This is a genomic window from Microbacterium sp. NPDC006705 (assembly GCF_044903545.1).
Lineage (GTDB): Bacteria > Actinomycetota > Actinomycetes > Actinomycetales > Microbacteriaceae > Microbacterium > Microbacterium plantarum.
In genome coordinates, this window is record NZ_JBJDQQ010000001.1 from 960,343 (window position 1) to 1,018,013 (window position 57,671).

Here is a 57,671-nt window from a genome sequence, read left to right on the forward strand (position 1 = left end):
TTGACCGATCCGAGCACCATCCACAGGAACGGGATGAGCCAGAGGGTGAGTCCGACGGCCAGGACGGTGTAGGTGATCGCACGCGGGCCGAATCGACGGCGGCGGCGCCGCGGAGCGGGCGGCGGCGTGACGGTGTCCACCACGGGAGCGGGGATGGTTGTCATCGGGTCAGTCCTTCGAACGGAGCAGTCGGAACTGGAGCAGGCTCAGCAGAGCGATGGCCAGGAACAGGACGTAGCTGGCGGCGGAGGCCAGTCCGTACTCGCCGAAGCCGAACTGCTGGAAGGTGTAGTACGCCACGGACAGGGTCGAGTCGAGCGGCCCGCCCTTGGTCATGACGAACGCCTCCTCGAAGAACTGCAGGTAGCCGACGGAGATGAGGACCGCCCCGAGGAGGATCGTGGGGCGCAGCAGCGGCAGGGTGACCGAGATCAGGCGCCGCCACGATGACGCGCCATCCATCGTCGCCGCCTCGTTGACGTCCTGCGGAACGGCCTGCAGGCCCGCGAGGAAGATCACCATGAGCGTGCCGACGTTGCGCCACACCGCCATCATGATGAGCGAGGGCAGGGCGAAGGCGGGGTCGTTGAGCCAGTTCGGGCCGTCGATGCCGACGAGCGCGAGGGCCGAGTTGAGGAGGCCGTCCGGCTGGAGGATGTAGCGCCAGACGACCGCGACCGCGACGATGCTCGTGACGACCGGCGCGTAGAAACCCACCCGGAAGAACGCGACGATGCGGCCGCCGCCGCTGTTGAGGGCGAGCGCGAGGGCGAGCGCCAGCACCATCGTCACGGGGATGCCGACCACGACGAAGACCGCGGTGACCCCGAGGGACGTGATGAAGCGCGGGTCCCCGAAGAGCGTCGCGAACTGGTCGAGCCAGACGAAGTTCACCGCGAACGGAGAGGTGATGTCGCGAGCGGTGAAGTCGGTGAACGACATCGCGAACGACCCGACGATCGGGAAGAGCATGAAGACGGCGAACACGGCGACGAAGGGCAGGCAGAACGCCCAGGCGATGAGTGCCTGACGCTTGCGCAGCCGTGCGTGCAGCCCGTCGGGGCGGGAGGCCCCGCGGCCGGAGTCGGCTCCGGCCGCGGGGAGGGTGGTGGTGGACATCGAGGTCACTCGAGTCCGATCGCGTCGGCGTCGGCCTGCAGCTTCTGCAGCACCGCGGGAACATCCGCTCCGCCGCGACGCAGCTGCTCGAGGGCCTGGTCGCCCTTGGCGGCCACCTGCACCCAGCTGGTCGTCACGGGCGGGGCCTTGGCGGTCTGCAGCTGCTCACCGAAGGTCGTCAGGCTCGCGTCATCGGCAAGGGCGGGCGCATCCCACGCGGCCTGGAGAGCGGGCAGGTCACCCGTCTGCTCGTAGAACGCCGCCTGAGTCTCCGGCTCGCTCAGCCAGCGGACGAGCTTCCACGCCGACTCGGCGTTCTTGCTCTGGTTGAACACGACGAGGTTCGCGCCGCCGCTGAAGGACACCGACCCGGTGTCGGCGGGCAGGACGGCGGTGGCGTACTTCGATGCGAAGTCCGCACCGCCCAGCAGCTCGAGCTGACCGCGCAGGAACGGCCCCTCGACGACCATCGGCGTGGTTCCGGCCACGAACTCGGCCTCGGTCGCGCCGGCGGAGATGTCGGCGTTCGCGTCGGCGAGCCCCTTGTCGAAGAAGCTCTTGTAGTACTCCAGCCCCTTCGTCATCTCGGGGGTGTCGAGGGTCCAGGCGTCACCGTCGGTGAGCTCCGCACCGGCGGACCACGGCATCCACATCGCCCCCTGGAACGAGTCGTTGCCGCCGGGCATCCGGATGCCGTACTCGGCGCCCGCCTTCTCCTTCATGTCGGCGGCGAGCTGCTGCAGCTCGTCCCACGTCGTCGGAGCCTGGGACCAGCCGGCCTGCTGCGCGAGGTCGGTGCGGTAGTACAGCACGCGCGTGTCGACGTACCACGGCACACCGGCGGCGCGGTCGTCGAACTCCGTCGTGCTGAGGGCGCCGGGGAAGAAGCCGTCGGTCGCGATCTCGGCCGGGACGGTGGCGAACGCGTCGCCGAAATCCGCCATCCACGTCGAGCCCACCATGGCGACGTCGGGGGTGTTCCCACCCGCGATCGCCGTCTGGAACTTGTTGTGCGCTGCGTCCCACGGAATGGCGGTGACGTCGATCTTCACGTCGGGGTTGGCTTCCTGGAACTCCTTGACGAACTCCGGCAGGGCCTCGCCCTCCGCACCCATCGCCCATACGCTGATCGTGCCCGTGGCCGGGCTGTCATCGATCGTCGTGACCTCTGCGGGCCCGGCCGCCGACTCGTCTGCACGGCCGCAGCCGGTCAGGATGAGCGACACCGCAGCGAGGGTGGCGATGCCGCCTGCCACTGTCTTGAACTTCACGTCTTCCTCCTTGAATCGCGGGATCGCCGCGGCGATCAAAGCGCTTAACCGTTGCGCTGGCGTCGAGTTTAAGCGCTTTGACTGCGCGGACGCAAACGTCCCGAGCGACTCCTGAGGTGGGCAGACGAAGAGCCCCCGCGGACGATGTCCGCGGGGGCTCTTCGGGACGCGAACTACCGCGCGGAGGAGCAGGACTGCGTCTGGCCCCACACCGTCACGGTGTCGGCGCCCTCGACCACGCAGGTCTGGTAGATCTCGTTCGCCGCGTTACCGAAGACCGAGAACAGGACGATCGCGACGACCACACCGATCACCATGAAGACGGCGCTGATGATGATCGCGGCGAGAGCGAGGCCGTTCTTACGGCCCGCTTTCTTGCTCTGGACGAGCGCCACGATTCCGAGGATGAGACCGACGAGCTGCAGCCCGACGGGAACCAGCGCGAGGATGAACGCGACGATGCCGAGGGTCTTTCCCGGCACCGGGGCGTTCGGGTTCTGGTACGACGCGTCGGAAGACGACGTCGGGTACGCCGGCGGCTGGTAGGCCGGAGGCTGCGGCGCGGACGGGTTGTTCGGGTCGGTCATGGGATCCCCCGGTCGGTCGGAAAGCGATGAACAGCCTCGACGTTATCGACAGCGGACCCCGCGGCACAAAGCCTTGTCAGCCCGAGACGCTCTCCTCGGCGTCGGCGAGGACGATCGGGATGGCCGCCGTCACGGCCTGCAGACCCGACAGGCGCGCGGGCGAGAGCTGCTTGTCGACCTCTTCGCGCGACATCAGCCCCGCCTCGACGACGAGATCGCCCACGTTGCGGTGCGTCAGCAGCGCGGTCTTGGCCAGGGCCGCTGCCGCGGCGTAGCCGATGAAAGGCGTCAGAGCCGTTACGACACCGACCGAGGACCCGACCATGGCCCCGAGGCGCTCGCGGTTCGCCGTGATGCCGTCGACGCAGTTGACGCGGAGCGTCCGCATCGCCCGCCGCATCCAGGTGATCGACTGGAAGATGGAGTGCGCGATGATCGGCTCGAAGGCGTTGAGCTGCAGCTGACCGCCCTCGACCGCCATCGTCACCGTCAGGTCGGCGCCGGCCACCGCGAAGGCGACCTGGTTGACGACCTCGGGGATCACCGGGTTGACCTTGCCGGGCATGATGCTCGACCCCGCCTGCCGGGCCGGCAGATTGATCTCACCGAAGCCGGCCTGGGGTCCGCTCGAGAGCAGCCGCAGGTCGTTGCTGATCTTCGACAGCTTGATCGCGTTGCGCTTCAGCGACGACGAGAACGACATGAACGAGCCGGTGTCGCTGGTCGACTCGACGAGGTCGACGGCGCTCGACAGATCGAGGCCGGTGATCTCGCGCAGATGGCGGACGACAGCGGGACGGTACTCGGGATGGGTCGTGATGCCGGTGCCGATGGCGGTCGCGCCCATGTTGATCTCGTAGAGCAGCGACGCGTTCTCGCCGAGGCGGGAGTGATCCTCCCCCAGCGTCGTCGCGAAGCCGTGGAACTCCTGCCCGAGCGTCATCGGGACGGCGTCCTGGAGCTGCGTGCGACCGACCTTGAGGACGTCGTGGAACTCGACGGCCTTCGTGAGGAACGATTCGCGCAGCAGCGCCAGCTCGTCGAGCAGCCCCTCCAGGTCGAGGGCGAGCCCGACCTTGATCGCCGTCGGGTAGACGTCGTTCGTGGACTGGCTGCGGTTCGTGTGGTCGATCGGCGACAGGAACGCGTAGTCGCCCTTGGGACGCCCCGCGAGCTCGAGGGCGATGTTGGTGATGACCTCGTTCGCGTTCATGTTCGTCGAGGTGCCGGCACCGCCCTGAACGACGCCGACGACGAACTGGTCGTGGTACTCGCCGTCGATGACGAGCTGAGCGGCACGGTCGATCAGGTCCGCGCGCTCGGCATCGAGCACCCCGATCTCGCGGTTCGCGCGCGCCGACGCCTGCTTGACCATCGCCAGGGCCCGGACGAGGTCGCGATAGACGGAGATCGGCCGCTGCGAGATCGGGAAGTTCTCGAGGGCACGAGCGGTGTGCACGCCCCAATAGGCGTCGGCGGGAATCTCGAGCGAGCCGAGCGAATCGGTCTCGGTGCGGGTGGCGGGAGTGGACGACATCATGCGCTGGTCCTTGTGGGTCTCACGGCGATGGGAGGGACGGTCCCAGCCTAGTCAGCGCTTGCGCGAAAACGCCTCGAGACGCTCCTGCGGCGACAACCGCGCCATGTCGGCGACCCATTCGGCGGAGAAGTACTCGCCGGTCGGAGCCTCGACGACGGGCACGACGGTGTGGGTGATCACCTCGTCGTAGACGTGCACGAGCTGGAACGCCTGGCCGGCGTCCATGCCGTTGACCGCCTGCGGCGGGCGCTGGAGGTTCATCGTGTAACACGTGGCGGAGGCGACGGAGACGGGAATCCCCGCGAAGGTGCCGGACGTGGAGTAATGCAGGTGACCCGCGAGGATGCCGCGCACGTCCGTTCCCGCGATGGTCTCGGCGAGGGCGTCCTGGTCGCGCAGCTCGAGGATGTCGAAGAAGGGCACGTGGCTGGGCAGCGGCGGGTGATGCATCGCGAGCATCGTGCCGTGGGGCGCGGGCTCCGCGAGGATCTCGCGCAGCCAGTCGCGCTGACGCGCGTCGATCTCACCGTGGTGCCAGCCGGGCACCGTGGAGTCGAGGGCGATCAGGCGCAGGCCCGCCAGATCCCAGACCCCGGTCAGCGGTTCCTGCGTCGGGGGCCCGCCGAACAGCCCCACGCGCATCGCGTCGCGCTCGTCGTGGTTGCCGGCCACCCACACGACCGGTGCACCCAAGCGGTCCGCGACGGGCTCGACCGCGTCGCGGAGGCGGCGGTAGGCGTCCGGCTCGCCGAGGTCGGTCAGGTCGCCGGTGAAGACCAGCGCGTCGGGTCGGACGCCGGTGCGCTCGATCGCCGCGAGCGTGGCGTCGAGGTTGGCCTCGACGTCGTAGCGCCCGCCGAGCGCGGCCCCGCCCGCCAGCAGGTGGGTGTCGCTGACATGGACGAGGACGTGCGCCGCGGGCTCGTGACGCCCGAAACGCACGGATGCCGCGCGGTCGCGGGGCTGCGTGGAACCGTCCGACGGCACTGCTGAGGTCATGGCCACAGCCTATGCCGGGGGTCCTACCGTCCCGCCACGATGAGGACGATGCCGCCGAGGACGGCGAGACCGCACAGGGCGAAGGCGCCGTAGGCCGTGACGAGCGCGATCCTCTTCTGCCCCGCCGTCAGCGGATTCTTCTTCGCCGCCTTGGCCGCTGCCTTCGCGTGACGGCGCGCCTGCTTCTCGCTGATGACGGCGATCGCGTCGGTGAACTCCGCGGGAGTCACCACCGGCACCCGGCCCGCGCGCACCAGCATCCGGAGCCCGAGTGCGTAGAAGCCGACGACGAGCACGGCGCCCGTGATGGCCGCCGCGAACACCTGGACGAAGGCGAACCAGTCGATCGAGACGTTCATCGCTCGCCCTCCGTCTGCTCCGAGCCCGAGCTCTTCGCCGCGGCCGCCGCCTTCGCGCGCCGCTGCCGCCGCGTGGGCGGCGGATCGGAGGGCACGTCGACGGCCAGGCCGGAGTCGGCGACCTCGCTCATGGCGTTGCCCGCGTGCACCTCGTTGCGGCGCGAGCGGAGGAACAGCGCCAGCACGATCGCGACGGCGGCGATCGCGTCGATGACGATGCCCACCGGGCCGAGCCACACGACCAGGAGCGCCGCCACGGCGCCGACCGCGCCCGACGCGGGGAGCGTCAGCAGCCAGCCGACGGCGATGCGGCCGACCGTGCCCCAGCGGACCGTCGAGCCGCGGCGTCCGAGTCCGGAGCCGATCACCGAGCCGGATGCGACCTGCGTCGTCGACAGCGCGAAGCCGAGCGCGCTCGAGGCGAGGATCGTCGACGCCGTCGACGCCTCGGCCGAGAAGCCCTGCGCGGGCTTGACGTCGGTGAGCCCCTTGCCGAGGGTGCGGATGATGCGCCATCCGCCCATGTAGGTGCCCAGCGCGATCGTGACGGCGCACGCCACGATGACCCACAGCTGCGGTTCGGCGTGCTCGGCGCTCTGCCAGCCGGCCGCGATGAGGGCGAGCGTGATGACGCCCATCGTCTTCTGAGCGTCGTTCGTACCGTGGGCGAGCGCGACGAGCGACGACGTGAAGATCTGGCCCCAGCGGAATCCGTCGCGGCCGTCCGGCTTTCCGTCGTGGCGACGGGTCACGGCGTAGGCGACCTTCGTGACCGTGAAGGCGATGAGGCCGGCCGTGACGGGGGCGATCAGCGCCGGGAGGATGATCTTGCTCAGCACGACGCCGAAGTCGATGGCCATCGCGCCGACGCCCACGAGGGTCGCGCCGATGAGGCCGCCGAAGAGGGCGTGCGACGAGCTCGACGGGAGGCCGAGCAGCCAGGTGAGCATGTTCCACGTGATGGCGCCGATCAACCCCGCGAAGATCAGCGGCAGCAGCGCGGTGGCGGCGAGCTGATCCTCGTGAATGATGCCGTGCGAGACGGTCTTGGCGACCTCCGTGGACAGGAAGGCTCCGACGAGGTTGAGGCCGGCGGCCAGGAGGACGGCGACCTTCGGTTTCAGGGCCCCCGTCGCGATCGGCGTCGCCATCGCGTTGGCGGTGTCGTGGAAGCCGTTGGTGAAGTCGAAGAAGAGTGCCAGTCCGATGACCAGCAGAAGAATGAGTACAGCGGTTTCCACTGTGCGCTCTCTGTGCGTGCGGGCCCGCGAGCGCGGGTCCTCGAGTACGGGTCGGGATGCCGCGGCAGCGGCGGGCGCGAACGAAGAGTTCACCGTCTGTTCAGGGTCCGGCAACCGGACCATCGAATCCTGCCACACCATCGCCGTCACCGTGAATCCGAGCGGCCGGATCAGGCGGCCGCGGCGCTAGCGTGGAACGGTGACCGACACCCGCGACATCCCCACTCCGTCCCCCTCCGACGCGCCGGCGGCCCCCGTTGCAGCCGTGCGCGAGCACCGCCGTACGCACCACGACGACGAGTTCGTCGATCGCTACGAGTGGCTGCGCGAGAAGGAAGCCGGCGAGGTCGTCGCGCACCTCGAGGCCGAGAACGCGTACACCGACGCCCGCACGGCGCACCTGAGCGGGCTGCGCGAGCGGATCTTCGAGGAGATCAAGGGGCGCACCCTCGAGACCGACCTGTCCGTTCCGAGCCGCCGCGGCGACTGGTGGTACTACAGCCGCACGGTCGAGGGCAGCCAGTACGGCATCCACTGCCGCGCTCCCCTGGTCTCACCCGATGACTGGACTCCCCCGCAGCTCGAACCCGGCGTCGACGTCCCCGGCGAGCAGGTGCTGCTCGACGGCAACGTCGAGGCCGAAGGAGCGGAGTTCTTCTCGCTGGGCAGCTTCGAGGTCTCCACCGACGGTTCCCTGCTGCTGTACGGCGTCGATACCGAGGGCGACGAGCGGTACACCCTTCGCCTGCGCGACATCGCCAGCGGCGAGAACCTCGCCGATGAGATCGCCGGCACCTTCGCCGGAGCCTCGCTGTCACCGGACGGCCGGTTCGTCGTCTATTCCACCGTCGACGACGCCTGGCGACCCGACTCGGTCTGGCTGCACGAGATCGGCACCGACACGGCCTCCGACGAACGCCTCTTCCACGAGCCCGACGAACGGTACTGGGTGGGTGCCGGCTTCACGCGCAGCGACCGGTATCTGGTGATCGAGGTCGGCTCGTCGATCACGAGCGAGGAGTTCCTCGTGCCGGCCGACGACCTGCGGGCGGAGCCGCGCTCGGTGTGGCCTCGCCGTGAGGGCGTGGAGTACTCCGTCTCGCACGCGATCGTCGACGGCGCGGATGTGCTCTACGTCCTGCACAACGACGACGCGCTCGACTTCGAGCTCGTGCGGGTCTCGGCCGAAGACCCGATGGGTGCGCGCGAGGTCGTGCTCCCCCACCAGCCGGGACGCCGTCTGGAGGGCCTCTCGACGTTCCGCGACTGGGCGCTGCTCGGCTACCGGCGCGACGGGCTGCAGCGTCTCGGCATCTTCGACTACGCCTCGGGCTCGGTCATCGAGCTCGAGTTCGACGAACCCCTCTACACGGTGGGCTCCGGCGGGAACCCCGAGTGGGCGCCGCCCGTCCTGCGTCTCGGCTACGGCTCATTCGTCACCCCCGGCACCGTCTACGACTACGTCGTCGCGACCGGAGACCTGCTGCTGCGCAAGCGCCAGCCGGTGCTGGGCGGCTACGACCCCGCGGACTACGAGCAGCGACGGGTGTGGGCGACGGCCGATGACGGAACGCGCATCCCGGTCTCGGTCGTCTGGAAGCGGTCGTTCGGAGACCCCGCGGACGGGGCGAGCGGTCAGCCCCGCGCCCTGCATCTGTACGGCTACGGCTCATACGAGCACTCGATCGACCCGGCCATGTCAGTGGCGCGCCTGTCGCTCCTCGACCGCGGCGTCGTATTCGCCGTCGCTCACGTGCGCGGTGGCGGCGAGATGGGGCGGCAATGGTACGAAGACGGGAAGCTGCTGCACAAGCGCAACACCTTCACCGACTTCGTCGCCGTCGCCCGCCACCTCGTCGAGACCGGCTACACCTCGCCCGACCGGATGACCGCCGAGGGCGGATCAGCGGGCGGACTGCTCATGGGCGCCGTGGCCAACCTCGCCCCCGAGCTGTTCGCCGGAATCCTCGCCGCGGTCCCCTTCGTCGACGCGCTGACGACGATCCTCGATCCCTCCCTGCCGCTGACGGTCATCGAGTGGGACGAGTGGGGCGACCCGCTGCACGACCCGGACGTCTACGCGTACATGAAGTCGTACTCGCCGTACGAGAACGTCCGCGAGGACGCGACGTACCCGCGCATCCTCGCGGTCACCTCGCTCAACGACACCCGCGTGATGTACGTCGAGCCCGCCAAGTGGGTCGCCCGCCTGCGCGAGGCCGGTGTCGACGCGCTGCTGAAGTGCGAGATGGTCGCCGGTCACGGCGGCGTGAGCGGCCGGTACAACTCGTGGCGCGAACGCGCCTTCGAGCTCGCCTGGCTGCTCGACGTCGTGGGTCTCGCAGACCCGCAGGCCTGACCCCGGCCTCGAGGGATGCCGTCAGAGCTGGCGGCGTCCCTCGAACGCCCGGCCCAGCGTGACCTCGTCGGCGTATTCGAGGTCGCCCCCGACGGGAAGGCCCGATGCCAGGCGCGTGACCCGGATCTCGAGGGTCGTCAGGAGGCGGCTGAGGTAGGTCGCCGTCGCCTCGCCCTCGAGGTTCGGGTTCGTGGCGAGAATGACCTCCTGCACGGTGCCGTCGGCGAGGCGCTGCATGAGCTGCGCGATGCGGAGGTCGTCGGGGCCGACGCCGCCGATGGGGCTGATCGCTCCGCCGAGCACGTGGTAGAGGCCCCGGAACTCACGGGTGCGCTCGATCGCGGCGACGTCCTTGGCGTCCTCGACGACGCAGATCAACGTGCCGTCGCGCCGCGGGTCGCGGCAGATCGCGCAGCGGTCCTGCTCGGACACGTTGCCGCAGATATCGCAGAACCGTACGCGTTCGCGCAGCTCGCCGAGCAGGTGCGAGAGCTTCGAGACGTCGAAGGTCGGGGTCTGCAGGATGTGGAACGCGATGCGCTGCGCCGATTTCGGTCCGATGCCGGGCAGTCGGCCGAATTCGTCGATGAGGTCCTGGACGATGCCGTCGTACATGGCTTAGCCGAATCTCGTGGGTGAGGTGAAAGGTTCTTCGCGGACGAAGGTGGCACCGAGCATCTGGCGCACGACCGCCTCGCCGTATCGCTCGATCCCGCCCCGCGCGGGCGCCGCGTTCGCTCGACCGTTCGAGGGCGCGGCAGCGGGCCGTTCGGGACCGGAGCCGTTCCGGTCTGCGGTCGGAGGCGCGGCAGTGGGCCGCTCCACGGCAACCGGCGCGCGCGGGGGCAGCGGCGCGTAGTCGTCGACGGGCGGCGGCGGGTAGTCGCGGTCCTCCTCGTCGATGGGCGGCAGAGGCTCGGGGTACGGGTCGACGTCACCGTCGTGGGGGGCCGTGAGCGTGCGCACGGGCGCCGCGACGGCATCCTCGGGCTCGTCGTCCACCGCGAACTGCGGCGCCGGGTCGCCCTGCGGAATCGGCGCAACCGCCCACTCCGTGACGGGGGCGGCGTAGGAGGAGGAGCCGGAGGGTGACGCGGTTGCGGTCGGGCGGCCGCCCGCCGGCGCCGAGGGGGCACCCGCGGCCCGCTGACCGCCCGGAGCCTGCTGCGACGAGGGCGCCTGCACCGGCTGCCGCTGATCCGTGGAGGGCTGCTGCCGGGGAGCGCCGCCGGGCTGCCCGCCGGCAGGCGGAGGTGTGGGCCCGCCCGGGGCCGGTCCGCCGCCGGGGTCGGAATCGTGACGAGCGACGTACTTCACTCGCACCCCGAGAACGCCGAGGATCGCGCCGCGCAGGTCTTCGCTCGGGCCCTTGCCGGCGTTGAGCTTCTTGAACTGCAGGACGTCGGACTGGCTCTGGAACGAGAGGGTGAGCACGCCGGTCTCGGAGAAGGCGACGGGCGAGGCGACGGAGGCGATCATCCACGAGGTGCGGCTGATCGTCTCGAGACGCTGCAGCACCTCGGGCCAGGCGTCGCGCATCTGCGCGAGCGTCACGGTCGACGGATCGCGCGGTTCCGCCGGGGCCGCGGCCGCCGAGCCGGATGCGGCCGCCGCAGCGCCGGTCGCCGGCGCGGACGGCTGTGCCGTGGGAGCGGGCGAGGCCGCTGCACGGTCGGGCTGCGCGGAGGCCGGAACCTGCGCCGGAGCGGGGGTGACGATGCGTGGCGGGGCTGCGGGCGCGGACGCGGACGACGAGGCATGCGACGCGGGGGCCGCGGCGACCGGCGCCTGATCGGCTGCGGGAACGCCGTGCTGGGCCGCGGCGAGCACACGCGCGACCAGCAGCTCGAGCTGCAGCCGCGGTGATGTGGCCCCCGACATCTCGTCGAGCGCGGTCACGACGAGATCGGCCGTGCGCGAGAGACGGTCGGTGCCGAAGAGCGCGGCCTGGCGTCCCATCCGTTCGAGCTCTTCGGCGGACACGCCGCGCAGCACGGCGGATGCGCCCTGGCCGGTCGCCGAGACGATGATGAGATCGCGGAGGCGCTCGAGCAGGTCGTCGACGAACCGCCGCGGGTCCTGGCCCGTCTGGATGACGCGGTCGACGGCCGCGAAGGCCGCCCCAGCGTCGACGGCGCCGAACGCCCCGACGACCTCGTCGAGCAGCTCGGCGTGGGTGTAACCGAGCAGGGCGACGGCGCGCTCATACGCGACGGCGCCGTCGTCGGAGCCGGCGATCAGCTGGTCGAGCAGCGACAGCGTGTCGCGCGGCGACCCTCCCCCGGCACGCACGACGAGCGGGAGGACACCGGCTTCGACCTGCACGCCCTCCTGGGCGCAGAGCTGCTCCACGTACTCGAGCATCGCCGCGGGCGCGACGAGACGGAACGGATAGTGGTGCGTGCGCGAGCGGATCGTGCCGATGACCTTCTCGGGCTCGGTCGTCGCGAAGATGAACTTCACGTGGGCCGGCGGCTCCTCGACGAGCTTCAGCAGGGCGTTGAAGCCCTGAGCCGTGACCATGTGCGCCTCGTCGAGGATGAAGATCTTGAAGCGGTCGCGAGCCGGGGCGAAGACGGCGCGCTCGCGCAGGTCGCGAGCATCGTCGACACCGTTGTGGGATGCCGCATCGATCTCGACGACGTCGAGCGATCCACCGCCGCCGCGGCTCAGCTCGACACAGCTGTCGCAGGTGCCGCACGGGGTGTCTGTGGGTCCCTGCGCGCAGTTGAGGCAGCGGGCGAGGATGCGGGCCGAGGTGGTCTTGCCGCAGCCGCGGGGACCGGAGAAGAGGTACGCGTGACCGACGCGGTCGGAGCGGAGCGCCGTCATCAGGGGTTCGGTCACCTGCGACTGGCCGATCATCTCGCCGAACGCTTCGGGACGGTAGCGGCGGTAGAGGGCGGTGGTCACCCAGACAGACTACGGCGTACCGCTGACACCGGCCCTGTCGGCATCCGCCACCGCGGGAACAGCGCGCGCCCGCGCGCGGTTGCACCGGGCATGGAAGCCGCCCGGGTCGACGTCGTCGTGATCGGCGCAGGGCAGGCCGGTCTCTCCGCCGCCTACCATCTGCGGCGTCGCGGGTTCGTCCCGGTCGCCCCCGGAGACGCACCCTCCGATGCGCCCGTGCGAACGTTCGTCGTGCTCGACGCCGAAGACGGCCCCGGCGGCGCCTGGCAGCACCGGTGGGAATCACTGCGGATGGAGACCGTGAACGGCATCCACGAGCTGCCGGGATTCGCCGTGCCGCCGGCCAATCCGCGGGCTCCGGCACGCACCGTGCTGCCGGCCTACTTCGACGACTACGAGCGCCGCTTCGACCTCCGCGTGCATCGCCCCGTGGAGGTGCGGCGCGTCGAACGCGAAGACGCCGATCCGCGCGGTCGTCTGCGCGTGGTGACGGGCACCGGGTCATGGTCGGCCCGCTGGGTCGTCAACGCCACGGGGACGTGGCGCCGCCCGTTCTGGCCCCGCTACCCGGGAGCCGAGACATTCGCCGGCCGTCAGCTGCACGTACACGACTACGTCTCGGCCGACGAGTTCGCCGGGCAGCGGGTCGTCATCGTGGGCGCCGGGATCTCGGCCATCCAGTTGCTCGACGAGATCTCCCGCGTCGCCGACACCTTCTGGGTGACGCGCGACGAGCTGCGGTGGGATGCCGGCGGGTTCGACACCGCCGCGCGCATCGCGGCCATCGCGGGGGTCGAGGAGCGCGTGCGGCAGGGGCTTCCTCCCGGTAGCGTCATCTCGGTCACCGGCCTGCACTGGAATCGCTGGGCGGAGTCGGCGCAGCAACGCGGCGTGCTCGTGCGGCATCCGATGTTCGAGCGGATCGAGCCGACCGGGGTGCGCATGCCGGACGGCGGTCTTGAGCGCACCGACGCCATCCTGTGGGCGACGGGATTTCGAGCCGACATCCCCCACCTGGCACCGCTGGGCCTGCGGACCGCCGCCGGCGGCATCCGGGTCGCGAACGGGCGGTCGGTCGACGAGCCGCGGCTCTTCCTCATCGGCTACGGCCCGTCGCAGTCGACGGTCGGAGCCAACCGCGCGGGCCGCGACGCCGTCCGCGCGATCATGACCGACGCGACCGCCACGGCCGCCGGGGCACGCGAGGTCGCTGCGCGGGCCTGACCCGCCGCAGATGAGGACCGGATGCCCCGGCGTCCGTCAGGAGTCGGTGCTCACCTGCTGGTCGGCGAAGGTCTGCGCGTAATCATCGACGACGGGGATCTCGCCGGTGATAACGGGGACCTCCGTCGTCACCGTGGGGATGGACGTCGTGACGGTCGCATCCGGGATCGACGCCGACAGCAGCGACCCGTCCTCGCGCCTGGCGTCGGCGAGCTGACGCAGCGACGGCCGCCCCGAGAGCAGCGGGCCCTGACCCGCGAGCGGTATCCGGACGGTCTCTCCGCCCTCGACCCGCACGTCGCGTCCGCGGACGGAGAATTCGACCGCGTCGCCGGGGCCGGCGGCGACCGTCATCGCATCGGCCGTCAGCGTGATGTCGAGGCGCGTGCCCTGCCAGTGCAGCGTGTACTCCAGCGAGGGCCAGTCACGCGGCAGACGCGGGTCGAAGCTCAAGGCGCCGTAATGGTCGCGCATGCCGCCGAAGCCCGACACGAGGGCGGTCCACACACCGCCGGCGGAGGCGACGTGCACCCCGTCCGACGCGTTGCTGTGGAGATCGCCGAGGTCGACGTAGATCGACTCGAGGAAATACTCCAGCGCGAGGTCCTGGTATCCGACCTCGGCCGCGAGGATCGACTGCACGACACCCGACAGAGTCGAGTCGCCGGTCGTGAGCGGGTCGTAGTACTCGAAGTCGGCCAGCTTCTCCTCGTCGGTGAAGTGGTTGCCCTGGAGGAACAGCGCGAGCACCACGTCCGCCTGCTTGAGCACCTGGTAGCGGTAGATCACGAGCGGGTGGAAGTGCAGCAGCAGCGGACGCTGGCTGTCGGGGGTGTTCTCGAGGTCCCACACCTCGCGTTCGAGGAAGACCGCGTCCTGAGGGTGGATGCGCAGCGACTCGCTGAACGGGATCAGCAGCGCTTCGGCCGCCCGCTCCCACCCGTCGGCCTCGGCCGGGTCGAGGTCGAGACGCTCGGTGAGGGCACGGTACGCCTCCGGCGCCTGCTCGGCCATGTCGCGGACCGTGCGCGCCGCGAAACGCAGGTTGAACCGCGCCATCACGTTCGTGAACAGGTTGTCGTTCACGACCGTCGTGTACTCGTCGGGGCCGGTGACGCCGTGGATGTGGAACGACTCGGCGTCACCGTTCTCGCTGAAACGCCAGAACCCGAGCGTGGACCACAGCCGCGCCGTCTCGACGGCGATGTCGACCGCCTCGCGGTAGAGGAAGTCGACGTCACCGGTCGCCCGCACGTACTTCGCGAGGGCGAAGCTGACGTCGGCGTTGATGTGGTACTGCGCGGTGCCGGCGGCGTAGTAGGCCGACGCCTCTTCGCCGTTGATGGTGCGCCAGGGGAACAGGGCGCCCGCCTCGTTGAGCTGCCGGGCGCGGCGGCGTGCGGCCGGCAGCATCAGGTAGCGCATGCGCAGCGCGTTCCGGGCCCAGAGGGGCGTCGTGTAGGCGAGGAACGGCAGGACGTAGACCTCGGTGTCCCAGAAGTAGTGTCCGCTGTACCCCGAACCCGTCACACCCTTGGCGGGGACCCCCTGCCCGTCGGCGCGGGCGGCCGCCTGCGCGAGCTGGAACAGGCACCACCGGGTCGCCTGCTGCAGGTCCTCGTGGCCGCCGATACGGACGTCGGAGCGGCGCCAGAAGTCGGCGCACCACGCCGCCTGCCGCTCGAACTGGACCTCGACGCCCTCCTCGCGAACCCGGTCGAGCACGCGACGGCTCCGCTCGACGAGCTCGCGGGCGGGCACGCCGCGGGAGGTGTGGTAGCTGACGAGCTTGGTCACGGTGATCGGAACGCCCCGGCGCGCGTTGACGCGGAAGACGTTCTTGGCGATGTCGGGTTCGACGAGTCGCCGTGTCGAGAACTCGTTCTCGGTCTCGATCAGATGATCGGCGACGACCGACACCGTCATGCCCGAGTTGGACGACTTGTAGGACAGCACCGACCGGCCGTCCTCGTCCTGCCAGTACTCCTGGGGCTGGAGGACGCGTTCCTCGATCTTCTCGGTCTTGCGCGGGTCGAAACCGGGAGCGGCACGGCCCGGCGCCGAGCCGCCGTAGACGTCCTCGCCGTCCTGGCGGTTGACGATCTGGCTGCTCACCGACACCGGAGCGTCGGAGTTGAGCACCGTCACCGTCAGCCGCATGATCGCCAGGTGCTTCTGCTCGAACGACACGAGGCGCTCGAAGTCGACCTGCACTTCCTTGCCGCTGGGGGTGACCCACAGCAGCTTGCGCGTGAGGACGCCGGTGCGCATGTCGAGCACCCGCTCGTAGTCGCGGATATCGGCGATGTCGAGCGAGAGCGGCTCGTCGTCGACGTAGACGCGCATGACCTTCGCGTCCGGCGCGTTGATGATCGTCTGACCGACCTCGGCGAAGCCGAAGGCCTGTTCGGCGTGGCGGATCGGGAAGATCTCGTGAAAACCGTTGATGAAGGTGCCGTGCTCGTGCGCGTATCGCCCCTCGGGGTGATTGCCGCGCAGCCCGAGGTAGCCGTTGCCGACGGCGAAGAGCGTCTCGGTGACGCCGATGTCCTCGACCGAGAACCTTCTCTCGACGAGACGCCAGGGGTCGACGGGGAAGCGATCGCGATCGATCATGATGGCCTTCCGGAGGACGGGTTCCCGCTGCTGGAGGCGGGCGATGCGGGCGGGTGTAGACGTGATCAGACGAAGGCGTCGAGGTCGTCGACGACGACGTGGGCTCCGAGCGCACGCAGCGCATCGGCGCCGGCACCGCGATCGACGCCGACCACGAGAGCGTAGCCTGCCGCGACGGCCGACTCGACACCCGAGTGGGCGTCCTCGATGGCGACGGAGCGGGCCGGGTCGACGCCGAGCATGCGCGCCCCCTCGGCGAAGACGTCGGGCGCGGGCTTGGAGGGCAGATGACGCTCTTCCGCGACGACGCCGTCCATGACGACGGGGAACCTCTCGAGCAGGCCCGCGACGGCGAGGACCTCGCGCGCGTTCTTCGAGCTCGAGACGACCGCGATGGGGGTCCCGGCTGCCTGGAGCTTGTCGACCAGGGCGAGCGATCCCGGGTAGGGCGCGATGCCTTCGGACCGCAGGACGCGCTCGAACACGGCGTTCTTGCGATTGCCGATGCCGCAGATCGTGTCCGCTGACGGGTCGTCGCTCGGATCGCCCCACGGCACCTCGACGTCACGCGCGCGCAGCAGGCTCGCGACGCCGTCGTACCGCTTCTTGCCGTCGAGGTGGCGGAAGTAGTCGTCGGCGGTGTACGCCGGTGTGATGCCCCAGGCGCTGAAGAGCTCGGTGAACATCGTCTGCCAGGCGTGCATGTGCACGTCGGCGGTCGGAGTGAGCACGCCGTCGAGGTCGAACAGGACGCCGTCGTAGGTGGTCAGGTCGGGAAGCTCAGCCGAGGTCACGGAACCAGCGTAATGAGTCGGGCAGTCACTCCGTCACGGCGATGGTCTGCCGGGCGATCTCCAGCTCCTCGTTGGTCGGGACGACCAGGACCTCGACGCGCGAGGCGTCCGTGGAGATCCGGCGGATGCCGCGCCCGCGCTGCTCGTTGCGGGCCGGATCGATCGCGATCCCGGCGAACCCGAGCGTCTCGAGTGCCGCGGCACGCACCTGCGGAGAGTTCTCGCCCACGCCCGCGGTGAAGGAGATGACGTCGACCCCGCCGAGCTCCGCGAGGTACGCGCCGGCGTAGGCGCGCAGCCGGTGGGCGTAGACCTCGAACGCGAGCGTGGCCGCCTCGTCGCCGCGGGCGACGCCTTCCTCGATGTCGCGCATGTCGGAGACCCCGGCGAGGCCGAGCATTCCGCTGCGCTTGTTGAGGAGGTCGTCGAGCTGCGGGATGGTCATCTCGGCGCGTCGGGCGAGGTGGAAGATCACCGCGGGGTCGATGTCGCCCGAGCGCGTGCCCATGACGAGGCCCTCGAGGGGCGTCATCCCCATCGACGTGTCGACCGAACGACCGCCGTCGATCGCCGTGACGGATGCGCCGTTGCCGAGGTGGAACACGATCTGGCGCAGCTCGGCGAGCGGTCGCCCGAGGTGAGCGGCCGCGGCTTCGGAGACGAACTTGTGGGAGGTGCCGTGGAAGCCGTAACGGCGGACGCGGTGGGCCTCGGCCAGCGCGGTGTCGATCGCGTAGGTGTAGGCGGCAGGTGGCATCGTCTGGTGGAAGGCGGTGTCGAAGACCGCGACGTGCGGCAGGTCGGCGAAGGCCGCCTTCGCCGCGCGGATGCCCTGCAGCGCACCGGGGTTGTGCAGCGGCGCGAGCACCGACAGCTCGTCGATGTTGATCTCGACGAGAGGCGTGATGAGCGTGGGCTCGAAGAACCGCGCGCCACCGTGGACGACACGGTGGCCGACGGCGACGGGCGGATGCTGCTCGAGCGACGGGCCGTTCTCGGCGAACGCGTCGAGCATGAGCTGGAAGCCGGCCGTGTGGTCGGCGATCGGCAGCTCGCGCTCGGAAGTGGCGTCGGTGGCGGTCACGGCAGGCTCGCCGGCAGCGGCGGGCGGGAAGAACACGGTGTGCTTGACCCGGCCCTGCTCCTGCCCGATGCGCTCGACGAGACCCGATGCGTGAGGGATGCCGGTCTCGGCGTCGATCAGCTGGTACTTGAACGACGACGAACCGCTGTTGATGACGAGCACGATGCTCATGCGGATGCCCCTCCCTGGGCCTGGATCGCGGTGATCGCGATCGTGTTGACGATGTCTTCGACGAGGGCTCCGCGGGAGAGGTCGTTGATGGGCTTGTTCAGGCCCTGCAGGACGGGGCCGATCGCGACGGCACCGGCCGACCGCTGGACGGCCTTGTAGGTGTTGTTGCCCGTGTTCAGGTCGGGGAAGACGAACACCGTCGCCTTGCCTGCGACGGACGACCCGGGCATCTTCTTGGCCGCGACGGCGGCGTCGGTCGCCGCGTCGTACTGGATGGGGCCTTCGACCAGCAGCTCGGGAGCGCGCTCGCGGACGAGGGCGGTGGCCGCGCGCACCTTGTCGACGTCGGCGCCGGTCCCCGACTCCCCCGTCGAGTACGACAGCATCGCCACGCGCGGGTCGATGCCGAACTGGCGGGCCGTCTCGGCCGACGACACGGCGATGTCGGCGAGCTGCTCGCTCGTGGGGTCGGGGATGACGGCGCAGTCGCCGTAGACGAGGACGCGGTCGGCGAGCGCCATGAGGAAGACGCTCGAGACGACCGAGACGCCCGGCTTCGTCTTGATGATCTCGAAGGCCGGACGGATCGTGTGCGCCGTCGTGTGCGCGGCACCCGAGACCATCCCGTCGGCGAGACCGAGGTGCACCATGAGCGTGCCGAAGTACGACACGTCGGTGACCGTGTCGGCCGCCTGGCCGTACGTCATGCCCTTGTGCGCGCGGAGGCGCTCGTACTCGCGGGCGAACTTGTCGACGTGCACGGCGTCGAAGGGAGAGAGGATCTCCGCTCCGCGCAGGTCGAGACCGAGCTCGAGCGCGCGCGAGCGCACCTCGATCTCCTCTCCCAGCAGCGTGATGTCGGCGATGCCGCGGGCGAGCACGATCGAGGCCGCGTGCAGCACGCGATCATCGTCGGCTTCGGGGAGGACGATGCGGCGGCGGTCGGTGCGGGCCCGCTCGACCAGGCCGTAGGCGAACATCAGCGGGGTCACGACGGTCGAGCGTGCGAGCCCGAGTGCCTCGGTGAGCTCATTGGTGTCGATGTGCCGCTCGAACAGGGCCGCCGCCGCCTCGTAGTGGCGCCGGGAATCGGCCGCGAGGCGCCCGCGGGTACCCATGATGCGGGCTGCGGTCTCGTAGGTGTCGAGGTCGGTCGCGATGATCGGCAGCGTCTCGCCGACGCCGTCGATCAGACGGTCGACCGCCTCGGGCAGGGGGAATCCGCCGTTGATGACGATCGCCGAGAGCGAGGGGAAGGTCCCCGACCCGTGCGCGAGCAGGGTGGCGAGCAGAACCTCGGCACGATCGGAGGGAATGACCACGACCGAGCGCTCGCTGAGCCTCGGCAGCACGTTGACCATCGACATCGCACCGATGACGACCCCGAGCACCTCGCGCCCCAGGAGGTCGGCGTCGCCCTTGACGAGCGACCCCTCGACGGCGGCGAGGACGGTGCTCACCGACGGCGAGACGAGGAAGCGGTCCTCCGGCACGGCCCAGACCGGGACGTTCTGCGGTACCGCACCGCGCACGGCCTCGACGATCTCGTCGAGACGATCGCCGTCGGCACGGTTGGCGACGACGGCGAAGAGCTCGGCGCGGTCGCCCCGCAGCTCGGCGACGGCCAGCGAAGCGATCTGCCCCATCTCGTCGGGGGTGCGTGCCGCGGCCGAGCCGAGCTTCTCGCCGCCGCCCTGGCCTGCTCGGCCGCCGAGCACCAGCAGGACCGGCGCCCCGAGGTTCACGGCGATGCGACCGTTGTAGCTCAGCTCGGCGGGAGAACCGACATCCGTGTAGTCGCTGCCCATGATGACGACGGCGTCGCACTTGGCCTCGACCGACTTGTAACGCTCGACGATGCGGGAGAGCGCACCGTCGGGGTCGCGCCGCATGTCGTCGTAGGTGACCCCGATGCACTCGTCATACGCGAGGTCGACGCCGTCGTGGTCGAGCAGCATCTCGAGGACGTAGTCGCGTTCCTCCGTCGACCGGGCGATCGGCCGGAAGACTCCGACGCGAGGCGCGACGCGGCTGAACGCCTCGAGCACCCCCAGCGCGATGATCGACTTCGCGGAATGGCCTTCTGCGGACGTGATGTAGATGCTCTGAGCCACGGGTTCAGCCTAAGAGGGAGAGGCCTGACCACGAGCCGTGAATATCCCCACGGGTCGTGGCGGCGGGTGCCGCAGGCCACGACGGTGGGGGAAAAGTAAGACTCTCCGCGAACCCGGCAGAGCCCGGTTACCCTTGCTACGTTTCCGTCCTGGGGGAGTTGGCCTGGATGCCGCCTCGCGGAGAGCTGTCACCATCCTAACCCGGAACCTGAGTCCTCCCGTCACCGGGGACGGTTAGGCTCTCGCCAGATGGGCGCGACGCGGCGGGGCACGCGGCGCCGAGAACGAGGGGATCGCATGACCAACGACGGCACCCAGGCGGCTTTCGGCCCGGACCGGTTCGCCGCCACCACCGAGGCGATCTCGGCGAGCATCGCCCGCGTCATCGACGGCAAGCCCGAGGCGGTGCGCTCCGCGCTCGTGTGCCTCCTCGCCGAGGGGCACCTCCTCATCGAGGACGTGCCCGGGGTCGGCAAGACGATGCTCGCGCGGGCGCTCGCCGCGACGGTGGATGCCACGGTGCGCCGCATCCAGTTCACCCCGGATCTGCTCCCCGGCGACGTCACGGGCGTGAGCGTCTTCAACCAGGCCGATCGCGAGTTCGAGTTCAAGCAGGGGGCGATCTTCGCCCACATCGTCATCGCCGACGAGATCAACCGCTCCTCCCCCAAGACGCAGTCGGCGCTGCTCGAGGCGATGGAGGAGCGTCAGGTGACGGTCGACGGGCGAACCCACGCTCTACCCGCGCCGTTCCTGGTGGTCGCCACGCAGAACCCTCTCGAGATGGAGGGCACCTACGCCCTGCCGGAGGCGCAGCGCGACCGCTTCATGATGCGGATATCGATGGGCTATCCCGATGCGGCCTCCGAGGCGCGGATGCTGCGAGAGCGCGACACCGTCAACCCGCTCTCGTCGCTCGCACCGGTCATCACCGCACGCGAGGTGCAGGATCTCATCGCGTGGGCCCGCAGCCTGCACGTCTCACCCGCTGTCGAGGAATACGCGGTCGCGATCGCGCGGGCGACCCGCGACCACCGCGACCTGCGCCTCGGGGCCAGTCCGCGAGCCACGCTGCAGCTGGTCCGCGCCGCGAAGGTGTGGGCAGCGCTCGACGGGCGCCCCTTCGTCATCCCGGACGACATCGTCGCCCTGCTGCAGCCGGTCTTCGCTCACCGACTCATCCCGGCACGCACGACCGGCGCCTCCCGCGGCAAGAGCGGTGCCGAGGTGGTCGAGGCCGCGCTCGCCGACATCGCCGCGACGGTGCCGGTGCCTCTCCCGGTCCGCTGAGCCCGCCATGTCCGCTTCTCCCGCCCCGGCTCGACGCCGGCTGCACCCGCTGGGACGCGTTCTCCGACGGATGTGGCCGCTGACGCCGCGCGGGGTCGGCGCGGTCGTCATCGGCATCGCCGCCATCGTCTGCGCCCACGCCTTCGGCGTCGTGGAGCTGGTGTACGTCGGCGTGCTGCTGCTCCTGATCGTCGCGCTCGGGTGGGTGTCGCTGTGGTTCGTGCACCGCTACGGGGAGGTATCGCGCTCGTTCTCCCCCGACGTCGCCGCGGTCGGAACCGAGAGCGTCGTCACGGTGCACGCGACGGCGCGCGGCGGTCTGTCCGGCGCGATCGCACGATGGACCGACATCCTGCCCGAAGGCGTGGAGGGCGAGGCCTCCGGGATCCTGGCCGGCGCCGCAGCCCTCGACCACGTCCGGCTGACCTACCGCATCCGGGGCACGCGACGGGGCATCCGCGACGCGGGACCGTTCTCGATCGTCGTCACCGATCCGTTCGGGTTCACGCGTCGCAATGTGCGGGCGGGTGGCGTGGAGCCGATCACGGTCGCGCCGGCGACGGTGACGCTGCCTCCCCTGACGGAGTACCCCGGCGAGGCAGGCGGCAGCCTCCACACCGCGACCCATCAGCTGGGCGAGGGCGCCGACAACCTCATCCCCCGGGCCTACGCCCCCGGCGACTCGATGCGGCGCATCAACTGGCGTGCCAGCGCGCACCACGACGAGCTGATGGTGCGTCAGGAGGAACAGGAATCCACCCCGGAGGCGACCGTCGTGCTCGATCGCGCGGCGGCGCGCTGGGCTCCCGCCGCGTCACGACCGGGCGAGGACCCGACGTTCGAGGCCGCGGTGACCGCCACGATCTCGGCCGCCGCCCGTCTCGCCCGCGAAGGCTACGACGTCACCGTCATCGACACGGATGCGCACCCCATCGGCGCACCCGTCCCGGCGGGAGACATCGTCGCGGTCGAGCAGCTCGCCCTCGACCTCGCGACGATCGTCACCGGATCGGACGACCGTCTGGCCTCGCTCCCCCGCCTCTTCGCGGGCACCGTCGCCGGTCCCGTCGTTGTCGTGTCGGCGCGGGTCACCGCCGCCGATGCCGAGGCCCTGGCACCATTGGTCGCTCACAGCGCGCTCCCCGTGCTGCTGGCCGCCGATTCCTCGGACGACGCCCTCGAGCGGGCGTCCGCGGCCGGCTGGCGGGCCGCCGCCCTCTCCGCCGACGGCGACCTCACCGAGACCTGGCGCGCCGCGACCGAATGGGGGACGGCTCGTGCCCGCTGATCCGTCACGCCGGTTCTGGCGCCGCCCGGCGCCGATGCCCGCGCGCGGTGAGCTGACTCGAACCGGTGACGTGCGCCTGGCGACGGCCCTCCTCGTCGCCATCATCGCGGCGATCCTTCCGCTGCTGCGCGTCGTCGCCGCCGGCACGTGGCTCGTCGTCGCGGTCACGGTGGCCGCGGCCGTGCTGCTTGTCGGCATCGGATTGCGACGACTTCGCACGCCCGCCGTCGTCGTGACTCTGACCGAACTGGTGGCCGCCGGCGCGCTCGTCACCGCGGTGTACTTCGGCGACACCGCGTTGCTGCTGGTGATCCCGACGCCCGGAACATTCGCCGAGGTGCCCTCTCTCGTGGCGGGCGCGAGCGACCAGATCATCAACGGCATCGCGCCGCTCTCGGCGGAGCGGCCACTGTCAGCCCTGGCCGTGACCGGTGTCGCGGCTCTCACGGTGCTGCTCGACCACACCGTCATCACCGCGCGGATGCCCGTGCTGGCGGCCATCGCTCTCGTCGCGGTATGGCTGATCCCCGCCCTGTCCGTCCCTTCCGCCGTCGACCTGGTCGGGTTCGTCGTCTTCGCCGCCGCGCTGCTGCTGCTCATCCGCGCCGAGACCCGGTCTCGCGAGCGCGCCCTCGCCCGATCCGTCGCCGCTGCGGAGAAACCGCGCGGTGAGGCGGCCTCCGCCGCGCGTCCGCGCCGCGCGGGAGCGGTGCTCGCCGCCGGCCTGGCCGTGACCGCGATCGTCGCGACCGTCATCGTGGTCCCGGAACTCCCCCGCCCGGCGCCCCGCATCGGAGTCGGCACGGGGCCCGCCACGACCATCAATGCCAGCCTCGAGCTCGGCGACGACCTGCGACGCCCCACGGACGTCGAGGTGCTGACGACGCGCACCAACGCGCCGAGCATGCCGTACCTGCGGGCGGCGACGCTCTCTCGCTTCGATGGCCGGGTGTGGGAGCCCGACCGCGACGAGACCACACCGCTCACCCCCGAGGCGCTCGGTCCCGTCGTCGCCGACCCCGACATCCGTGTGACGGAGTACCAGACAACCGTCAGCATCACCCAGCTCTCGTCCGCCTGGCTGCCGGTTCCCGGCCCGGCCGTGCGCGTCGATGACCTCTCGGGCGCGTGGGAGGCGATGCCATCGAACCGCACGGTCATCGCAGGAGACGCCGTCACGCAGGGCCAGGAATACGTCACGACGACGCACGTCGTGCGACCGACCCTGGAGCAGATCCAGGCGGCCGGGACCACGATCGACGGCCTCCCCGAGACGGTCAGCGAACTGCCCGCCGAGATGCCCGCCTCGATCGAGCGGACGGCGCGCGAGGTGACCGCGACGGCGGAGAACGACTTCGACCGGCTCGCCGCCCTCCAGCGCTGGTTCCGCAGTGGGGAGTTCACGTACTCGCTCGACGCTCCGGTCTCCGACGGGTTCGACGGATCGGGCGTCGATGCGATCGCCGACTTCCTCGAGGTCCGCAGCGGCTACTGCGTGCACTTCGCCTCGGCGTTCGCCGTCATGGCGCGGACACTCGGCATGCCTTCCCGCATCGTCGTCGGATACCTGCCCGGGACGCTGACCGGCCGGGTCGCCGACGGCGAGAGCGTCGCGACGGTGCTCAGCTCGCAGCTGCACGCGTGGCCGGAGGTGTATTTCGCCGGCATCGGCTGGGTGCCGTTCGAGCCCACCAACAGCCTCGGGACCCCCGCCACCTACACGCGATCCACTCAGCCGGTGCCGGACGACGGCGGGCAGGACGTGCCTCCGGCGCCCGCGCCGCAGCAGACGGCGACGGTCGCGCCGGACGGCGTGCCCACACCGACGCCGACCGCCTCGACGGGGACGGGAGCGGGCTCCGGGACGTCGCCCCTCTCGCTCGTGCTGCCCTACGGCGGAGTCGCCCTCGGCTTCGCGGCCCTCGTGCTGCTGCCGGCCCTCCTCGGAGCGGCGCGGCGGCGGTGGCAGGCGACGGCGGCTGAACGCGGCGATGTGCTGGCCGCGTGGCGCATCGTCCGCGAGAGCGCTCGCGACGTCGGCCTGCGCGTGGACGACGCCGAGAGCCCCCGTGCCCTCGGCATCCGGCTGGCGGCGGTGCCGACGGTTCCCGCGAACAGGGTCGAGCCCCTCGTCGCCGCGGTCGAACGCGCGAGCTACGGCGTTCCCGGCAGCGAACGCGACGCGGAGATCGGCCGCGCCGCGGCATCCGACGCCCTCGCCGTCCGCCGTGGGCTGCTCGCGTCCGTCTCGACGCCGCGGCGGATCGGCGCCGTCCTGCTCCCCCGCGCCCTCGTTCACGCCTGACCTACCCGCTACGCGCGCCCCGTGCACGCCGATGGGGCGCACTTCCTGAGGTCGAGCGCAGAAGAAGCTGCGCCGGATGCCGGAAAGTGCGCCCCATCGCGGGTGGGCGCGAGCGTCAGGCCCGGACGGAGGGCTCCAGCTCGTCGGCGCTGTCGTCGGCGAACGGGTCGCCCGAGCGCTCCGCGTCGTACAGCTCGCGGTCGAGGATGCCCTCGCGCTTGGCGACGATCGTCGGCACGAGCGCCTGGCCTGCGACGTTGACCGCGGTGCGCCCCATGTCGAGGATCGGGTCGATCGCCAGCAGCAGGCCGACGCCCTCGAGCGGCAGGCCCAGGGTCGTGAGCGTCAGTGTGAGCATGACGGTCGCGCCGGTCGTACCCGCCGTCGCCGCCGAGCCGACCACCGACACCACCACGATGAGCAGGTACTGCACCGCGTTGAGCTCCAGGCCGAAGAACTGCGCGACGAAGATCGCGGCGATCGCCGGGTAGATCGCGGCGCAGCCGTCCATCTTGGTCGTCGCCCCGAACGGCACGGCGAACGAGGCGTACTCGCGCGGGACACCGAGGTTGCGCTCCGTGACGCGCTGCGTGAGCGGCAGCGTGCCGATCGAGGAACGCGAGACGAACGCGAGCTGCACGGCGGGCCAGACACCCGAGAAGTACTGCCGGATCGACAGGCCGTGGGTCTTCAGCAGCACCGGGTACACCACGAACAGCACGAGCGCGAGGCCGATGTAGATCGCCACGGCGAACCAGAGCAGCGTCGTGAGCTTCTCCCAGCCGTAGGTGACGACAGCGGATCCGATGAGGCCGAGGGTGCCGATCGGGGCGATGCGGATGATCCACCAGAGCACCCGCTGGACGACCTTCAGGGCCGACTCGGTGAACGACACGAACGCCTCGGCGCGCTTGCCGAGCTTGAGGGCGGCGATGCCGATCGCGACCGAGATCACGATGATCTGGAGCACGTTGTACCCGACGCTCGAGCTCGCGGCACCCGTCTCGGGGTTGATCGAGGTCGACACCGACAGACCGAGGAAGTTCTGCGGGATGAGGCCCGTGAGGAAGCTCCACCACGAGCCGACGCTCGAGGGGACGTCGGGCGTGAGCTCACCGGCGTCGACACGCGCGCCGGGCTGGATCGTGACGCCCAGCACGATGCCGATCGTCACGGCGATCAGCGCGGTGATCCCGAACCAGAGCAGCGTCTGGCCCGCCAGGCGCGCGGCGTTCGTGACGTTGCGCAGCTGCGTGATCGAGGCGACGATCGCGAGGAAGATCAGCGGCACGACCGCCGTACGCAGCAGTGTGACGTAGCCGCTGCCGATCGTCGACAGCGTCGCGGCGAGCCCGTTCGGGTTGCCCTCGGCATCGGGCCCGAGCTGACGTGCCAGCAGGCCGAGGAGGACGCCCGCGACGAGGGCGATCGTGATCTGGAAGCCGAACGAGCGGTAGAAGGGCTTCTTCCGCTTCGCCGGGGCGGCGGCGTTCTTCGAGGTGGCAGAACTCATGGTGGTGCTCCTGAGAGGGATGACGTCGCGATGGCGACCCACCGACGCTAAACCCGATTCGAGGTCGTCGGGGCCATATGACCCTCCGTGACACCCGCTGACTCCGACACGCCGTCGCTTTCGGGACACGGCCGCTCTGATGTCTGCCGGAGTCGGCAGCGGGGCGGTCCGGGCCGTCGCCGCCACCCCAGAATGAGCGCATGATCCGTGATCTCGACCGTCTCCTCACCCCGCCGACGCCCACCGCCGCGCTGGCTCTCGAAGCGGTGAGTCAATGGTCCTCGCCCGCGCTCGTGAACCACGGCATCCGGTCGTGGGCCTGGGCGCGGCTGCGCGCCGAGGCGCTCGGGCTCGACCACGACCCCGAACTGCTGTTCGTCGCCGCAATGCTCCACGACCTCGGCGTGACGCCGGCGTTCGACGCGCACGAGATGGCGTTCGAATCGGCCGGCGGGGCGGCGGGGTGGCTCTTCGCGGCCGGTGCGGGGTGGCCCCCCGAGCGCCGCGAACGCGTGCGCGAGGTCATCGAGCGGCACATGTGGCTGAGCGTCGACCCGGCACTCGACCCCGAGGGTCACCTGCTGGAGGTCGCGACGAGCCTCGACGTCTCGGGAGTCGCGCCGGAGCTGTGGGATGCCGCGACCCTGCGGGCGGTCACCGAGCGGCATCCGCGCCGAGACTTCACCGCGCAGTTCGCGGGATGCATCCACGCGCAGGCGCGCCGCAAGCCCGGCACCGCCGCGGCCCGGCTCGACGCGTCGGAGCGCATCAGCGAGGGCGGGCGGGTGTGGGACGGCATCCTGGCATGACGAAGGGCGCCACCCGGATGAGTGGCGCCCTTCGTTGTGGCGGAAGTGACAGGATTTGAACCTGCGAGGCGAGTTACCCCGCCTACATGGATTCCAGCCATGCTCCTTAGGCCGCTCGGACACACTTCCGTCGTCGAGTTTATCAGTCCCCGGCGTGCTCGCCCGCCGCGTCGGTCTCGGGCCGCGGAGCTAGGCTCGTGATGTGACTGATTCCTCTCTCGTCCTGGTCGCCAACGCGGGTGACAGCACCATCAGCGTGTTCCGTCTCGACGGCGACGCCCTCGAACGACTCTTCGTCGCCGAAGGCCTCACCGGAACCGGCACCTTCGCCATCGACGGCGAGCGCGACCTGGTCTACGCCGGGGTCAAGGGCGCGTCCTCGGACGAGCCTGCTGCGATCGTCACGCTCACGCTCGATCGCGGCACGGGCGAGCTCACCCCCCTCTCGCGGTTCGCGCTTCCGGACGGGTCGGTCAGCTACATCGCGCTCACCCGCGGGGGCACGGCGCTGCTCGCTGCGTCGTACGGCGGCGACTACGGCCTCGTCGCCCCGATCACCGACGGCGTGATCGGCGACCCTACCGGCCGCGTCGAGTTCGCCAAGCTCCACTCGGTGCTGCCCTCCTCCGACGGCCGCTTCGCCTACTTCGTCTCGCTCGGCGACGACCTCGTCGGGCAGTTCGCGCTCGGCGACGACCTGACGCTGACTCCGGTCGGCTCGGGCACCGCCGCAGCGCCCGCCGGCAGCGGCCCCCGCCATCTCGTGCTCAACAGCGCCGAGGACGCTGTCTACGTCATGACCGAGTACTCCGGCGAGGTGCTGCACTACATCCGCGATCTGGAGACGGGCGGCCTGCAGCTGCACTCCCGGGCCAACGCGGTCGACCCGGCCGCCGGGCTCGTGCGCGGTGAGATCGGCGGCGACCCGGTCGCCAACCACGCCGTCTGGGGCGCCGACATCCACTTCGGCGCGGACGAGCGGTACCTCTGGATCTCGGAGCGTTCGACGAGCACGCTGGGCGCCGCGCCCGTCGCCGAGGACGGCACCGTGCAGGACGTCGCGTCCTTCATCCCCACCGAGCCGCAGCCGCGCGGATTCGTCCTCTCCCCCGCCGGCGACCGCCTGATCGCGGCGGGCGAGAAGTCGCGCACGGTCTCGCTCTACGCCGTCGACGGTGCCGAGCTGAAGCTGCTCGAGCAGGCCGAGACCGGCGCGGGCGCGAACTGGGTCCGCTTCGCCTGACCCGCGGCGCCCCGGGTACCGTGGATGAGGTGGCCCTCTCCTCTCGCACCGCTACCCGTACCCCGCGCCCGAGCATTGAGCTCGAGGTGGTCGGAACCGAACGCCTCTCGGCGCACCTGGTGCGCGTGACCCTCGGCGGCGAGGGCTTCGCTGCGTTCCAGAACCGGCCCGAGACCGATAAGTACGTCAAGCTGAAATTCACGACCCCCGCGCCCGAGTCGGCGCCGGTCACTCGGACGTACACCGTCCGTCGGGTGGATGCCGTCGCCGGCACGCTCTCGATCGACTTCGTCGTCCACGGCGACGAGGGCCTCGCCGGACCGTGGGCGGCGCGCGCGCAGGTGGGCGACCGGATCGAGCTGATGGGACCGGGCGGCGGCTACGCCCCGGATGCCGCGGCCGACTTCCACCTCTTCGCCGGTGATCTGTCGGCCGCTCCGGCCATCGCGGCGACGCTCGAGGCCCTGCCGTCGGATGCGGTCGGACACGCGTTCATCGAGGTGGAGTCCGACGACGCGATCCTCGCCCTCGAGGCGCCCGCCGGGGTAGAGGTTGAGTGGATCGTCGACCCCACCCACGATCCCGAGGCTCTCGCCGCCGTCGTGCGGCAGTACGACTGGCCGGCGGGCGACGTGCAGGTCTTCGCCCACGGCGAGCGCGAGTCGATGAAGGCTCTGCGACGCGTGCTCTTCGACGAGCGCGGACTCGACCGCGGCCGGGTCTCGCTGTCGGGCTACTGGGCCCGTGGGCGCAACGAGGACCGGTTCCAGGCGGAGAAGCGCGAGCCCATCGGCCAGATCCTCTGACCAACCCGGTCTCTACAAACCTGCGGGAATGCCGGGGCCGGTTCCAACGGTTCACCTCCCCATGACCACTGTGGGAATCATCGGAGCAGGACACATCGGAAGCGCTCTCGCCGAGGGGCTCGTCGCACGCGGCTACGACGTCGTGATCGCCAACTCGCGCGGGCCGGAGACGCTCAACGATCTCGTCGCGAAGCTCGGCGACCGTGCACGGGCGGCGACCGCCCAGGATGCGGCAGAGGCGGCCGATTGGGCCGTCGTCACGGTGCCGCTCAAGGCGCTCGAGGACATCCCCGCCGAACCACTGGCGGGCAAGATCGTGCTCGACACGAACAACTACTACTGGGAGCGCGACGGCCGCATCGCCGAGCTGGAGGCGAAGCGCACCACGACGTCCGAGATGGCGCAGCGGCACTTCGCCGAGTCGAAGGTCGTGAAGGCGTTCAACCACATCCCCGCCGCCGACATCAACACCGGGGGCTCCCCCGCCGGCACCCCCGACCGTCGGGCGCTCGCGACCGCGAGTGACCACCCGGATGCCGTCGCGCACGTCACCGCGCTCTACGACGAGTTCGGCTTCGACACCGTAGACATCGGTTCGCTCGCCGAGAGCTGGCGGGTCGAGCGCGACCAGCCCGCCTACGTCGTCCGGCAGAACGCCGACGAGCTGCGCGCCAACCTCGCCCGCGCCCAGCGCTGAACGAAGCGCGGCTACGCCTCCGCGGGCCGGTTCGAGCGGATCACCATCCCATCGAACCCGGGATGCCCTTGAACGGGCCCGCGAGGTTCGACGTCACCCAGCCGCCGTAGAAGCCGCCGGGCTGAGGCACGACGACCTCGCCGTCGACCGTGCACCGGTCCATCCCTCCCGCATAGACGGCGACGCGGCCGACGAGCTCCTCATAACCCGGCGACGGGTTCGGGTACCCCCACGCGGCGCGCTCGCGTACCGCCGTGCCGCGCACGACATCGAAGTACTCGGCTGCGCCCTTGAACTCGCAGTACGAGCTGCCTGCCGCCGGGACCAGCGAGCCGGGCACGAACGCTGCGGCCGGCAGGTAGTACACGGGCGGATGGCTCGTCTCGAGCACCCGCACCACGTCGTCGGTGTCGACGATCGTGACAGCGGCGAAGTCGATCGTCACGCGCGAGTGAACGCGTTCGAGGCGGGGCGGACGGGGATAGTCCCAGACGGACTCCTGTCCGGGACCGACAGGATCGGGAGTGGGGCGGCGCATGCCCGACAGGTTACGCGCGGCGAGCGACATCCCGGCTGCGAGACCGCTCACCGCGGCGCGAGCGCAGCGAACGGATGCCGCGGGCGACGAGGCGCCATCCGACCAGAAGCGCGAGCAGCGTCAGCGTCGCGACGATCACGAACGGCAGCGCCGTCCCCTGACCCGACACGGCGCGAAGCAGCATCCCGCTGACGACAGTGACCGCCCACACGACGAGACCCGTCGGCACGATCCCGGTCGGCGATCGCCATGCCCGCACGGCCACCCACGCCACCAGCAGGCCGGCGAGGAACGGCCACGAGGTCTGCCAGAGGCCTGCGAGCACATCGGAGTCATGGCTCGCCCGGCCCGTCGCCGCGAACGCCACCACGAGGACGGCATCGAGCAGGAAGGCGAGGACGGACGCACGGATCATGTCCCCATCCTCTCCCGCCACAGCGGTGTCGGCCGCCCTCGATAGCGTCGCAGGCGTGCGACTGCTCCTCCTCTCCCTGCATCCCGGCGCGCTGAGCTCGTTCCTCGACGGCTGTGACCGTCCGGGCCCGATCGTGTACATCGACGACGCGCAGGCGGCGTTCCGCGATGCGCCCTTCGTCGCCGCCGAACGCGAGGCGGTGAGCTCGTGCGGCCGCGACGTGATCGACGCGACGCTGCGAGACACCGCCCCCGAGGACGCGGACCGTCTGCTCTCGCGTGCGGGGGCGGTGTACGTCGCCGGCGGAAGCACCTTCGCTCTGCTCGAAGCCCTGCGGATCTCCGGCAACGACGACGTCCTCGTCGACCACGTCCGGCGCGGGCTCCCGTACATCGGACTCAGTGCCGGATCGATCGTGGCGGGACCGGATGTGACGCCCGCATCGCTCATGGACGATCCTGCCGACGGTCCCGCGCTCGAGAACCACGAAGGGCTCGGCCTGATCGATGTCACGCCGATCCCCCACGCCGACGGAGCACTGCCGCCCTACCCGCCGGAACTGATCCGCCGCACCTTCGACACCTACGGACCGGACTTCGCGCTCCTCGCGCTACGCGACGATCAGGCGCTGCTCGTCGAGGACGGCAGCGCCACGGTGATCGCCTCGCGCTGAACCCGCGCATCCCATGCTTCGCCCAGCATCCGCTCCTTCCTAGACTCGGAAGGCGTCCGCCGCGCCTGCTCCGGACGAGAGAACAGATCCGAGGCCCATGTCTTCTCCCGATGCGACGGCGGCGACGGCCGCATTCCGCGCCGCCCGCGACTTCCTGCTCGACAACGCGCACTCCCCCGAGGCAGCCCACGCCGGGTTCAGCTGGCCCGACGTCGGCGACCACTTCAACTGGGCCGTCGACTGGTTCGACGCCATCGCCTCGGGCAACGACCGCATCGCCCTGCACGTCGTCGACGAGGACGGCAGCGAGACGCGGGTCACGTACGACGAGATGCGTCGTCGCTCCAACCGCGTCGCCAACTGGCTCACGGGCCTGGGCGTCGGGCACGGCGATGCCGTCATGCTCATGCTCGGCAACCGTGTCGAGCTGTGGGAGGCGATGCTGGCGATCCTCAAGATCGGTGCCGTCATCCTGCCGACCTCCGTCGTGCTGGGCGCCGACGACCTCCTCGAGCGCGTCGACCGCGCCGACATCCGCGCCGTCCTCGCCGACCCGGTCGACGCCGCCAAGTTCGACGGGATCGCGGGCGGCTTCGAGCGCATCGTCGTGGGTGGCGAGCGTCCGGGATGGCACTCGTTCGCGGACGCGGCCGACGCCGACGACGCGGCACCCGGTGTCGTCGTGGCCTCCGACGATCCGGCCATCGTCTACTTCACCTCCGGCACCACGTCGCGACCCAAGATGGTCGTGCATACGCACGTGAGCTATCCGGTGGGTCACCTGTCGACGACGTACTGGATCGGCGTCCGTCCCGGCGACATCCACATGACGATCAGCGCCCCCGGCTGGGGCAAGCACGCGTGGAGTCTGTTCTTCGCGCCGTGGATCGCCGAGGCGACGATCTTCGTCTACAACTACTCCCGCTTCGATGCCGCACGCCTGGTCGATCAGCTCGACCGCAACGACGTGAACACCTTCTGCGCCCCGCCGACGGTCTGGCGCATGCTGATTCAGGCCGACCTCGAGAAGCGCCCCCGCGCACTGCGCGAGCTTCTCTCGGCGGGCGAGCCCCTCAACCCCGAGGTGATCGACACGATCCAGCGCTGGTGGGGACTGCAGATCCGCGACGGCTACGGGCAGACCGAGCTGACGGCGGTCATCGGCAACACCCCGGGAGTCGCCGTCAAGCCCGGCGCGATGGGACGCCCGCTCCCGGGCAACGACATCGTGCTGATCGACCCGCTCACCGGACGCATCGGAGATGAGGGCGAGATCTGCCTGCCGACCGCGCCGACCCGTCCGCTCAACCTCATGCCCGGCTACCTCGGCGAGCCCGAGCGCACCGCCCGGGTCGACCACGACGGCTACTACCACACGAGCGATGTCGCCGTCCGCGACGCCGACGGACAGCTGACGTTCGTCGGACGCACCGACGACGTCTTCAAGGCCAGCGACTTCAAGGTCTCGCCCTTCGAGGTGGAGTCGATCCTGTTGACGCACCCCGCGGTGGCCGAGGCGGGCGTCGTCGGGGCGCCCGACGCCGTACGGCTCAACATCGTGAAGGCGTACGTGGCGCTCGCGGCATCCTGGGAGGAATCCGCCGAGACCGCGCGGGCGATCCTCGCGCACGCCCGCGAGCACATGCCGCCGTACATGCGGGTGCGCCGTGTCGAGTTCTTCGAGCTGCCCAAGACGATCTCGGGCAAGATCCGCCGGGTCGAGCTGCGCGAGCGCGAGGTGGCCGCGGCGGATGCCGGCGAGCGCGTGACGACCGAGTGGCGCGAGTCGGACTTCCCCGACCTCAAGGGCTGAAGCGCGGGTCGCCTGCCGCTCAGGCGAGCCATTCGCAACCCCTGGCACGCGCACAGGCGGCGGGAGAAGACTGAGGGTGTCCCGACAGCCTCAGCAGAAGGAGCCCCCGTGCCGCAGAACATCGCCGAACAGATCGTCGCTCAGCTGATGGATGCGGGGGTGAAGCGGATCTACGGCATCGTCGGCGACTCGCTCAATCCGATCGTCGACGCGGTGCGACGAACCGGAGGCGCGGCGGAGGGCGGGATCGACTGGATCCACGTCCGCCACGAGGAGGCCGCCGCGTTCGCCGCCGCCGCTGACGCCGAGCTCACCGGCGAGCTGGCGGTGTGCGCGGGCAGCTGCGGTCCCGGCAACCTGCACCTGATCAACGGACTGTTCGACGCGCAGCGATCGGGTGTGCCGGTGCTCGCGATCGCCAGCCACATCCCGAGCCTGCAGATCGGGTCGGGGTACTTCCAGGAGACGCATCCCGAGCGCCTCTTCACCGAGTGCAGCGACTACTGCGAGATGATCCTGACGCCCGAGCAGTCGCCGCGCGTCGTGAACTCCGCGATCCGTCACGCCACCGCGGGGTCGTCCGTCTCGGTGATCGTGCTGCCCGGTGACCTCGCCGAGTTGCACTCGACCGGCGAGTTCCCGCCATTCGTCGCCGCTCGCCCCGGTCGCATCGCGCCGGACGAGCGTAGCGTCGCCGACCTCGCGGCCGCCATCGACAAGGCCGAGAAGATCGCGATCTTCGCGGGCGAGGGCGTACGCGACGCCCGCGAGGAGGTCATCGCGTTCGCCGAGCACCTGCAGGCACCGATGGGGCACTCGCTGCGCGGCAAGCAGTGGATCCAGTACGACAACCGATTCGACGTGGGCATGTCGGGTCTGCTCGGCTACGGCGCCATCGACCAAGCGATGCACGAGGTCGATCTCCTCCTCATGGTGGGCACCGACTTCCCCTACGACCAGTTCCTCCCCGACGGCGCGAAGACCGTCATCGCGCAGATCGACGTCGATGCCCAGCGGCTCGGACGTCGAGCGGGCGTGACGCATCCCATCCACGGCGATGTCGGCCTCACCCTCGCGGCCCTGCGCGCACAGACCGCTGCGAAGACCGACGACACGTTCCTCGAGCACACGCTCAAGCGGTATCGGAAGGCGATGAAGGACTCGGTGGCGGCGTACACCGACTCGGATGCGCAGCCGATCCATCCCGAGCGCGCCATGTCGGTCATCGACCGGGTCGCGGCATCCGACGCCGTCTTCACCGCCGACACCGGCATGGGCAACGTCTGGCAGGCCCGCTATGTCACTCCCGGGCCCGAGCGCCGTCTGCTGGCGTCGTGGCGGCACGGGTCGATGGCCAACGCCCTCCCCCATGCCTTCGGAGCGCAGATGGCGTATCCCGACCGGCAGGTCATCGCGATCGCGGGCGACGGCGGACTCTCCATGCTCCTCGGCGAGCTCATCACCGTCGCCGCCTACGACCTGCCGCTGAACGTGTTCGTCTTCAACAACTCGACGCTCGGGATGGTCAAGGCCGAGATGCTCGTCGCCGGCTTCCCCGATTTCGGCGTCGACGTGCCGATGGTGGACTTCGCCGCCGTCGGGCGCGCGCTCGGGTTCCACGCGCAGCGCGTGACCGACCCGTCAGACCTCGAGGTCGCCGCCTCCGCCGCCCTCGCGCACCGCGGTCCGTCCATCGTCGACATCGTCACCGACCCCGATGCCCTCTCGATGCCGGCGTCGATCACCGCCGAGCAGGTCGCGGGCTTCGGGATGTCGATGGCGAAGATGGTGCTCGGCGCGAAGGACTCCGGGGGCATCGGCGCGGTGCTCGAGACGGCGAAGTCGAACATCAAGCACATCCGCAGCCTCTGATCCCCGCCGGCCCGCGCCCGCCCCGCCCGTGTCCGCCGATACATTCGTCGGAGGCGCGAGGCCGGTGCAGTCTCGCCGCTTCCGCGAGACGACACCAGCCCCGCCGGTCCGACGGGTGTATCGCCTCAGGCGAGGTCGGCGGGCAGCGGGAAGCGCAGCACAGCGGCCACGGGCGCGCCGTCGGGCAGATCGGTGCTGCGGACGGCCCGCACCCGACCGCCCGAGCCCAGGACGCGCGCGGCGATCTCGTCGAGGATCGCGTAGGTGCTCGGCCCGGCGTCGGGCGCGCGGGTGATGTGCCCGGCCTCGTCGATGACGCCCTCATGCTCGAAGGCCAGGTCGAACAGCAGCTCGTCGACGGCGGCGGTGCTCGCGGCGACGGCGGCCTCGCGGACGGATGAGGTCGCGAGCCCCTGCGCCCGGAGCGAGCCGAATCGCTCACGCCACTGCGCGAGCTCATCCTGCTCGTGGGCGTCGAGGATGTCGCGCGCCGCCTGTTCGAGATCGGCGCTCGAGAGCGAGTCCGGGTGCGCGTCGATGCCGCGCTCCAGCAGCAGGCGGTGGGTGTTGACCGCGCGGTAGGCCGGCTCGAGGTCCTGGGATGCGGCGAGGATCAGCGGAACGTCGGCGGGAACGACGCGCACGACGGCGTCCTGGATGATTCGGCTGAACTTCTCGCGCTCGATGCGGTCGCCCGTCGTCCCCTGCGGCCTCGGCATGTCGCGCTGGCCGTCGGTCGTGGTGTGCTCGAGCGCGGCCCACAGGTCGTCGGGAAGCTCGAGTCGACGCTCGGTGAGCCCCAGATCGGGCCCGAGTTCGCTGAGGCGGCCGCCCTCGCGCGACACCTGGATGACGAATGCTCGACGCGGGAACGACACGGCGCGCAGCAGCTGACCGGCGTCGAAGCGGTCGCCGACCGATGCGCGCGCCTCGAGGCGGCTCGGCAGACGGAACGCCTCGACGCGGCCCGGGGATGCGAGCACCACCGTCGAACGCGACTGGCTCTGCCAGAACTCTTCGTCGTCGAGCAGCGCGCGCAGCGATGCGAGCACCGCGTCACGATCGGCGTCGTCGACCTCGGCCTCGGCCAGTTGTCGGGCCGCCTCGTCGATGCCCTCGCGCAGCTGGAGCTGCGCGTGATGCCGATCCGTGGGGATCGGCGACGACGGGGCCACGATCGTCACGCTCGCGGGGTGGCGGGCGCCGATGAGGTCGAGCAGGGATGCGGTCTCAGGAAGATCGGATGCCAACATCGTCTCAGGGTAGGCAGACGACCGCGCGCGGCGTCGAGGGGTTGCATCCAGCCGTGGATGCCGTTAGGTCGTGAACCCGGCGAGACCCGATCAGGCGAGGAACTCCCACGGGTCGAAGGTCTCGATCGGGATGACGCGCACGCGCGGCAGCGGGGCATCGAACGCGTGCACGTCGTACTCGAGGTCGAAGAACTCGACGCCGGGGATCGCCGTCAGCTCGCTGCTGCGGAACTCGGAGAACGCGAGCACGCCCACGCGTCGGTCGGGCCCGGTCAGGGCGGCCACCTCGGCGACGAAGTCACGGTCGTGACTGACGAGCACGACGTCATCGGTCCGCTCCTTCAGCGCCGCGAGCGTGCGCTGGATGGCGATGTCCACGACCTTCTCGTCAGCGTCGCCCGACAGGGGAACCGGCTTGTAGCCGAGCGCCAGCAGAGCCTGCACGAACGACATCGGGAGGTGATTGCTGGCGTTGAGGAAGAACAGGCCGCGCGCCGGCTGCTTCCACTGCTCGTCGACGAACTGCAGCAGCCGGTCCCAGCGGGGGCGCTCGTCCGGCAGCGGGCGACGGCCGAGGATCGACTGACCGAGCGTCGCGTCGATGTTCTCGCCGTCCACGAGCAGCCACGTCACGCGTTCGGTCATGAGGTCCCCTGTCTGCGGATGTCCTCTGAGAACGCTATCAAGCCGGTTCAGCCCTCGGGCGCGAGCGTGACCCGCGCCAGCCGGTCATCACCGGCCGCCGCGTTCCCGCGGCCGTCGGTGTTGTTCGTGAGCAGCCAGAGTTCGTCGCCCGCGACGACGGCATCCCGGACGCGGCCGAGCTCACCCGGCCAGAGCGCGACCGGCTCGCCGACGAGAGCGCCCGCTTCGACGTCGATCTCCCAGACGCGTTCGCCGCGCAGGCCCGCGACGAAGAGCGTGTTGCCGCGCGCCGCGACGCCGCTCGGGCTCGCCTCCTCGGGCGTCCAGGTGATCAGGGGCGCGATGAAGCGCTCGTCATCCGATTCGCCCTCCACGACGGGCCAACCGTAGTTGCCGCCCGCCTCGATGCGGTTGAGCTCGTCGAAACGGTCCTGTCCGAACTCGCTCGCCCACAGGATGCCGTCCTGGGTCCACGCGAGACCCTGCACGTTGCGGTGTCCGAGGGAGTACACCTCCGACCCGAGAGGGTTGCCCGGGGCGGGCTCTCCCTCCGGCGTCAGCCGCAGGATCTTCCCCGCCAGCGAAGCGGGGTCCTGCGCGGCGTCGGACTCTCCCGCATCTCCCGTGGCGACGTAGAGCATGCCGTCCGGCCCGAAGGCGATGCGCCCGCCGTTGTGAACGCGGTCGCGCGGAATGCCGTCGATGACGACCTCCGCACCGCCGAGCCGGCGGTCGCCGGCCTCACCCTCCAGCTGCATCCGCACGACGCGATTGTCGTCAGCCGTCGTCACGTAGGCGTAGAGCAGCGCATCGTCCTCGCCCTCGCGGACCGCGATGCCGAGAAGACCCCCCTCGCCGACCGCGGCGGTGAGGTCGATCTCGCCGACGACGCGCGCGAGCCCGTCCGCGTCCACCTCGAGGACAGCACCGTCGTCGCGCTGGCTCACCAGCTGCGTCCCGTCGTCGAGGACGACGACCGACCACGGCACCTCGAACTGGGTGACGACGTCGATCGGACTGCCGGTCGGGCGCCACCAGCCGGGAGAGGCATCGACCGGCGCGGTCGACGTCTCGTCGGGAGTGGGCGTCGCCTCGTGGTCCGGAGGCCGCCGGTCGGCCACGCCGGTGCATGCGGAGAGCAGCAGTGTCGAGGCGAGCAGGGCGCCGGCCACGGCCGCCGGTCGAGACCGGCGAGCAGGGATGCCGGTTCCCGTCGAGCGCGTCATCGTTCCAGGCTACGGGCCGGAGAGGATCGCGGCTGCGTCCTGCGCCCATCCGAGCGCCACGGCAGGGCTCGCGAACGTGGTGGCGTCGTCGGCGCGCGCGAGCACCGTGATGACGACCGGCGCGGCGCCCTCGCGTTCGAGGTACCACGATCCGGCGAGCACCCCGACCGAGCTGCCGCCCTTGAACGCGACGAACGTCCACTCGTCCCCGAACGCGAGACCGGGATTGGCCGACAGGATGTCGCGGACCGGCGCTCCCGCCTCGGTTCGCGCCCGCTCCTGCAGCGCCTCGTGCGCCGCGGCCAGATCGTCGGGGGTCGCGAACCAGTCGGCGCCGTCGCGCCATCCCGGAGTCGCCGCGGATGCGGCGGAGAGGTCGGGCACACCCGCGGGGAGCCGCTCGATGACGGAGCGACGCGCCTCGGGATCGTCACCCGCTCCACCCCACAGTGCGCGGAGGTCGGGGTCGCCGAACAGGAGCCAGAAGAGCTCGCGCGTGGTGAGGAACGGCGTGTTCGCGCCCGGGTCTGCATGCCCCATCGAGACCATCGCCGATTCGACGGCATCGCGCCCGACGGCACGGATGAGCATGTCGGTCGCGGTGTTGTCGCTGATCGCGATCATCTTCTCCGCGGCCTCGCGCACGGTCACCTTCGTGCCGTCGGGACGGTCCTGCAGCTCGCCGCTGGGGAGGCTCCGCACTTCGGCGTCGACGACCAGCTCGTCATCCCAGGCGAGCCGGCCGGCCGCGACGGCGTCGACGACGGCTCCGAGCACCCACAGCTTGAAGACGGATCCAATGGGTCCGGCCGCCTGATCGCCGCCCTCGTAGAGCACCTCGCCGTCGACCTCGCGGACCTGAACGCCGACCGTGAAGGCGGCCTCGTCGATCTGTTGCGTGAGCTCATCCCACGAGGCCGCGGGAGTCCGCTCGGGCTGCGGCGGGGCGAAGAGGAGCATCGCGATGCGGGCGTCGGGGGTCACCGAGATCGACATGTCGTACGTCACCTGCTCGGACTCGATGGTCACGCGGGCCTGGGTCTCGACGCCGTCGTACGCCACGGCCGTCCACGGGGCCGCGGCCTGCATCTGCGTGAACACCTTCTGCAGTTCGGCGGGCGCCAGCTGATCGAGCGCTGCGTCATCGAAGTGCGTCTCGATGTCGTCGACGTCGGTGGTCTCATCGCCGTTGATCTCGTCCATCACCCAGCGGACCTGCTCGCCGACCGGTGTGGCGGGAATCTCCACCGAAGCGGCAGACGAGGCCGATGCGTCGTCGGGTGCGGGGTCGGCCGCGCAGCCCACGAGGACTGCGGCGGTCGCAGCCGCGACGGCCACGGCAGCCGAGCGCCGTCTGGGGGCACGGGCGGACGAACGGGTCGAAGGGGTATCGATGGGGGAACTCACGCATCCAGCTTGGCGTGGCGCACCTTCGGCCACCTCCCCCCACAGGAGGAAATCGCACCGGCGTTCACGCTCGCGGCGGCATTCGCCGGCTTCGGGGATCCGACGGTGCCGTTCATCGCCAGCCTGTTCCTCGACGCTCGCCACCGGCGCCATCACTGCGGCGGGAGCGGCAGCTCTCGGTCGAGATCCCAGTCCTCGGTCCACCCGAGTTCGGTGAACAGGCCGTCCAGCAGCATCGCCGTGAAACCCCAGACGAGGAACTCTCCGGCATCCTGACGCACGACGAAGCCCGGCCCCCGCCATTCGGCGCCGTCGCGGCGCAGCACCGTGACACCGCGGTTCGCCGGCGCGAGCAGGTCGGCCACCGGCGCTCGGAACACAGCCGCCGACTCCGCGACGTCGACGACGCGAACGGGTGACGGGCGGCGCCACCAGGCGAGCACGGGCGTGACGAGGTGGCGGGAGTACTCCAGCGGCAGCGGCGGAAGCGGGCCGAGCACTTCCACCCCGGCGGTGTCGAGGCCCGTCTCCTCCCGCGCCTCGCGCAGCGCCGCGGCGACGACGTCCTCGTCACCGGGATCCACCCGTCCGCCCGGCAGCGCCACCTGTCCCGGATGCGACCGGAGCGTGGCCGCGCGGGCGAGCAGCAGGACATCGAGATCACGCGAGAGAGCGGCTTCGGGCGCGCGATCGCTCGGACGGTCGTCGAGGATGCCGAAGAGCACGAGCACGGCGGCGGCACGGGTGCCCGGCGCGGCCTCGGACCGATGGAGCAGCCCGCCCCCGGCGAACCCGGGCCGTGCGGCACGCGCCGCGAGCGCGGCGAGCTGTTCGCGCGCACCGGTTGCAGGCGTCTCGAGGGGCATGACCTCAGGCTACCGAGCCGTCAGTCGCGGCGACCGAAGACGCCCGCCAACAGGACGTGCAGCAACGGCAGCGCCGACAGCCCCATGAGTACCGTTCCGAGGGTCTCGTCGTCGGGGCGCAGGAGCACTCCCCCGACCAGCAGTCCCGCGAAGAGGATCCCCGAGACCGCGCGTCGTCCCAGTCGTTCCAGGCGCGACATGCGCCGTTCGAGCCTGCCGCTGTCGAACCCGAGGTTCCCGTCCTCGAGATGCGTGATGAGCCCGTCGAGCCGCTGCGGCAGGCGCATCGTGACGTCGGCGAGGCCCATGGCACGCCGCGCCATGTCGCGCATGAGATCTCCGCGTTCCTCGCGGAGCAGCCGAGCCGCGTACGGCTCCACCGCGTCCCAGAGGTTGAAAGCGGGGTCGATCGAGGTGCACACACCCGACGTGAGCGAGGCGGCCCGGATGACGAGCAGGAAGTTCTCCGGCAGCTGGAAGGGCAACGCGCGGGCGAGCTCGCCGAACTCCCCCGCAAAGTCGCGGAACTCGCGCGGATCGACCTCCTTCAGCTCCGCGAAGCCCATGCCGCCGAAGCGTGCGAACAGCTGCGTCATGGCGCGCTCGAGCTCGCGGACGTCGGCCGAGGGCAGCAGCGCGCCCACCTGCGACATCCCGGCAACGAGCCCGCGGCCGTCGCGAGCCGCGGCCGCGACGAGCACCGTGCGCAGCGCCTCCCGCGTCGAGGGCGATATCTCGCCCATCATCCCGAAGTCGATGAACGTCAGCAGCCAGACGGGCCGGTCGTCGCGGCGCTGGTCGGACGGCACCGGCGTGACGAAGACGTTCCCCGGGTGCGGGTCGGCGTGGAAGAACCCGAACCCGAAGAACTGGTCGAACATCACGGAGGCGAACACGCTCGCCACCTCGTGAGAATCGATGCCCGCGGCCCGGAGACCGTCGACGTCGGTGACCTTGATCGCGGTGACGTCGGCGAGCGTCAGGACCCGCGACGTCGAGCGCTCCCAGGCGATCTCGGGAACGGCGACCCGGGGGTTGTCGGCGAACTTCTCCCGAAAGCGTTCGGCATTGGCCGCCTCGTGCCGGTAGTCGATCTCCTCGAGGCTCGTGACGGCGAACTCCTCGACGAGCGCGGGCATGTCCGCGCGGCGCGAGACGAGGCGGATGCGGCGGAGCCATCGGGCGATACGTCGCAGCGCAGCCAGGTCGACGTCGACGATCGTCTGGATGCCGGGGCGCTGCACCTTCACGATGACGTCGGTGAACCCCGCGTCGGCGGCCTGCTCCGGCGTCAGCCGGGCGCGGTGCGCCTGACCGAGGGATGCCGCGGCCACCGGCTGTTCGTCGAACGACGCGTAGGCGTCGCGCAGCGGCATCCCCAGCTCCGCCTCCGCGGCCGCGCGGATCTGGTCGAAGGGCACCGGCGGCACCTCGTCCTGCAGGCCGGCGAGCTCGGTCGTGATCTCGGGAGGCAGGACGTCGAGCCGGGACGACATGAACTGCCCGACCTTGATCATGAGCCCGCCGAGCTCGACCGCGAGCGCATGGAAACGACGGGCCAGTCGGCGCAGTCGCGCGGTCCGACCCCGTTCGGCGAGGCGCTCGAGGCCGAAGCGGGGCAGGACGATCTCAAACCACCACGTCTGCACGAGTGCGCGCGCGGCGAACCGCAGGATGCGGCGGTAGCGCGAACGCGCGCGCGCATCACCCGGCACCGAGGGGATGCCGGGTGATGCGACGCGATGCGAGTCGGCCGAGGCCACCCGCGTCAGGCCTGCGCGAGCAGGGCGTACAGCTTGCGACGCGCGTCGTCGAGGATCTCGACGGCCTGCTGGACCTGCTCGGGTGATCCGCTGCGGCCGACCTGGGCGGCGGCCTGCGCGAGCTCGACGCCTGCCTTGGGCAGTGCCGTCACGCGGCTGTGGTCGCGGCTCGTGCCCTCCCACGGCGCCGACTTCTCGCCCGCCTCGCCCGCCGCTGCGCGGCCGGCCTCGGTGAGGGAGTAAGTCTTGCGTCCGTTGGACTCCTGGGCGCTGACGAGGCCCTCGTCGGCGAGCAGCTGGAGGGTCGGGTACACCGAGCCGGCGCTGGGCTTCCAGGACCCGCCGCTGCGCTCCTCGATCTCGTGGATGATCTGGTAGCCGTGCATGGGCTGCTCGGCGAGGAGGGCGAGCACGGCGGCGCGGACGTCGCCGCGTCCGACCCGGGTGTTCACCTTCTGCTCGAAGGTCGACTTCAACTGGTCGAACGCTTCGAACACGTTGTTTCCGAGATCGGAGACGTTGAATCCGCCGCGACCTCCGAAGATGTTGTCACGGCCGCCGAAACCGCCGGTGGGGAATGTTCCGCTCATGCTGACCTCCCGGTCGTCGATACGTTAGCGATACCTGACGATATATCGTTACCGCCACGGACGACAGGGTTCGCATGGAATACCCAGCCTCACTCGCCGCGGTCGACGATCTCGTCCGCGTGCGCCGCGATCCACTCCATGAGAGGCATCATCCGCTCCATCAGCTCGTCGCCACGTTCGGTCAGCGAGTACTCGACGCGGGGCGGGACCTCGGGGTACGCGGTGCGGTTGACGATGCCGTCGGATTCGAGCGTTCGCAGCGTTGAGGCGAGCATCTTCTCGCTGATGCCCGTGACCGAGCGACGCAGCTCACCCCATCGGGCGGTGCCGTCCGTCAGAGCCATCAGGACGAGCACACCCCATTTGCTCATGACGTGGTCGAGTACGACTCGCGTCGGGCAGTTCTCCGTGAACACCTGATCGAATGTCGCCCGGATCTGCGCGAAACTCACTGCCATGTAGGTAGCTTACCGAAAAGTGGGTACCCATCGTCTGGAATGTTGGCCCGCCCCGGAACGGTTGACCCGAGCATCACCCGATCGAAAGGATCACCGATGACCATCCTCATCACCGGAGCGAGCGGACAGCTCGGCCGCCTCGTCGTCGACGCCCTGCTCGCCCGCGGCGCCGCCCCTGACACCGTCGTCGCGGGAGCGCGCGACGTCGCGAAGATCGCCGATCTGGCGGACCGCGGGGTGCGCACCGCCCGCGTCGACTACGACGACCCGGCCTCCCTGCGCGAAGCGCTCGCGAACGTCGACAGCGTCCTGCTGATCTCGGCGTCCGAGCCGGGCAGGCGCTTCGCGGGCCACAAGAACGTCATCGACGCTGCCGCCGCGGCAGGCGTCTCTAAGCTCGTCTACACCAGCGCCCCGAAGGCGACGACCTTCGAGTGGGCCCTCGGCGCCGAGCACAAGGCGACCGAGGAGGCCATCGCGGCCAGCGGCGTTCCTGCCGTCGTGGTGCGCAACAACTGGTACATCGAGAACTACGTGCCCGACGTCCAGCGCGCCGCCGAGAGCGGTGTCATCGCGGCATCCGTCGGCGACGGCCGGATCGCGCCGGCCTCGCGCGCAGACTTCGCCGAGGGCGCGGCCGTCGTCCTCCTCGAGGACGGCCACCTCGGCGAAACATACGAGTTCGCCGGAGACACCCGTATCGGGTACGACGCGATCGCCGCCGCGGCCTCCGAGGTGCTCGGTCGCGACGTGACGTACGCCCGCGTCTCGACGGACGACCATGTCGCCGCCCTCGAGAGCGCCGGACTCGACGCCGGCACCGCGCAGTTCGTCGCCGGGATCGACACCGGCATCCGCGACGGCGTTCTCGACGTGGACGACCACACCCTCTCGCGCCTCATCGGGCGACCGACGACGTCGTTCGCCGACGGGCTTCGCGCCGCGCTGGCCTGAGCCGCGGCATACCGGCGCGCACCCACCTCGGGGGCGGTGCGCGCCGGCTCTGCGGGCCTCAGTTCAAGGGACGCGTGGACGGCGGGATGACCCCGTTGGCGTACAGCTGCTGGGCGACATCCTGCAGCGCCGTCAGAGCGACCCGCTGTGTCGTCGGGCCGTAGGAGATGCGGGCGACGCCGAGATCCTCGTACTCCGCCGCGGTCAGCGCACCGGGAAGCCCGATGACGCTGAGCTTGCGCTCACCCAGACCCTCCACGAGGCGCCGGGTGATGTCGGCGTCGAGGATGCCCGGGACGAACACCAGGTCGGCGCCGGCGTCGAGATACGCGCGACCGCGCTCGATCGCGTCGGCGATCGACTCCTCGGTCGACCGGTCGCCCGCGCGCACGAAGGCGTCGGTGCGGGCATTGAGGGCGAACCGGACGCCCTCGGCCTCCCCCGCCCGGACGATGGCCTCGACCGCGCGGACCGAGTCCGCCAGCGGCTGCAGGCGGTCTTCGACGTTCGCACCCACGATGCCCACGCCGATGGCCCGGCGCGTCGTCTCACCGGGGTCGCCGAAGCCCGCGTCGAGGTCGGCCGACACCGGGACGTCGCCCGCCACCGCGACGATGCGGCCCACCATGTCGAGCACGATCTCGAGCGGGATGTCGGTGCCGTCCTCGTATCCGAAGGATGCCGCGATCGAGTGACCGGCCGTAGCGATCGCACGGGTCTCCGGCAGAGCCAGGATGGCCTCGGCCGACACGACGTCCCACACGTTCACCACCCGCAGGATCTCGGGGGCGGCATGGAGGGCGGACAGGGTCTGGGCTCGCTCAGCGGGAGTGCTCATGTCGCTCACGCTAATCGTGCGGGGCAGCCGGAGGGCATATGTTGCGCGGATCGACGGCACGTGTCATCGGGCCGCGCCTCAGCCCTGGCGCCCCTTGAAGCGCGGGTTGAGCTTGTTGATGACGTACACGCGGCCACGGCGGCGCACGACCTGCGCGCCGGGCTGGTTCTTCAGCGACTTGATGGATGCGCGAACCTTCACGATGACCTCCTATTGAGAACTGTTATCAACAACAAGGTACGGTGGAGGATCGATCGCCACAACTCGAGCCGGAGAGAACACCGTGACCACTCACCTCGCCGTCACCGGCGTCTGCAGCGCCGAACGCCGTCGTTACGCCCGTCTGTGCGTCATCGCCGGGCGCCACCGCTCCCTCCGCGTCGTCGATCTCGCCAGCGACGCCGACCCCGCTCACGTCCACGCCACCGTGCACGGCATGCCGTCGCTCTGCGTGCTCGATGCCCGCCACGCGATCGACGACCTGCGCGACGAGGCGCCGCTGCGTCGGGCCGTTCCGCACGGAGACGGGCGAGCCGACGTCGGCGCACGCGCGCGGTTGGCGGCGCAGCTGATCGAGGCGGCGAGCGCCGTCGTGATCGTCAACTGGGAACGGATGCCGACGGCCGACCTCTCGATCCTCATGGCGCTCGCGTCGCACCTGGCGCCGACCGCCCGCATCCGGCTCAGCCGCGGCGTCGTCGACGACCTCTCCGCGCTCGGTTTCGGCACCACCCTCCCCCTGCGGGACGCGGGCGACCGCGCCGGATGGACGCGTGCCCTCAACGGCGAGCACGATCCGTTCCTCACCGATCGGCGCGTCGCCACGATGCGCTACGAGCAGTTGCGCCCGTTCCACCCCGGCAGGCTCGTGCTGGCTCTCGATCTGCTCGATTCCGGCTCGTGCGGACTGGTCGTGCGATCGGTCGGGGTCTGCCGTCTCGCGACGCGAGCCGCCACCCCAGCCCGATGGGAGCAGGCGGGTTCGGCCATGTGGATCGATCCGATCGAGGCGGGTCACGGGCTGGACGACGTCGGCCAGGACATCGCCCTGACGGGCATCGACCTCAACACCGCCGCTGTGCGGCACGTCCTGGATGCCGCCGTGCTCGACGACGCCGAGCTGTCGGCGGGCCCGATGGCCTGGCGACGGCTGCCCGACCCCCTGCCCGAATGGAACGTGGCGGTCGGGTCCGAGGACCCGACCGCCGACTGAGCCGCTGGGTGCGGTTCAGACCCGTCCGCGACGATGCGCGCGCCGGCGGATCGCCGTGAGAAGCGCACCGCCCACCAGGAGCACGAGAGCGATCCCGGTCACAGTGGCGGTCGTCGAGGCTTCCCCGCCGGTCGCAGCGAGATCGCGACGTGAGCCGGTCCCGTCACCCGCGCCCGCCGCCTCGGGGTCGGCCGCGCCGGTGCCGCCGGACGGAGCATTACCCGCGCCACCGCCGGTGTCGCCGCCGCCCGTGCCGCCGCCCGCGCCCGGGTCCGACCCTCCGCCCGAGCCGTCGCCGGGGTTCTCGGGCTCGGCCGCGGCGATGACCGTGAACAGCGACACCCGCGAGTCGTCGACGGCGCCGAACGGATCGCTCGTGCGCACGTACCACCCCCGCTCACCCTCCTCCGCGAGCGGCCATGCGGCCGAGAGGATCGAGCCGCTCGCGACGTCCGAGAACGTCGCGATCTCGGTGTCCCCCAGAACCTCCGCCGAGAAGGCGTCGGTGCCGAGCGTTCGCGTGCCGGGCTCGATGCGCAGCTGGTCGTACGTCAGCGCGAACTCCTGCTGCGAGTAGTCGCCCGCCCCCGCCGGGCCGAGCAAGCTCGGCTCGTCGGAGTTGTACACGTCGAGCGAGGGCGAGTAGGTGCGCACGAGCATCTGCCGGCCCTCGTTGTCGAAGTGCAGGAGACGCAGGAACCCGAGACCGCCCTCCGGGAGACCCTGATAGTCGAACAGCATCGAGTACACCGCGCGGTCCAGGGCGCCGTCACCGTCGTCGTCGAATCCGTCCTCGCGCAGGAACGCGTCGTGGTAGTGACCCGAGAAGACCATGCGGACGTTCGGGTTCGTCGCGACGACCTCGTCCATCACCCGCTGCGGGATCGCCCCGAGCCCGCCCGTGGTGAGGATGAACTCGTGCTGGGCGATGATCGCGACGCGGTCGGGGTACTGCGCGAGCACCTCGTTCATCCAGGCGATCGAGGCGTCACCGGGAAGCCACCCGGTGTAGAGCATCAGGAAGTCGATGCCGCCCGCCGAGATGAGGTCGTAGTGACCGCGGTTGTCCTCGAAGCTGCCGCCGTACCAGGGGTTGCCGGCATAGCGGTCCGCGCCGAAGTACGCACCGTAGTTCGAGTAGTCCTCGAGGTGGTGGCCCACATCGTGGTTGCCGGCCAGCACGCCGTACGGCAGCCCGGCCTCGTCGAGGCGGCGGTACTCGGGGTCGGCCCGCTCCCACTGCTCCATCACGTCGTAGTCGTCGATGATGTCACCGGTGTGGAAGAGGTACTGCAGGTTCAGCTCGTCGCGCCGATCGAGCAGGTACGAGTGGATCGCCTGCTGGTGGCGGTAGGGCTCACCCGGCATGGTGTTCTCGTTGTAGTACTGCGTGTCGGACTCCCAGGCCAGAGTGAAGTCGTAGTCGCTGCGCGGCACATCGGCGACGTTGTGCGGCGTGACCGGAGTCGTCCGGTCGGAGCGGTCCGCGCCCGCGAAGCCCTCCGAGTGCTGGACGAGCATCCGCACCACCCGGCCCGCGCCGTCCGACGCGGCGAAGGCGTAGTCGTCGACCGCGACGACGGCGTCGAGCGAGAACGACTCGTCATCGGCCGCGCTCACGTGGCGATCGACCTCGTCCCAACCCGACCCGTCGGCTCGCTGGACGTAGAGGATGACCGTCGCCCCCGCGTCGGCGTGACCCGACCACGTCGAGCGGACGTCCGAGCCGGCGTCGGCATCGGTGACCGCGACGTCGAACGACTGGTACGGGAACGCCCGGTCGCTCGTGATCTCCTCCGAGACGCCGTCAACGGCGGCGAGGGTGCGCAGCTCGTCGGCCGTCAGCTGCTCGGCCTCGGCGCGGTCGACCGCCCGAGCGTCCTGCACGGTGCCGGACTGCGCGCTGACGTCGCCGTCGGACAGATCGAGCCGGCGCCCCTCGAGGAAGCTCACGTCGAGTACGTCGCCCGTCGGGTCCTCGACCTTCGCCTGCAGGGTCACATCACCCGCTGCGACCTCGGCCCCTTCGGCCGGGGCGAGGACACCGGCGCTCGGCTGCTCCTCATAGGTCGTGAAGGCGGCCGTCCACGTGTCGGTGTTCCCCACGTGGTCGGTCGCGGTGATCTCGACGCGGTGATCCCCGGCCGCGAGGTCGACGGACGACGTCTCGTGAGGCAGCGCGATCTCGACGCCGTCGAGCCGGGCGACGGTGCTCGCGACGCCCGATCCCGCGTCGGCGACCTCGGCGTCGATGACGATGGGCCCCTGATAGGCGGTGCCGTCGACGATCTGCGAGGTGACGACGGGAGCGGTGTTGTCGACCGTCACCGTCCGCGAGAGGGTCGTCTCGCCGTCGGTGGCCGCCACGACGGCGGCACCGTCGGCGCGGGCGGTCGTGTCCCACGAGGCCGAGAGAGCGGCGAACGCGTCGTCGGGCAGCGCGAAGCGCGCCTCGTAGTAGTCGAGCTTGCCGGTGGCCGCCCCCGTGTCGGTGACGCTGTCTCCCATCCGCAGGACCGCCGCGGGATCGTCGTACCCGATGGGCGTGAGCGTCCGCCCGTCGGGCAGGACCAGGCGCAGACCCCGGATCTCGAAGTCGTCGTTGTTCTCGGCGAGGTCGATCTCGGGCGCCTTCTTGGTACCGGCCCACACGCTCACGACGAGCTCGTCACCGCGGACGACGTACTCGACCGGCACCGGGGTCACGATGGTCTCCCACCCCTGCGTGCCGATCTCGAAGATGTTGAGGACGTCGTCGCCGATGCGCACGCCGTTCTTGAAGTAGTAGTTGACGTTCGTCGTGTCGAAGACGAAGCGCGGCTGGTCCTCCAGGGTGGGGGTGGTCTCCACGGCCGCGCCGTCGATCGTCAGCTCGATCGGGCTCGGGTACGCGTCGCCCGCGGCGACGATCTCGGTCGTTCCCGAAACGAACCGGCCGTCCTCGAGGTTGAGTCGGACCGGGTTGGTGTCGACCCCGGCCACCGGAACGCGACGGGTCGACGTCGAGGTGGAGTTCGTGCCGTCGCTCGCGGTGATCGTGTACTCGTACCAGCTCTTGCCGATGAGGTCGGCGGCGTTGACCACGAACGTCACCGAGCCGTCGCCGGCGTCGAGGAGGTTGATGCGCGCCGGAGCGGGGTCGACGTCGTTGGCGAGCTGCAGTGTCACGGTCCGCGCCAGGACGTCGTCGGTCACGGTCGCGGTGATGGCGAAGTCGGTGCCCGGCTGGATCTCGGCGGCGGTGCCGTCGACGATCGTCGGCGCCTGCGTGTCGGGCGCAACGATCATGAGACCGCCGGGAACCTGGTCTGGCTGCACGGCACCCGGCGATGCCGGGGCGAGGTCGACGATCCGCTGCGTCGCGACATCCGCTCCGACGGTGTAACGGATCCCCTGGTCGGCGACGGTGTCATCGGCGCCGTCGAGGTTGTACAGCGCGGTGCTGACGTGACGGCCGCTGTTGGTCTCGATCGCGACGCCCCGAGGCGAGCCGTTCGCCATCCCGGCCGAAGAGATCTCGACGAGGCTCTCCCCCGCGACGAGCCGCGAGCCGAAGTGGTCGTTGAAGTCGGCGGCGGTCAGGGCGTCGTTGGCGCCGTTCTTGATCCACAGCACGAGCGTCTCGCCCGCCGGGATCACGACGTCACCGGGAACGGCCGGCCAGACGCTCGACGAGCCCTCGACGGGGTAGAGGTAATCGATCGTGTAGTCGGAGAAGTCGATCGGATCGCTCGAGGCATTGTAGACCTCGATGAACTCGAAGGCATCGGAGCCCGCGACGTTCGCCGAGTCCGGCAGCAGCTCGGTGATCTGCAGCGGCGCGGTGACGACGCTCGGGTCGGGCTTCGGGTCGAAACCGGGCTGTCCCCCGGGCTCCTCTCCCGCGGGCGGGGTGATGGCCTCGGGCGCCACGACACCCGGGGTGGCCGGGGCCGGCTCGGCGAGGATGTCCGTGCCGCCGTCGACGCGCTCAGCGGGCAGGCGGAAGTGCGCCGATTGCCCGGCTGCCGTCGCGGTGCGCCCGTAGGTCGACCATCCGACGGTCTCGTCGTTCTGGAGGATGCGGATGCCGCGCGGCGCGCTGTTGGCCATGCCGGCCTGCCCCGTCACGCGTACGACGGGGGTGCCGGCGTCGGCGCCCCAGTGAGCGCGGAACTCGTCGATCGAGTGCGCGAAGGAATCCACGCTCCCCGCGGTGTAGCTCAGCCAGAAGACCGCGGTTCCGCCGGCGGGGACCACGACCGGATCGGCCACGGTGAGCGGCACGTCGCGGGCACGGTCGGCACCGTCGACGTACGTGTAGGCGAACGAGAAGCCCGCCGCCGCCAGATCGAGGTCGGTCGCGCCGCGGTTGTGGACCTCGAAGAACTCGTAGTCGTCGACCCCGACGTTGTCGGGGGCGATCTCGGTGACGATCAGCGCGCCGGATGCCGCGTCGGCCGCCGTCGGCACGAGAGCGGTGGGCGATGCGAGCGCGGGCGCCGCGAGCGCGAGCGAGAGGGCTCCGGCGGCGAGCGTCGCCGTCGTCGCGATGGTCAGGAAACGGGCGCGTGGGCGCTCAGCGGGCATGACAAGCCACCTTCGGTGCAAGAGGGATGCTGCCGACCGTAGGGACCGCGCACGATCACGGAGTGAACGATCCCTCCCCGCGAGATGTCCGCCCGGTGACGCGCCACGTCATCTCGATGTGCTAATCGCGCGTGGCGTTCACCGGCTGTTCACGGATCGGTGGTGCGCTGGACGGGTGTCGAACCTCGCCGCCGTGTTCGCGGTGTTCCTGCGCCTCGGACTGACATCCTTCGGCGGCCCGATCGCGCACCTCGGCTACTTCCGCGACGAGTTCGTCGAGCGCCGGCGATGGATCGGCGATCGGACCTACGGCGAACTCGTGGCCCTGTGCCAGTTCCTGCCCGGGCCCGCCTCGAGCCAGGTGGGGTTCGCGATCGGCCTGCGCCGCGCGGGACTCGCGGGCGCGGTCGCGGCCTTCGCCGCATTCACCCTGCCCTCCGCCGCACTCATGGTCTGGGCGGCGAGCGGAATCGGGGCCGTGACCGGCACCATCGCGACCGGAGTCGTCGACGGGCTCAAGGTGGTCGCGGTGGCCGTCGTCGCACACGCCGTCTGGGGCATGGCGAGAAGCCTCGCACCCGACCGACCGCGCGGGACGATCGCGATCACGGCAGCCGTCGGGGTCGCACTGGTGGGCGGGCCGTTCGCCCAGTTGGGGGCGATCGCCCTCGGCGCCCTCGCGGGGATCCTGTGGCTCGGCGAGGGGTCCTCCGACTCGGTTGACGCCGCCGACGCGGACGCCCTTCCGAGCGCGAGCACCCGTGTCGGGGTCACCGCGCTCGTGATCCTGACCGGCCTCCTCGTCGCGAGCCCGATCGCGGCTCGGGTGACGGGAGACGGCTCGCTCGCACTGTTCGACGCCTTCCTGCGCTCGGGCGTGCTCGTGTTCGGCGGCGGCCACGTGGTGCTCCCCCTTCTCGAGAGCGCCGTCGTCGGCCCGGGCTGGGTGGATGCCGGGACGTTTCTGGCCGGCTATGGTGCGGCGCAGGCCCTGCCCGGTCCGCTGTTCGCCTTCTCGGCCTATCTCGGGGCGCTCGCGAGCGTCGGCCCGGGTGGCGTGGCCGGGGCCATGATCGCGCTCGTCGCGATCTTCCTGCCCGGCTTCCTGCTGCTCCTCGGTGCGCTGCCCGTGTGGGCCGTCGTGCGGCGCTGGTCCCGGGCACGAGGCCTGGTCCGCGGAGCGAGCGCCGCGGTCGTCGGCATCCTCGGCGCCGCCCTCTACGACCCGGTGTTCACGACGTCGGTCACCCGCGTCGACCAGTTCGCGCTCGCCCTCGTCTGTTTCGGGCTGCTGACGCTCTGGCGCTGCCCGGCCTGGGTGGTCGTGATGCTGGGCGCCGGCGTGGGGGCGACGACGGCAGCGCTGATCAACGGCTGACGAGCGACGGTGCGGAGTGGGCTCCACCCGATGTCCGGGCCTGTTCCTCCGCGCGTTCACGTCGCTCGATCACGACGTTGACGACCCCGAGCACGAGGACGAGGACCGCGGCGATCGTCGGCAGGAGCATCGCCAGCCGGACATCACCCGCCTCCGCGATCGCGCCGGTCGCGGCTGACGCGAGCGCTTGCGCCAGCGTCAGCGCCGATCCGAGGAGCGTCATCGTGGTCGCCGACCGGCCGACGGGGCTGCGGTGTCCCGCGATGCTGAACAGCGTCACGAGCGTCGGTCCGACGCCGAGCCCCATCAGCAGCAGCATGACGATGACCGCGCCCAGCGAGTCCGAAGCGGCGTAGCCGCCCGCCGAGACGGCCAGCACGGCGGCGAAGACGAGCCAGCGGTGACGCAGGGCGAAGCCCGACGGCAGGAGCACCACCGCGAGGGCGAGGGCGGCCGAGCCGATTCCCATGAGGCCGTAGAGCAGCCCGGCCTCGACGTCGTCGCCGGCGGTTTGCGCGAACGCGGTGAGCGAGGTCAGCGTCGCTCCGAAGAAGAGTCCCACGCCGAAGGTGCCCGCGACCAGGACGAGGACGCGCCCGCGCAGCACCTGCGCGATCGGCGCCCGCTCCTCGCTCTCACCGGGGTCGAGGGCGGTCGCGGCGATCCGCCCGCTGGGGTGGAGGGCGAAGGCGGTGACGAACACGAGGCTGAGAGCTGCGGCGATCGCGATCGGGGCCCAGGGCGCGATGACGGCCGCGAGGATGCCGACGAGGAACGGGCCGATCACGAACGCCGTCTCGTCGGCCGCCGACTCGTACGACATGACGCGCGAGAGCGTGCGTGGCCGGTGCTCGGCACCGAGGCGCGCCCGGATGATGCCCATCAGCCGGCTGCGCGACATGGCTGCCGCTTGCGGAGCGCTCAGGCCGATCGCCGCGGCGGCGGTCAGGATGAGCGGGTCGGGTGATCCGGCGGTGACGACGATCGGGAACACCCCGAGCAGGATGCCGTTGAGGATGCCGAGTGGAACGAGCACGCGCCGCTGCCCGAACCGGTCGACGGCGTCGCCGATCACCGGGCCGGCGATGACGACGCCGATGCCGACGGCGGCCGACGTGAGCCCGCCGAGCCCCACCGACCCGGTCGCAGAGACGACGAGGGTGAGGACACCGACGACCATCATCGCGAAGGGAAGCCGGGCGATGAACGCGATCGGGAAGAACGCCCAACCCGTGTGGCGGATCAGGGAACGATCATTCGACGTCATGCATGCCTCCGAGCAGTCAGCTCGTTCTCACGTGCCGCCTTGCTCCGTCAGCAGGTAGTTGCATCGCTTCGTCCGGGCCGGCGCCGCGGACTGCTCGATTCTACCGGCGGAACAGCTCCTCGGCCACGAGCGAGAGATCGTGCAGGTCGGAGACCCCGGCGAGTTCGCGCGCCGAGTGCATCGAGAGGATCGGGATCCCCACGTCGACGGTGCGGATGCCGAGCCGCGTGGCGGTGATCGGCCCGATCGTCGACCCGCAGGGCACGCCGTTGTTCGACACGAACTCCTGGCTGCGCACGCCCGCCGCGTCGCACCAGCCGTTCCATGCGGCGGCCCCGACGCCGTCCGTCGCGTACCGCTGGTTGGCGTTGATCTTCAGGATCGGCCCCGATCCGAGCACCGGCAGTACGACGGGGTCGTGCTTGTGGGCATAGTTCGGGTGCACCGAGTGCCCGACGTCGCTCGAGACGCACCAGGATGCCGCCAGGGCGCGCATCCCCTCCTCGCGATCGGCACCGAGGCCGAGCTGGATGCGCTCGATGACATCGGCGAGGAAGGGACCGGCCGCACCCGAGCGGGTCGCCGACCCGACCTCCTCGTGGTCGAAGACGGCGAGCATCGCGATGTGCCCGGCGTCGAAGCCTCCGGCGGCTCGCTCCAGCGCGACGACTCCGGCATGGACGGAGGCGAGGTCATCCAGCCGACCGGCCGCGAAGAAGACGTCCCCCGCGCCGAAGACCGAGCCCCGGGCGGCATCGGCCGTCACAACGTCGTAGCCGCGGATGCGGGCGGCATCCACTCCCGCCTCGCGGGCGAGCTCGCCGAGCAGGTCGGCGGAGTCGGCGGACCCGAGCCCCCACACCGGCTGCGTCTGCGTCTGCTTATCGAGGGCGAGGTGGTCGTTCGCCTCGCGGTCGAGGTGGATGGCGAGCTGCGGCAGGCGGAGGAGCGGGCCCGTCGCGGTGAGCACCGCGGTGCCGTCGTCGAGCACGAGGCGGCCGGCCAGCCGCAGCTCGCGGTCGAGCCACGAGTTGAGCAGCGGTCCGCCGTAGACCTCGACCCCGGCTTGCAGCCAGCCGAGCCGGCCGGTGGTGGGGCGGGGCTTGAGCTTGAAGGCGGGCGAGTCGCTGTGCGCGCCGAACACCCGGACGGGCGTCACCGCGGTCGCCGCTGCCGGCACGATCCACGCGAGCACGGCTCCGTCGCGCACCACGAGGTAGCGCCCGCCCGGTTGTTCCGGCCACTGCTCGTCTTCCGCCAGCGCGGTGAAACCGGCTGCGGTGAGGCGTCGCGCCACCTCGGCAGCGGCATGGAAGCTCGACGGCGACGCGGCGACGAACTCGGCGAGGTCGTCGGCGTGGGAGCGGGCGGCGGCGGTGACGGCGGACACGGTGACTCCTGGATCGTTGAGGGGCTCCCTCGATCGTAGGCGCACCCGCCGCCGCGGCCCGGGCTCAGCCGTTGGCATCGGTGCGCATCGGCGGGCACTCCGATCCCGGCGTGGTCGCCAACTCGAAATGCCACGGCTCGTTGCCGTAGGTCTGGCAGATGCCGAACTCCGAGCCGTACGAGATCAGCCAGTACTGCGCGTCGACCGGCCCGATGTCGATGGCGTCGGCGCTGACGTGACGCGACTGCTCGGGGGTGGCGACGTAGGCGCGGGCGGTCTCCTCCCCCACCGAAGCGATGCGGTCGTCGAGGAGCCACTGCTGATACCCCGCGCTGCGCCATCCGCTCGTCACGCCCAGGCGGATGCCGTCGTCCGCGGCACGCGCCTCGGCAGCGCGCATCGCCGCCAGCAGCTCCGGGTCGATGCGCGAGATGGCCGGCAGGTCGTCATCCCACAGACTCACCTGCACGCCGTCGTCGATGAACCCGTCGTCGGCCGACGGCGTGAAGACCGCGCCCGGGAAGACCGGCGGCATCGGCGGCAGCTGAAGACCCGATGAACCGGCGAGCGCACCGATGGCGGAGGCGCCGAGGGCGACCGCACCCGCGACGGCAACCGCGCCGAGGGCGAGGCGGCGACGGCGAACACGACGGGATGTGCGCGCTCGCGGGCGCGGCGGCACGAAAGTCACCCGCCGTCCGGATTCGGTCGTCGGCAGCGCGAGCGGGCGGGTCGGAACCGGGGCGGAGGAAGTGCTCATGCTCCCAGTGGACGAGAGCGGATGTTGCACCGGTGTCGCCGATTCCGCATACGCCCGCGATACATGCGCCCGCCTATCCTGAGGCCATGCGTGTGCTGATCGTCGAGGACGAGCTCTTCCTCGCCGAGGCGATCCGCGACGGCCTCCGCCTCGAGGCCATCTCGGCCGACCTCGCCGCCGACGGCGATACCGCGCTCGAGCAGCTGGCGATCACCGCGTACGACGTGGTCGTGCTCGACCGCGACATCCCCGGCCCGAACGGTGACGAGATCGCGCGCCACCTCTCCCAGCAGACCGGGGCGCCCCGCATCCTCATGCTGACCGCGGCCGATCGGCTGGACGACAAGGCGTCGGGCTTCGAGTCCGGTGCCGACGACTACCTGACCAAGCCGTTCGTGATGCGCGAGCTCGTGCTGCGACTGCGTGCGCTGGCGCGGCGCTCGGCCAGCTCCGCTCCCCCGATCCGCGAGTTCGGCGGCGTGAGGCTCGATCCCTTCCGCCGCGAGGTCTACCGCGATGGACGGTACATCGCGCTGACACGCAAGCAGTTCGCCGTGCTCGAGGTGCTCCTCAGCGCCGGCGGTGGTGTCATCAGCGCCGAGGCGCTGCTCGAACGCGCCTGGGACGAGAACGCGGACCCGTTCACGAACGCGGTCCGCATCACGATCTCCACGCTCCGCAAACGGCTCGGCGAGCCCTGGGTCATCGAGACCGTGCCGGGTGTCGGATACCGGATGTCGGAACCCGCGCTGTGATCGCCCGCCGCCGCGGGCTCTCCCTGCGGGTCTCACTCACCCTCAGCTACGCCGGGTTCCTGGTCGTCGCGGGCGCGGTGCTCTTCGGCGTCGGGCTGCTGGCCCTGCGGTTCGTGCCGAGCGGCGACCTGTTCAGCCAGTCGACGGGCGGGTGGGCGCCCGGACGCGGCGACCTCACCGACGTCTTCGTCAAGTACGCGTGGTGGGCTCTGGCCGCCCTCCTCGTCGTCGGACTCGTCGGCGGCTGGTTCCTCGCGGGGTGGATGCTCGCGCCGCTCGGACGGGTCACCGAAGTAGTCGGCCGGGCCGATGCCGGAACGCTTCACCGCCGAATCGCGCTGCGCGGACGCCGGAACGAGCTGACCGACCTCGCCGACGCCTTCGACGACATGCTCGACCGGATCGAACGCGCTGTCGCAGAGGAATCGCGGTTCGCGGCGAACGCGTCGCACGAGCTGCGCACCCCGCATGCCGTCATCCGGACGATCATCGAGGTGGCGCGCGCCGATCCGGGCGGCCGCGACGTCGACCTCGTCCTGAGCAGGGTCGCCGAGACGAACGAGCGGGCGATCGCCACGACGGAGGCCCTGCTCGACCTCGCGCGCGCCGGACGATCCGGCCTCGACTTCGCGCCGGTCGACCTCGCAGCCCTGGTCGAGCAGGTCGTCGCAGACGCACGCGACGGC

General features: G+C 70.9%; 48 protein-coding genes, 1 tRNA gene and 1 other RNA gene (2 of these 50 only partly in view). 17 read left to right on the plus strand and 33 right to left on the minus strand.

From position 1 onward, the window contains the following. From ACI2K6_RS04625 to ACI2K6_RS04660, 8 genes are all read right to left on the minus strand, one after another. Positions 1 to 164: the 5' portion of a carbohydrate ABC transporter permease gene (locus ACI2K6_RS04625; RefSeq protein WP_323987412.1), read on the minus strand. 721 nt of this gene lie to the left of the window's left edge; only the first 164 of its 885 coding nucleotides appear in the window; it begins with the start codon at positions 162 to 164; its stop codon lies off the left edge, out of view. Positions 165 to 168: 4 nt separating this feature from the next. Then, complete coding sequence (locus tag ACI2K6_RS04630) at positions 169 to 1,119, minus strand: carbohydrate ABC transporter permease (protein WP_112615035.1); 951 nt, start codon at positions 1,117 to 1,119, stop codon at positions 169 to 171. A gap of 5 nt (positions 1,120 to 1,124) precedes the next feature. Beyond that, positions 1,125 to 2,390, minus strand: coding sequence for a sugar ABC transporter substrate-binding protein (locus ACI2K6_RS04635; protein ID WP_404568174.1), 1,266 nt, complete (start codon positions 2,388 to 2,390; stop codon positions 1,125 to 1,127). A 173-nt stretch (positions 2,391 to 2,563) separates the two neighbouring features. After that, entirely contained in the window at positions 2,564 to 2,977 is a 414-nt protein-coding gene (locus ACI2K6_RS04640) for a DUF4190 domain-containing protein (protein ID WP_274177527.1), read from the minus strand. Between the two features lie 76 nt (positions 2,978 to 3,053). After that, complete coding sequence (locus ACI2K6_RS04645; protein ID WP_112615031.1) at positions 3,054 to 4,514, minus strand: aspartate ammonia-lyase; 1,461 nt, start codon at positions 4,512 to 4,514, stop codon at positions 3,054 to 3,056. Between the two features lie 54 nt (positions 4,515 to 4,568). Continuing rightward, positions 4,569 to 5,516: a phosphodiesterase gene (locus tag ACI2K6_RS04650; protein ID WP_404568175.1), complete on the minus strand. Its 948-nt coding sequence runs from the start codon at positions 5,514 to 5,516 to the stop codon at positions 4,569 to 4,571. Between the two features lie 23 nt (positions 5,517 to 5,539). After that, on the minus strand, positions 5,540 to 5,875 hold the full coding sequence (locus ACI2K6_RS04655) for a peptidase (protein ID WP_112613687.1): 336 nt from the start codon (positions 5,873 to 5,875) through the stop codon (positions 5,540 to 5,542). After that, complete coding sequence (locus ACI2K6_RS04660; RefSeq protein ID WP_274177524.1) at positions 5,872 to 7,116, minus strand: inorganic phosphate transporter; 1,245 nt, start codon at positions 7,114 to 7,116, stop codon at positions 5,872 to 5,874. Before ACI2K6_RS04660 ends, ACI2K6_RS04655 begins: the two co-directional genes overlap by 4 nt. Before the next feature lie 199 nt (positions 7,117 to 7,315). Between ACI2K6_RS04660 and ACI2K6_RS04665 the strand changes: the two genes are divergently transcribed. Continuing rightward, positions 7,316 to 9,475, plus strand: a complete 2,160-nt coding sequence (locus ACI2K6_RS04665) for a S9 family peptidase (protein WP_404568176.1) — start codon at positions 7,316 to 7,318, stop codon at positions 9,473 to 9,475. 21 nt (positions 9,476 to 9,496) lie between these two features. Here the strand turns inward: ACI2K6_RS04665 and recR are convergent, their stop codons facing one another. Both recR and ACI2K6_RS04675 read right to left on the minus strand, forming a co-directional pair. Continuing rightward, positions 9,497 to 10,090: a recombination mediator RecR gene (gene recR / locus ACI2K6_RS04670; RefSeq protein ID WP_404568177.1), complete on the minus strand. Its 594-nt coding sequence runs from the start codon at positions 10,088 to 10,090 to the stop codon at positions 9,497 to 9,499. A 3-nt stretch (positions 10,091 to 10,093) separates the two neighbouring features. Further along, the gene (locus ACI2K6_RS04675) at positions 10,094 to 12,388 is read right to left on the minus strand and encodes a DNA polymerase III subunit gamma and tau (RefSeq protein ID WP_404568178.1); all 2,295 of its coding nucleotides are present in this window, start codon (positions 12,386 to 12,388) and stop codon (positions 10,094 to 10,096) included. A 90-nt stretch (positions 12,389 to 12,478) separates the two neighbouring features. Between ACI2K6_RS04675 and ACI2K6_RS04680 the strand changes: the two genes are divergently transcribed. Beyond that, a complete protein-coding gene (locus ACI2K6_RS04680) occupies positions 12,479 to 13,612 on the plus strand; it encodes an NAD(P)-binding domain-containing protein (protein ID WP_404568179.1) in 1,134 nt (377 codons plus the stop codon). 36 nt (positions 13,613 to 13,648) lie between these two features. Here the strand turns inward: ACI2K6_RS04680 and ACI2K6_RS04685 are convergent, their stop codons facing one another. The 5 genes from ACI2K6_RS04685 to ffs form a co-directional block, all read right to left on the minus strand. Further along, complete coding sequence (locus tag ACI2K6_RS04685) at positions 13,649 to 16,228, minus strand: glycoside hydrolase family 65 protein (RefSeq protein ID WP_112613679.1); 2,580 nt, start codon at positions 16,226 to 16,228, stop codon at positions 13,649 to 13,651. Positions 16,229 to 16,293: 65 nt separating this feature from the next. Beyond that, positions 16,294 to 17,022 (minus strand): HAD family hydrolase, encoded by a 729-nt coding sequence (locus ACI2K6_RS04690; RefSeq protein WP_404568180.1) that lies wholly within the window; start codon positions 17,020 to 17,022, stop codon positions 16,294 to 16,296. A 25-nt stretch (positions 17,023 to 17,047) separates the two neighbouring features. Beyond that, positions 17,048 to 18,277: an acetate/propionate family kinase gene (locus ACI2K6_RS04695; RefSeq protein ID WP_282502264.1), complete on the minus strand. Its 1,230-nt coding sequence runs from the start codon at positions 18,275 to 18,277 to the stop codon at positions 17,048 to 17,050. Beyond that, positions 18,274 to 20,391 (minus strand): phosphate acetyltransferase, encoded by a 2,118-nt coding sequence (pta, locus tag ACI2K6_RS04700; protein ID WP_404568181.1) that lies wholly within the window; start codon positions 20,389 to 20,391, stop codon positions 18,274 to 18,276. The genes ACI2K6_RS04695 and pta overlap by 4 nt, the downstream gene beginning before the upstream one ends. 93 nt (positions 20,392 to 20,484) lie before the next feature. Beyond that, an RNA gene (ffs, locus tag ACI2K6_RS04705) (signal recognition particle sRNA small type) lies at positions 20,485 to 20,581 on the minus strand. A gap of 107 nt (positions 20,582 to 20,688) precedes the next feature. Between ffs and ACI2K6_RS04710 the strand changes: the two genes are divergently transcribed. Genes ACI2K6_RS04710 through ACI2K6_RS04720 form a run of 3 tightly spaced genes read left to right on the plus strand, consistent with a single transcriptional unit; the run spans position 20,689 to position 25,274 of the window. Continuing rightward, the gene (locus tag ACI2K6_RS04710) at positions 20,689 to 21,681 is read left to right on the plus strand and encodes an AAA family ATPase (protein WP_404568182.1); all 993 of its coding nucleotides are present in this window, start codon (positions 20,689 to 20,691) and stop codon (positions 21,679 to 21,681) included. Positions 21,682 to 21,688: 7 nt separating this feature from the next. Beyond that, positions 21,689 to 22,969 (plus strand): DUF58 domain-containing protein, encoded by a 1,281-nt coding sequence (locus ACI2K6_RS04715; RefSeq protein ID WP_404568183.1) that lies wholly within the window; start codon positions 21,689 to 21,691, stop codon positions 22,967 to 22,969. After that, on the plus strand, positions 22,959 to 25,274 hold the full coding sequence (locus ACI2K6_RS04720; RefSeq protein ID WP_404568184.1) for a transglutaminaseTgpA domain-containing protein: 2,316 nt from the start codon (positions 22,959 to 22,961) through the stop codon (positions 25,272 to 25,274). Before ACI2K6_RS04715 ends, ACI2K6_RS04720 begins: the two co-directional genes overlap by 11 nt. Before the next feature lie 115 nt (positions 25,275 to 25,389). On the opposite strand, the gene ACI2K6_RS04725 is transcribed toward ACI2K6_RS04720, so the two are convergent. Then, positions 25,390 to 26,787 carry a dicarboxylate/amino acid:cation symporter gene (locus tag ACI2K6_RS04725; RefSeq protein WP_269266728.1) on the minus strand — a complete coding sequence of 466 codons (1,398 nt, stop codon included), beginning with the start codon at positions 26,785 to 26,787 and terminating at the stop codon, positions 25,390 to 25,392. A gap of 200 nt (positions 26,788 to 26,987) precedes the next feature. Between ACI2K6_RS04725 and ACI2K6_RS04730 the strand changes: the two genes are divergently transcribed. Further along, positions 26,988 to 27,596, plus strand: a complete 609-nt coding sequence (locus ACI2K6_RS04730; protein WP_404568185.1) for an HD domain-containing protein — start codon at positions 26,988 to 26,990, stop codon at positions 27,594 to 27,596. A gap of 37 nt (positions 27,597 to 27,633) precedes the next feature. Here ACI2K6_RS04730 and ACI2K6_RS04735 read toward each other — a convergent pair. Further along, positions 27,634 to 27,725 (minus strand) — tRNA-Ser (locus ACI2K6_RS04735). 73 nt (positions 27,726 to 27,798) lie between these two features. Here ACI2K6_RS04735 and ACI2K6_RS04740 point away from each other — a divergent pair. The 3 genes from ACI2K6_RS04740 (at position 27,799) to ACI2K6_RS04750 (ending at position 30,342) form a co-directional block, all read left to right on the plus strand. Then, on the plus strand, positions 27,799 to 28,839 hold the full coding sequence (locus tag ACI2K6_RS04740) for a lactonase family protein (protein ID WP_404568186.1): 1,041 nt from the start codon (positions 27,799 to 27,801) through the stop codon (positions 28,837 to 28,839). A 29-nt stretch (positions 28,840 to 28,868) separates the two neighbouring features. After that, positions 28,869 to 29,645 (plus strand): siderophore-interacting protein, encoded by a 777-nt coding sequence (locus ACI2K6_RS04745; protein WP_404568187.1) that lies wholly within the window; start codon positions 28,869 to 28,871, stop codon positions 29,643 to 29,645. A 61-nt stretch (positions 29,646 to 29,706) separates the two neighbouring features. Then, positions 29,707 to 30,342 (plus strand): NADPH-dependent F420 reductase, encoded by a 636-nt coding sequence (locus ACI2K6_RS04750; RefSeq protein ID WP_404568188.1) that lies wholly within the window; start codon positions 29,707 to 29,709, stop codon positions 30,340 to 30,342. A gap of 40 nt (positions 30,343 to 30,382) precedes the next feature. Here the strand turns inward: ACI2K6_RS04750 and ACI2K6_RS04755 are convergent, their stop codons facing one another. Together ACI2K6_RS04755 and ACI2K6_RS04760 are read right to left on the minus strand one after the other, a co-directional pair. Then, a complete protein-coding gene (locus ACI2K6_RS04755) occupies positions 30,383 to 30,880 on the minus strand; it encodes a DUF427 domain-containing protein (RefSeq protein ID WP_112615023.1) in 498 nt (165 codons plus the stop codon). Between the two features lie 10 nt (positions 30,881 to 30,890). Further along, positions 30,891 to 31,295 carry a DUF3054 domain-containing protein gene (locus tag ACI2K6_RS04760; RefSeq protein ID WP_269266736.1) on the minus strand — a complete coding sequence of 135 codons (405 nt, stop codon included), beginning with the start codon at positions 31,293 to 31,295 and terminating at the stop codon, positions 30,891 to 30,893. A gap of 55 nt (positions 31,296 to 31,350) precedes the next feature. On the opposite strand from ACI2K6_RS04760, the gene ACI2K6_RS04765 reads away from it, so the two are divergent. The 3 genes from ACI2K6_RS04765 to ACI2K6_RS04775 all read left to right on the plus strand — a co-directional run bounded on the left by ACI2K6_RS04765 (position 31,351) and on the right by ACI2K6_RS04775 (position 35,653). After that, entirely contained in the window at positions 31,351 to 31,968 is a 618-nt protein-coding gene (locus ACI2K6_RS04765; protein WP_404568189.1) for a Type 1 glutamine amidotransferase-like domain-containing protein, read from the plus strand. Between the two features lie 97 nt (positions 31,969 to 32,065). Further along, positions 32,066 to 33,781 (plus strand): AMP-binding protein, encoded by a 1,716-nt coding sequence (locus ACI2K6_RS04770; protein ID WP_282502253.1) that lies wholly within the window; start codon positions 32,066 to 32,068, stop codon positions 33,779 to 33,781. Positions 33,782 to 33,889: 108 nt separating this feature from the next. Next, a complete protein-coding gene (locus ACI2K6_RS04775; protein ID WP_404568190.1) occupies positions 33,890 to 35,653 on the plus strand; it encodes a thiamine pyrophosphate-dependent enzyme in 1,764 nt (587 codons plus the stop codon). A 125-nt stretch (positions 35,654 to 35,778) separates the two neighbouring features. On the opposite strand, the gene ACI2K6_RS04780 is transcribed toward ACI2K6_RS04775, so the two are convergent. From ACI2K6_RS04780 to ACI2K6_RS04815, 8 genes are all read right to left on the minus strand, one after another. Next, on the minus strand, positions 35,779 to 36,906 hold the full coding sequence (locus ACI2K6_RS04780) for a hypothetical protein (protein ID WP_404568191.1): 1,128 nt from the start codon (positions 36,904 to 36,906) through the stop codon (positions 35,779 to 35,781). A 90-nt stretch (positions 36,907 to 36,996) separates the two neighbouring features. Continuing rightward, on the minus strand, positions 36,997 to 37,551 hold the full coding sequence (locus ACI2K6_RS04785; RefSeq protein ID WP_282502250.1) for an NYN domain-containing protein: 555 nt from the start codon (positions 37,549 to 37,551) through the stop codon (positions 36,997 to 36,999). 47 nt (positions 37,552 to 37,598) lie between these two features. Then, complete coding sequence (locus ACI2K6_RS04790) at positions 37,599 to 38,777, minus strand: PQQ-dependent sugar dehydrogenase (protein WP_404568192.1); 1,179 nt, start codon at positions 38,775 to 38,777, stop codon at positions 37,599 to 37,601. Between the two features lie 9 nt (positions 38,778 to 38,786). Then, a complete protein-coding gene (locus ACI2K6_RS04795) occupies positions 38,787 to 40,184 on the minus strand; it encodes a serine hydrolase (RefSeq protein ID WP_404568193.1) in 1,398 nt (465 codons plus the stop codon). Positions 40,185 to 40,336: 152 nt separating this feature from the next. Next, positions 40,337 to 41,050 (minus strand): NUDIX hydrolase, encoded by a 714-nt coding sequence (locus ACI2K6_RS04800; RefSeq protein WP_404568194.1) that lies wholly within the window; start codon positions 41,048 to 41,050, stop codon positions 40,337 to 40,339. A 20-nt stretch (positions 41,051 to 41,070) separates the two neighbouring features. Further along, positions 41,071 to 42,813 carry an ABC1 kinase family protein gene (locus ACI2K6_RS04805; RefSeq protein WP_404568195.1) on the minus strand — a complete coding sequence of 581 codons (1,743 nt, stop codon included), beginning with the start codon at positions 42,811 to 42,813 and terminating at the stop codon, positions 41,071 to 41,073. A gap of 5 nt (positions 42,814 to 42,818) precedes the next feature. Then, entirely contained in the window at positions 42,819 to 43,403 is a 585-nt protein-coding gene (locus ACI2K6_RS04810; RefSeq protein WP_112613635.1) for a PadR family transcriptional regulator, read from the minus strand. 89 nt (positions 43,404 to 43,492) lie between these two features. Further along, on the minus strand, positions 43,493 to 43,861 hold the full coding sequence (locus ACI2K6_RS04815; RefSeq protein WP_404568196.1) for a winged helix-turn-helix transcriptional regulator: 369 nt from the start codon (positions 43,859 to 43,861) through the stop codon (positions 43,493 to 43,495). 96 nt (positions 43,862 to 43,957) lie between these two features. Between ACI2K6_RS04815 and ACI2K6_RS04820 the strand changes: the two genes are divergently transcribed. Further along, positions 43,958 to 44,815, plus strand: coding sequence for an SDR family oxidoreductase (locus ACI2K6_RS04820; protein ID WP_282502243.1), 858 nt, complete (start codon positions 43,958 to 43,960; stop codon positions 44,813 to 44,815). A gap of 58 nt (positions 44,816 to 44,873) precedes the next feature. Here ACI2K6_RS04820 and ACI2K6_RS04825 read toward each other — a convergent pair whose 3' ends face one another. Then, a complete protein-coding gene (locus ACI2K6_RS04825; protein ID WP_323987388.1) occupies positions 44,874 to 45,653 on the minus strand; it encodes an isocitrate lyase/phosphoenolpyruvate mutase family protein in 780 nt (259 codons plus the stop codon). Between the two features lie 78 nt (positions 45,654 to 45,731). After that, positions 45,732 to 45,854, minus strand: a complete 123-nt coding sequence (ykgO, locus tag ACI2K6_RS04830) for a type B 50S ribosomal protein L36 (RefSeq protein WP_023951906.1) — start codon at positions 45,852 to 45,854, stop codon at positions 45,732 to 45,734. Positions 45,855 to 45,936: 82 nt separating this feature from the next. On the opposite strand from ykgO, the gene ACI2K6_RS04835 reads away from it, so the two are divergent. Next, positions 45,937 to 46,866 carry a GTP-binding protein gene (locus ACI2K6_RS04835; RefSeq protein WP_282502240.1) on the plus strand — a complete coding sequence of 310 codons (930 nt, stop codon included), beginning with the start codon at positions 45,937 to 45,939 and terminating at the stop codon, positions 46,864 to 46,866. A gap of 15 nt (positions 46,867 to 46,881) precedes the next feature. Here the strand turns inward: ACI2K6_RS04835 and ACI2K6_RS04840 are convergent, their stop codons facing one another. Further along, positions 46,882 to 51,435, minus strand: coding sequence for a lamin tail domain-containing protein (locus ACI2K6_RS04840; RefSeq protein WP_404568197.1), 4,554 nt, complete (start codon positions 51,433 to 51,435; stop codon positions 46,882 to 46,884). A 175-nt stretch (positions 51,436 to 51,610) separates the two neighbouring features. Between ACI2K6_RS04840 and chrA the strand changes: the two genes are divergently transcribed. After that, a complete protein-coding gene (chrA, locus tag ACI2K6_RS04845) occupies positions 51,611 to 52,813 on the plus strand; it encodes a chromate efflux transporter (RefSeq protein WP_404568198.1) in 1,203 nt (400 codons plus the stop codon). Here chrA and ACI2K6_RS04850 read toward each other — a convergent pair. The 3 genes from ACI2K6_RS04850 to ACI2K6_RS04860 form a co-directional block, all read right to left on the minus strand. Then, complete coding sequence (locus ACI2K6_RS04850; protein ID WP_282502237.1) at positions 52,803 to 54,080, minus strand: MFS transporter; 1,278 nt, start codon at positions 54,078 to 54,080, stop codon at positions 52,803 to 52,805. The two genes, chrA and ACI2K6_RS04850, sit on opposite strands and share 11 nt — an antisense overlap. A gap of 100 nt (positions 54,081 to 54,180) precedes the next feature. After that, positions 54,181 to 55,470 (minus strand): M18 family aminopeptidase, encoded by a 1,290-nt coding sequence (locus ACI2K6_RS04855; protein ID WP_282502236.1) that lies wholly within the window; start codon positions 55,468 to 55,470, stop codon positions 54,181 to 54,183. A 64-nt stretch (positions 55,471 to 55,534) separates the two neighbouring features. Beyond that, entirely contained in the window at positions 55,535 to 56,230 is a 696-nt protein-coding gene (locus ACI2K6_RS04860; RefSeq protein ID WP_404568199.1) for a M15 family metallopeptidase, read from the minus strand. Between the two features lie 86 nt (positions 56,231 to 56,316). On the opposite strand from ACI2K6_RS04860, the gene ACI2K6_RS04865 reads away from it, so the two are divergent. Together ACI2K6_RS04865 and ACI2K6_RS04870 are read left to right on the plus strand one after the other, a co-directional pair. Then, a complete protein-coding gene (locus ACI2K6_RS04865) occupies positions 56,317 to 56,985 on the plus strand; it encodes a response regulator transcription factor (RefSeq protein ID WP_404568200.1) in 669 nt (222 codons plus the stop codon). Continuing rightward, on the plus strand, positions 56,982 to 57,671 hold the 5' portion of the coding sequence (locus ACI2K6_RS04870) for a HAMP domain-containing sensor histidine kinase (protein ID WP_323987379.1). It continues 414 nt past the right edge of the window; the window shows 690 of its 1,104 coding nt (coding positions 1-690); the start codon lies at positions 56,982 to 56,984; its stop codon lies beyond the right edge, outside the window. The genes ACI2K6_RS04865 and ACI2K6_RS04870 overlap by 4 nt, the downstream gene beginning before the upstream one ends.

Bases quoted from the DNA above. Each gene is read 5' to 3' on its own strand.
- ACI2K6_RS04860 (WP_404568199.1), bottom strand. From the start codon at position 56,230: ATGAGCACTTCCTCCGCCCCGGTTCCGACCCGCCCGCTCGCGCTGCCG.
- ACI2K6_RS04750 (WP_404568188.1), top strand. From the start codon at position 29,707: ATGACCACTGTGGGAATCATCGGAGCAGGACACATCGGAAGCGCTCTC.
- ACI2K6_RS04730 (WP_404568185.1), top strand. From the start codon at position 26,988: ATGATCCGTGATCTCGACCGTCTCCTCACCCCGCCGACGCCCACCGCC.
- ACI2K6_RS04725 (WP_269266728.1), bottom strand. From the start codon at position 26,787: ATGAGTTCTGCCACCTCGAAGAACGCCGCCGCCCCGGCGAAGCGGAAG.
- ACI2K6_RS04790 (WP_404568192.1), bottom strand. From the start codon at position 38,777: ATGACGCGCTCGACGGGAACCGGCATCCCTGCTCGCCGGTCTCGACCG.
- ACI2K6_RS04815 (WP_404568196.1), bottom strand. From the start codon at position 43,861: ATGGCAGTGAGTTTCGCGCAGATCCGGGCGACATTCGATCAGGTGTTC.
- ACI2K6_RS04715 (WP_404568183.1), top strand. From the start codon at position 21,689: ATGTCCGCTTCTCCCGCCCCGGCTCGACGCCGGCTGCACCCGCTGGGA.
- ACI2K6_RS04810 (WP_112613635.1), bottom strand. From the start codon at position 43,403: ATGAGCGGAACATTCCCCACCGGCGGTTTCGGCGGCCGTGACAACATC.
- ACI2K6_RS04800 (WP_404568194.1), bottom strand. From the start codon at position 41,050: ATGCCCCTCGAGACGCCTGCAACCGGTGCGCGCGAACAGCTCGCCGCG.
- ACI2K6_RS04760 (WP_269266736.1), bottom strand. From the start codon at position 31,295: ATGATCCGTGCGTCCGTCCTCGCCTTCCTGCTCGATGCCGTCCTCGTG.
- ACI2K6_RS04680 (WP_404568179.1), top strand. From the start codon at position 12,479: ATGGAAGCCGCCCGGGTCGACGTCGTCGTGATCGGCGCAGGGCAGGCC.
- ACI2K6_RS04865 (WP_404568200.1), top strand. From the start codon at position 56,317: ATGCGTGTGCTGATCGTCGAGGACGAGCTCTTCCTCGCCGAGGCGATC.
- ACI2K6_RS04780 (WP_404568191.1), bottom strand. From the start codon at position 36,906: ATGTTGGCATCCGATCTTCCTGAGACCGCATCCCTGCTCGACCTCATC.
- ACI2K6_RS04640 (WP_274177527.1), bottom strand. From the start codon at position 2,977: ATGACCGACCCGAACAACCCGTCCGCGCCGCAGCCTCCGGCCTACCAG.
- recR (WP_404568177.1), bottom strand. From the start codon at position 10,090: ATGTACGACGGCATCGTCCAGGACCTCATCGACGAATTCGGCCGACTG.
- ACI2K6_RS04755 (WP_112615023.1), bottom strand. From the start codon at position 30,880: ATGCGCCGCCCCACTCCCGATCCTGTCGGTCCCGGACAGGAGTCCGTC.
- ACI2K6_RS04820 (WP_282502243.1), top strand. From the start codon at position 43,958: ATGACCATCCTCATCACCGGAGCGAGCGGACAGCTCGGCCGCCTCGTC.
- ACI2K6_RS04685 (WP_112613679.1), bottom strand. From the start codon at position 16,228: ATGATCGATCGCGATCGCTTCCCCGTCGACCCCTGGCGTCTCGTCGAG.
- ACI2K6_RS04710 (WP_404568182.1), top strand. From the start codon at position 20,689: ATGACCAACGACGGCACCCAGGCGGCTTTCGGCCCGGACCGGTTCGCC.
- ACI2K6_RS04655 (WP_112613687.1), bottom strand. From the start codon at position 5,875: ATGAACGTCTCGATCGACTGGTTCGCCTTCGTCCAGGTGTTCGCGGCG.
- ACI2K6_RS04695 (WP_282502264.1), bottom strand. From the start codon at position 18,277: ATGAGCATCGTGCTCGTCATCAACAGCGGTTCGTCGTCGTTCAAGTAC.
- ACI2K6_RS04770 (WP_282502253.1), top strand. From the start codon at position 32,066: ATGTCTTCTCCCGATGCGACGGCGGCGACGGCCGCATTCCGCGCCGCC.
- ACI2K6_RS04630 (WP_112615035.1), bottom strand. From the start codon at position 1,119: ATGTCCACCACCACCCTCCCCGCGGCCGGAGCCGACTCCGGCCGCGGG.
- ACI2K6_RS04850 (WP_282502237.1), bottom strand. From the start codon at position 54,080: ATGACGTCGAATGATCGTTCCCTGATCCGCCACACGGGTTGGGCGTTC.
- ACI2K6_RS04825 (WP_323987388.1), bottom strand. From the start codon at position 45,653: ATGAGCACTCCCGCTGAGCGAGCCCAGACCCTGTCCGCCCTCCATGCC.
- ACI2K6_RS04840 (WP_404568197.1), bottom strand. From the start codon at position 51,435: ATGCCCGCTGAGCGCCCACGCGCCCGTTTCCTGACCATCGCGACGACG.
- ACI2K6_RS04650 (WP_404568175.1), bottom strand. From the start codon at position 5,516: ATGACCTCAGCAGTGCCGTCGGACGGTTCCACGCAGCCCCGCGACCGC.
- ACI2K6_RS04645 (WP_112615031.1), bottom strand. From the start codon at position 4,514: ATGTCGTCCACTCCCGCCACCCGCACCGAGACCGATTCGCTCGGCTCG.
- ACI2K6_RS04785 (WP_282502250.1), bottom strand. From the start codon at position 37,551: ATGACCGAACGCGTGACGTGGCTGCTCGTGGACGGCGAGAACATCGAC.